Genomic DNA, 55,500 nt, shown 5'->3' with positions numbered 1-55,500 from the left:
TCCCCGCCATCGCCGACGACTCCGGCCTCTGTGTCGACGTCCTGAACGGCGCCCCCGGCATCTTCTCCGCCCGCTGGGCCGGCCGCCACGGCGACGACAAGGCCAACCTGGAACTGCTCCTGGCCCAGCTCGGCGACATCGCGGACGACCACCGCGGCGCCCACTTCAACTGCGCGGCGGCCCTCGCCCTGCCGGACGGCACGGAACGGGTGGTCGAGGGACAGCTGAGAGGCACCCTGCGCCACACCCCCGTCGGCACGAACGGCTTCGGCTACGACCCGATCCTCCAGCCGGAGGGCGAGACCCGCACCTGCGCGGAACTCACGGCGGAGGAGAAAAACGCGATCAGCCACCGAGGCAAGGCGTTCCGGGGGTTGGTGCCGGTGCTGCGGGAGCTGTTGGGCTGAGGCAACGGGAGAGGGGCCGCCCAATCGGCGGCCCCTCCGTCTGTGCGGCCGATGGGAGTCGAACCCACATGGGCAAATGCCCCGAGGCACCTAAAACCTCTGCTTATACCATTCAGCAACGGCCGCCGGCTGTCAGCCATGGTAGCGGGCTAGCTTCGCTGTCGACGTCCACCCCGGCACCACGTGCTCGTGATCGCGTGGCAATTGGGGCACAGCAACCGCAGGTTCTCGCGCCGGTCGTCGCTCCACTCCCCGTTGATGTGGTCGACCTCCAAGGTCATGGGCCTGCCGAGCCATTCGGGGCCGATACCGCACTCCGCGCACTTCTCGGGTTCACCCACTTCCGCGAGCGCCCGGCGTAATAGGTGCGTTCTCGTCCGACGTGCGCCGTCGTGCCGGATCAGGATGTCTTCGGCGCTCCTGAGCGGTGTGGTGCCCGGCCCGCCGCGCTGGTGCGCCTGGCCCAAGAAGTGGGAGGTGTCCAGACCGGCCTCGGTCACCCAGCAGCGGAGCCGGGCGCGTGACCTGGTGCTGTAGGGCTCCATCCCCAGAGCGCGGAGTACGCCTGCCAGACTGGTCGCTTCCTCGACGGCTCGGCGCAGGTCGTCGACGGCCGGCCTGCCGGGGGTCGTTCTCGCTCGCCCCTTGCGCAGCATGTGGGACACGTCGATCCCGAAGTGATCGAAGCGGCGAAAGAGATGGCGACGTAGTTGGCCATAGGCCCGTGTGCCGAAGAAGGCGATGACCTCCTCGATGTCGGAGCACTGCGCCGCCGCTTCCTCCAGCCGCTCCCGGGTGTACCGCACACCGGTGCTCACGAGGTGCGACCTTTGCCGCGGCCCCGGTAACTGTCCGTTGTCGAGTGGCAGTTGGGGCACAGGAACCGCAGGTTCTCGATGCGGTTGTCGCGCCAGTTGCCGTTGATGTGGTCGACCTCCAGGGGGAGCGGCTGCCCTCGCCACATCGCGTCCGTACCGCACATGGCGCATCGCCCCGGTACGCCGGTGGTCGTCATCGCCCACTTGAGCCGATCGCTCGGGATGCGTCGAGCCTGGCCGGTCTGCTGCTCGACGAGCAGGCCTTCTGTCGTTCGGGGACGCCATGCCTTGCCCCGCTGGGTGGGCACCTGGAAGTGCGAGATGTCGATGCCGTACGCCTTGATCCGGCGGCTGATGTGCGTATGGTGCCCGCCGACGACCTCAAGCCCGAGATGTCGAAGGACCTCGCACATGTTGGTCGAGGCCGTGACGGCCTCCTGGAGGATCTCCCGCGTCCACTTCGCACCCTCCCGCTCGAAGTGCGAGACATCCACCCCCAGGTTCTTCATCCGATCGAAGACATACCGTCGCGTCGAGCTCTTCGGATCCACCCCCAGCTTCCCCAACGCCTCCGACAGCGTCCGTGCCCCCCGAGCCGCCTCCTCCAGCCGCTCCTTTGTGTAGATGCTTGCCCCCATCGAACCCCTCCGTTCCGGTCATCTGTTCGCGACCTCGTACGGAGTAACGAGCCGATAGTCGGACAGTTGCTTCCGGAATGTGGAACGGCCCGTACCGGTGACGTGGTACGGGCCGTTCTCGGGCGACGAGGGGGAAAGGCTCAGATGCCCAGGTCCTTGATGATCTTGGCTACGTGGCCTGTGGCTCGGACGTTGTAGAGGGCGTGTTCGACCTTGCCCTCCTCGTCGATGATGATCGTGGAGCGGATGACGCCCAGGTAGGTCTTGCCGTAGTTCTTCTTCTCGCCGAACGCGGCGTAGGCGTCCAGGACCGTCTTCTCGGGGTCGCCGAGAAGGGTGACCTTCAGGGACTCCTTCTCGCGGAACTTGGCGAGTTTCTCGGGCTTGTCGGGGGAGATGCCGATGACGTCGTACCCGGCGTCCGCGAGGAGCTCCAGGTTGTCGGTGAAGTCGCAGGCCTGCTTGGTGCAGCCGGGGGTCAGGGCGGCCGGGTAGAAGTAGACGATGACCTTGCGGCCCTTGTGGTCGGACAGGGACACCTCGTTGCCGTCGGCGTCCGGGAGGGTGAAGGCGGGGGCCACGTCCCCGGGCTGGAGTCGCTCGCTCATCGGTCCAGCGTAATGGCGGGCCCTGGCGGTGCTCCGCCGGGTGGAGCTGACAGACTGTCCATATTCAAGGGATTCAGGGACAACCGACTACGGGAGGCCGCGCGGTGGCGGAGAGCTCGGACATCAGGACCCCGGCCGAGATCGAGGCGGACATCAAGCGCCGCCGCGACAGTCTCGCCGAGACGCTCGACGAGATCGGCGTCCGGGTGCACCCCAGGACCATCGTGGGCGACGCCAAGGCCAAGGTCGTCTCCAACATCGACCACACCCTCGGCGCGGCGTACGTCTCCGTCAACCGGGTGGTCAGCGACGTCAGGGGCCAGTTCGTCGACGAGGACGGCGCGCCCCGGGTCGAGCGCATCGTGCCCGTCGCCCTCGCGGTCGTCGCCGTCGTCGGGCTCCTCGCCCTCGGCACTCGGCGTCGTCGGGCCTGACGGGGACAGGTAGGTTCGGGGTGTGAGCGAGAAGACCCAGCACGACAAGTTGCCCATCCGGATGCTGCACGACCGTGTGCTCGTGCGGCAGGACACCGCCGAGGGCGAGCGGCGTTCCGGTGGCGGCATCCTGATCCCCGCGACGGCTGCCGTCGGCCGGCGTCTCGCCTGGGCCGAGGTCGTCGCGGTCGGCCAGAACGTCCGCACCGTCGAGCCCGGCGACCGGGTCCTCTACGACCCCGAGGACCGCGCCGAGGTCGAGGTCAGGGGCGTTGCGTACGTCCTGATGCGGGAGCGCGATCTGCACGCCGTGGCGGCGGACCGGTTCGAGGGGTCGGAGGATTCCACCGGCCTGTATCTGTGACCTGCTATCTCAGACGTGTATCTCTGATTCGCAGGCGATAAGAGGCGGTGGGGGCTGGTGACCATGGTCACCAGCCCCCACCGCCTTGTGCTTGCTACCTTTGAGGCACCCGACGAGACGCGCCGTACCGGGCCAAGAGAAAGACCAAGGAAAAGACGACGCACCCCCGATTCCGCGTATGGATCATGGAGGTGCCCCATGGCCTGGGTTCTGCTCGTCGTCGCCGGACTGCTCGAGGTCGGCTGGTCGATCGGGATGAAGTACACCGACGGATTCACCCGGCCGTTGCCCAGTGTGCTGACTGGTGCCGGCATCGTCGCCAGCATGCTGCTGCTGTCCTACGCCGCCCGCACCCTGCCCATCGGCACGGCGTACGGCGTGTGGGTGGGCATCGGCGCGGCCGGGGCGGCGGTGTTCGGCATGGTGTGGCTGGGGGAGCCGGCCACCGCCGCCCGGATCTTCTTCGTGTGTCTGCTGCTCGTGGCCGTGGTGGGGTTGAAGGCCACCTCCGGCCACTGAGCGGCCGCGGCTATCCGAAGGGCCCCACCGAGGTATCGCCCTCCGAGGTCCCTCCGCCCTCCGTGACTCCTCCGTCGCCTGTGGCGCCGCCGTCCGACGCTCCTCCGTCGGCCGTGGCTCCTCCGCCGTTCGCGGCCCCGCCGTCGGCGGTGGCGCCTCCGTCGGCTGTCGCGCCGCCGTCCGTCGCCGTGCCGCCCGTGGCGGACGCGCCGCCGTCGGTCGTGGGCGTGCCGCCGTCGGTGGCTCCGCCGTCGGTGCCGCCGCTGTCCGTCGGGTCGCTGGTCTCCTCGCCGCCCGTGGGTTCGTCGGTCTCCTCGTCGCCGGTGGCGCTCGGCTCGTCGGCCGGGGTGCTGGGCGGGGTGATCACGACGTCCGCGCCGACCTGGAGGTCGAGGTCGAACTCCTTGACCTTCTTGCCCTTCAGGGCGGCCTTGGTGAACTGCGCCCAGATCTCGGTGGGCGCCCCACCGCCGTTGATACGGGGCAGGCCCATCGCGCCGTAGAGCGGCTTGTGGGCGCCCGTCTTGGGGTCCTGGCCCATCACGGAGACGACGGTGGCGAGGTCGGGGGTGTAGCCCGCGAACCAGGCCGCCTTGTCCTCCTCGGCGGTGCCGGTCTTGCCTGCGACCGGGTGGCCGGAGGCCTGCGCGGCGGTGGCGGTGCCGCTCTGGACGACGCTCTGCAGGATGGAGGTGGTGGTGTCGGCGGCCTTGCGACTGACGGCCTGCGTGGACTCCGTCGTCGGGAGCTTGACGACCTCGCCGTCCTTGCTGATCTTCTCGATCATCGTGTACGTGCCGTGCTTGCCGTGGTTGGCCAGCGTGGCGTACGCCTCCGTCATGTCGAGGACGCTCGCGGTGGCGGTGCCCAGGGCGATGGACGGGTACGGGTTCATGTCCGGGGTGTTCTTGGGCAGCCCGAGGTCGATCGCGGTCTTCTCGACCTTCTCGGGGCCGACGTCCACGGCCATCTGCGCGTACACCGAGTTCACCGAGCTCTGGGTGGCCTGGCGGACGGAGATGTTGCCGTAGTTGACGTAGTCCTCGTTCTCGGGGTCGTACACCGGGCCGGGCCAGCCCTCCACGGGGCGCTTGTTGGTGCCGTCGTAGACCGTGTTCGGGGTGATCGCCTGTCCGCTCTGGGTGTTGGAGGCGTTCTCCACGGCGGAGGTGAACACGAACGGCTTGAAGGTGGAGCCGACCTGGAAGTCGCGGCGGGTCGCGTTGTTGACGTACTGCTTGGTGTAGTCGATGCCGCCGTACATCGCGATGACCTTGCCGGTCTTCGGGTCGATGGAGACACCGCCGGCGCGGACGTAGTTGTCGACCTTGCGGTTCTTCTTGTCGAGCTTGTCCATCAGCTGGTCGTCGACGGCCTTGATGAAGGCGTTCTGCATCTTGGGCTGGATGGTGGTGGTGATGCGGTAGCCACCGCCGTTCTCCAGCGCCTCCTCGTCGATGATCTTGTGGTCGTAGAGGTACGACTTGATGGCCTCGACGAGGTAGCCGCGCTGGCCGGAGAAGGCGGTCGAGGTGGTGTTCTGCTTCGGCATCGGGAACTTGGCGCCGGTCCGCTCGGACTGCTTGAGCCAGCCCTCCTTGACCATGCCGTCGAGGACGTAGTTCCAGCGGGCGACCGCCGCGCCCTTGTTCTCGGGGTGGGCGACGACGTCGTACATGCTCGGCGCGTTGACGAGGGCGGCGAGGTAGGCGCCCTGCTCGGCGGTGAGTTCGTCGGCGTCCACGCCGTAGTAGGCCTGGGCGGCGGCCTGGATGCCGTAGGCGTTGCGGCCGAAGAAGCTGGTGTTGAGGTAGCCCTCCAGGATCTCGTCCTTGGTGACCTCGCGGTCCAGCTTGATCGCGATGAAGAACTCCTTCACCTTGCGGGTGACGGTCTGGTCCTGGGCCAGGTAGTAGTTCTTCACGTACTGCTGGGTGATGGTGGAGCCGGACTGCTTGCCCTTGCCGGTCGCGGTGTTCCAGCCGGCCCGGATCATGGCCTTGATGTCGATGGCCGGCTCGGAGTAGAAGTCGCGGTCCTCGGCGGCCAGTACGGCGTGCTGGGCGGCCTTGGAGACCTTCGACAGCGGGACGTTCTCGCGGTTGACCTCGCCGTCGCGGGCGATCTGGGTGCCGTCCGCGTACAGGTAGACGTTGGACTGCTTGGTCGCGAAGGCGTTCGCCTTGGGAATGTGGACCAGGTTGTAGCCCAGCACGAAGGCGCCGACGATCAGCATGAGGCCGACCACGAAGGCGCCGAGCACCATGCGCCAGGTGGGGATCAGCCGTTTGAAGCCGGTGCGCTTGGGGCGCTTGGGCTTCTTGCCCTTGCCGCCGCCCGCGGGGGCCGGGGTGATGTCGGGCACGGCGGCGGGCGCGGCGGCGGAGGCGGCCGCGGGGGCGCCCTTGGGGGCGGCCTTGTCTGTGGAGATGACGCCGAGTGCCTGCGTGGGCGTGTCGGTGACGGGCCGGGCGGCGGAGGGGGCCGGCTTCCGGGCGGCCGGGGTGATCCCCAGGGTGGTGGTGGGGGTGTCGTCAGCGGCGGGACCGGCTGCCGCGCCGGGGGTACGGGGGGTGCGGGCGCCGGTGGACTTGGTGTCGGAGGCTGCGGCGGTGTTGCGACCGTGGGGCCCGGCGGCCTGGTTGCCACCGGAGGCCCCAGCGGCACCGGAGGCCCCAGCGGCACCGGCTGCACCGGGTGCACCCGCGGCTCCGGCTGCACCCGCGGCTCCGGTGAGACCGGCGGCCTTGGCGGCGCGGGCCGCGCGGGCGGCCCGCGCGGCGCGGGCGTCCGGCACGCCGTCCGCCTTGTCCGCCTTGTCGTCGCGCCCGGCGTCCCGTGCGCCGGGGGAGCCCCCGCCGCGCACGCTGCCGGGCTGGTCGCCACGGGCTCCGGAGGGCTGGTCGCCACGGGTTCCTGAGGGCTGGCCGTCCTGAGTGCCTGCGGGTCGTCCGTTCCGACCGCCGGCCTGCTGCCCGCCCCGGGGCCCGGTGGAGCTGCCGCCGGACGGCGACGCGGACTCAGCCCGCGACGACCGGCCGCCGGGCGCACCGGACGTGCCACCGGCCGCACCTGACGTGCCGCTGGGCGCCGAGCCGGGTGCAGTTGAACCGTTCTTACCGCCGGACTGGCCGCCGGACTGACCCACGGGCCGACCGCCGGAGGCCGCACCGGACGCACCGCCGGAGGCCGCACCGGCCGGACCGCCCGAAGCCGCACCGGACCTGCCGTCGGGCGCTGCCTGCGGCTCTCCGCCGGAGGCAGCCCCCGGCCGCCCACCCTGCCGCGCGTCGCGCGTGGAGCCGGACCGTCCGCCGGAGGCCGCGTCGGGCCTCCCGCCTTCACCGGAAGCGCCGGAACCGCCGGAAGCACCGGAAGGCGTGTGGGGCCGTCCGGTGGGTGCCGCGTCGGGCCTGCCGTTGCCGGAAGCCGGGCCGGAACGGGTGTCCGAGGCCCGGGCAGGGGTGCCGTCGGGGGACGCGGAGGGTGCTCCGGGGCGGGCGTCGGGCGTTGCCGGAGGCTTCCCCGTCGGCTGCCCGTCGGACGCGGCTCCCTGGCCGGAGGCCGGGCCGGCGTTGCCGGTGGGCGTATTGCTGGCGGCGTCGGCGCCGGACCCCGGAGGTGTGCCCGGAGTGCGTCGCTCCGGGTCTCTCGGTGCCCAGCCCGGGCCGTTCCGCTTCGGCTGCGGCTCGTCGCTCATCGTGCTGCCGTGCTCCTGTTTCCGCGTCGTACGTTCATTTCCGTACGGACTCGTACGCTTTGCGCCCACTCCGGGCCGGTTCTGCGCCCCTGAGTGAAGACTCTCGTACCGTGCGATCCGTTCCCGGATCGCGGCACGTGCCCCGCACGCCCCATGGGAGCCACCGTCCGCCCCACGATCCGCCCCGAAAACGCGTGGCGGACCGCTCCGGCCGCGGACTAGGCTTCTTCGCTTCGGCCCGAATCGGTCCAGGCCTCGGCCTTTCGCCTAACTCTTCGCAGCGGATGGGGGTTTCCTCGTGGGCACAGGGCGGTTGTACGCCGCCGTCGCCGCCGGTGGTTTCAGGCGGTACGCGACATATCGGGTGGCCACCGCCGCGGGGGTGTTCACCAACACCGTCTTCGGCTTCATCCTCGCATACACCTACATGGCCCTCTGGCACGAGAAGCCCCACCTCGGTGGCTACGACCAGGCGCAGGCCCTCACCTATGTATGGGTCGGCCAGGCCATGTTCGCGGTCATGGTGCTGGGAAGCGTCGGCTTCGAGGAGGAGTTGATCGAGCGGATCCGGACCGGCGACATCGCGGTCGACCTGTACCGGCCCGTCGACCTCCAGCTGTGGTGGCTCGCCGCCGACATGGGCCGCGCCCTGTTCCAGCTGCTGGGACGCGGTGTCGTGCCCATGGTGTGCGGCGCCTTATTCTTCGACCTGGCCCTGCCCTCCGGCCCGCTGCCCTGGCTCGCCTGTCTCGTCGCGGTCGCCCTCGGCGCGCTCGTCAGCTTCGCGATCCGTTACATCGTCGCGCTGTGGGCCTTCTGGCTCCTGGACGGCGCCGGAGCGATGCAGATCACCTGGCTCACCGGAGTCTTCTTCTCCGGGATGCTCCTCCCGCTGAACGTCTTCCCCGGCGCGCTCGGCGACCTCGCCCGCGCCCTGCCCTGGTCCGCGCTGCTGCAGGCCCCGGCGGACGTGCTGCTGGGCGAGGCCGACCCGTGGGGGACGTACGCCTTCCAGCTCGCCTGGGCCGCGGTCCTGCTCGCGGTCGGCCGGCTGATCCAGTCGGCGGCGACCCGGAAGGTGGTGGTCCAGGGTGGCTGACGTGGACGAGCGCGCCGTCACGGGCGCCGAGCGCGAGAACCCGTTCGCCGAGTACGGGACGTACAGCCGCGTACGGGACGGCCTGCGCGCCTACCGCATGATCGCCGCCATGTGGATCCGCTCCACCATGGCCTACCGTGCCTCGTTCGCCATGACGACCTTCGGGAACTTCGCGGCGACGTCCTTCGACTTCGTCGCGATCCTGCTGATGTTCTCCCAGGTCGACGAGTTGGGCGGGTTCTCCCTGCCCGAGATCGCCCTGCTCTACGGCACCTCCGCCGTCGCCTTCGGACTCGCCGACCTGATGATCGGCTCGATGGACCGGCTGGGGCGGAGGGTGCGCGACGGCACGCTCGACACCCTTCTCGTGCGCCCCGTGCCGGTGCTCGCCCAGGTGGCCGCCGACAAGTTCGCGCTGCGCCGCCTCGGCCGGATCACCCAGGGGCTGTTCGTCCTCGGCTACGCCCTCGCCACGCTCGACATCGCGTGGACCCCGGCCAAGGTGCTGATGATCCCGCTGATGGTGGGCAGCGGAGGGATGATCTTCGCGGCGGTGTTCGTCGGCGGCGCGGCCTTCCAGTTCGTCGCGCAGGACGCCTCCGAGGTGCAGAACGCCTTCACGTACGGCGGCGCGACCCTCCTGCAGTACCCGCCGGCCCTCTTCGCCAAGGACCTGCTGCGCGGGGTGACCTTCGTCCTGCCGCTCGCCTTCGTCAACTGGGTGCCCGGACTGTACGTCCTGGGCCGCCCCTACCCCCTCGACCTGCCGACCTGGCTGGCCTTCGCGCCCCCGCTGGTCGGGGTGGCCTGCTGTGCGCTGGCGGGAGTGGCCTGGCGGGCGGGGCTGCGTTCATATCGGAGTACAGGGAGCTGAGCGTGGCAGACAACGCAGTGGTGAAAGACAGCGCTTCGGTGACGGACAGTGCGTTCATCGAACTCGACCGCGTCGAGAAGGTCTTCGACGTCCGCAGGAAGACCGGGTTCCTGCGCCGGGAACGGCGTGAGGTGCGGGCGGTCGACTCGATCTCGTTCACGGTGGCGCGGGGCGAGATGGTCGGCTACATCGGGCCGAACGGTGCCGGGAAGTCGACCACCATCAAGATGTTGACGGGCATCCTGACGCCGAGCGGGGGCCGGCTGCGGGTCGCCGGCATCGACCCCTCCCGGGAACGGACGCGGCTGGCCCGGCGGATCGGCGTGGTGTTCGGACAGCGGACGACCCTGTGGTGGGACCTCCCCCTCATCGACTCGTACGCGCTGACGCACCGCATGTACCGCATCCCGGACGCCCGTTACCGCGAGAACCTCGACCGCTGTGTCGAACTCCTCGAACTGGGCGACCTGTTGGACGTGCCCGTACGGCAGCTGTCGCTCGGGCAGCGGATGCGCGGGGACATCGCGGCCGCCCTGCTGCACGACCCCGAGGTGCTGTACCTGGACGAGCCGACGATCGGGCTCGACGTCATCAGCAAGGCCAAGGTCCGCGCGTTCCTCAAGGACCTCAACACCGAGCGGGGCACGACCGTGCTGCTCACCACGCACGACCTCCAGGACATCGAGCAGCTGTGCCGCCGGGTGATGGTCATCGACCACGGGCGCCTGATGTACGACGGCCCCCTGACCGGGCTGCACGAGGTGGGCGAGAGCGAGCGGACGCTCGTCGTCGACCTGGAGCGGGAGCTGCCGCCGATCGAGGCCGCGCCCGCCCGGGTGGTACGGGTGGAGGGGCCCCGGCAGTGGCTGGCGTTCCCGGCGTCGGAGTCGGCGGCCCCGCTGGTGGCCCGGATCGCGTCCGCGTATCCGCTGGTGGACCTCTCCGTGCGGGAACCGGACATCGAGGCCGTGATCGCCCAGATGTACGCGCAGCAGGCAGAGCGGGTCGGGGAACAGGCGGGGGAACAGGTGGCGGGACGGGTGGGGGAGCCGGGGTCGGCCGTGTCGTAGCCCCCCGTACGGGGTTCCTCGTAGGCTGATTCGTATGACGGACGACCTGCCGGATCTTCCGGCCGCCGCGGATCTTCGTGCCTCCGACGCCGATCGTGAACGAGTCTCCGAGCAACTACGGGACGCCCTCGCGGAGGGGCGGCTCGACATGGAGGAGTTCGAGGAGCGGCTGGACGCGACGTACAAGGCACGGACGTACGGGGAGTTGGCGCCGATCACCCGGGACCTGCCCGGTGCGGGGGCCGTGGCGCCGCCGGCCGTCGTGCCGCCGCCGTCCGTGTCTTTGGTCAAGGGGCCCGCCGAGAACGCGAGTTGGCCGGAGCGGATCGTCGGGGGCGACGGGTCGTCCACCTGGGGTGTGGCGGTCATGTCCGGGTTCGAGCGCAAGGGGCGGTGGACCGTGCCCGCGCGGTTCGACTGCGTCGCGTTCTGGGGCGGCGGCGAACTGGACCTGCGGGACGCGTACTTCGCGGAGCGCGAGGTCGTCATCAACTGCGTGGCCATCATGGGCGGGATCAATGTGATCGTGCCGCCGGGGGTCGAGGTCGTGGTCCGGGGCATCGGGATCATGGGCGGTTTCGACCACAGTGAGGAGGGGGTGCCCGGGGAGCCGGGCGCTCCGCGCGTGGTGCTCACCGGGTTCGCGTTCTGGGGCGGGGGCGGGGTGGAGCGGAAGGTTCCCAAGGCCGAGCGGCAGCGGTTGAAGGAGGCGCGGCGGCAGGAGCGGTTGGAGCGCCGTGAAGCCCGGCGCGAGTTGCACGCGTCGCATCGCGATCACGCGCGGGAGATGCGCGACGCGCATCGGGAGGCGATGGAGCAGGTGCGGGACGCTGTGCGGGACGAGCGGGAGCGGCGGCGGGGAAGAGGGAGGGGGCATTAGGGCGGCTGCCGGGTGCGGGTGCGTCGTGGTTGCTCGCGCCGTTCCCCGCGCCCCTGAGAGATGCGCCGTTCCCCGCGCCCCTTTCGGGGCGCTCCCCTGAACCGGGACGACCATCACAGCTTCGCCGGTGCCGACCCCTTCAGCTGCTCCAGGTCGAAGACTTCCGCCATGCGCTCGTAGCCCTTGTCGCTGGGGTGCAGGTGGTCGCCCGAGTCGTAGTCGGGGCGGAGGGCGCGGGGGTCGTAGGGGTCGCGCAGGGCCTTGTCGAAGTCGACGTAGGCGTCGAAGACGTTGCCCGAGCGGATGGTGGCGTTGACGGCCTGGCGGACGGACTCGCGCTGGTCGGAGTAGCCGCGGTGGCCGTGGAACGGCATGAGCGTGGCGCCGACGACGCGCAGGCCGCGCGCGTGGGCCTGGTCGACGAGCCGGCGCAGGCCGTCGGTGATGGCCTGGGGGTCGGCGCGGCCGGGGTTCCTCAGGATGTCGTTGACGCCGAGGTCGATGACGACCGCCTTGACGCCCGTACGGGTGAGCACGTCGCGCTGGAAGCGGTTGAGGCCGCTGGGGTTGTCGGCGGGCCGTCCGTTGCCGTCGGTCAGGACGCGGTTGCCGCTGATGCCCTCGTTGACGACGCTGTAGCGGGGCGTGTCGGAGGAGCCGGCGGCCGCGCGGATGCGGCCGGAGAGGACGTCCGTCCAGCGCCGGTTCTCGTTCACGGTGGAGGTGATGCCGTCGGTGAGCGAGTCGCCGAGGACCACGACCGTGCCCTCGGAGTCGTTGCTCAGCACGTCCAGCGCGGTGACGTACCGCCAGTGCAGTGACTGCGTGGTGTACGGCTCGCCGGTGACGTCCGCGACCCGGTCGCCCTCGGCGGTGTAGGAGATCTGCCGGGCGTGCGCGTGGTAGGTCGCCGGGCCGGACGGGGTCGGCGAGTAGGTGGTGATCAGTACGTCGCTGTCCTGCGGGATCGGCACCCGTACGGCGTCGCTGACCACCTGTCGGCCGGCCGCGATGACGACGGTCGGGTTGCCGGCGAAGGTGAGGCGGCGCATGGTCTCGGCCGCCGCGGCCGGGGTGTCCGACGAGGCGGCGACGGCGAGCGAGGCGTGGGTGATGGTCAGCGGCTGCTGGCCGTAGAGGTTGGACAGGGTGACGCGGGCACTCGTACCGGCGGCGGTCGTGTGCACCACGTTGCGCACCGAGTGGCCGGCGAAGCCGTTCCGCTCGGTGCCCGCCTCCGACCCGCTCGGTGAGGCGGCCCACGCGCCGACCCAGACGCCGGTGGAGGCGGGGGCGGCGCTGTTGTGGGGCGCGCGGGCGAACGTCTCCTGGCGCTGGGAGCCGTCGTCGATGCCGACGCCGACGTATATCGCGGCCGAGATCGCCACGATCAGGGCGGCGACGGCTGCCAGCAGTGCATAACCGTGCTGCTTGGTCATGCGGTGTGTAACTCCTCGGGCTGTGGAGCCCCGAGGCTCCGATGTGATCACCCCATGATGCGTCATGGGATGGGGGTTGCTTGCGAGAACCCCCATCGGTTCCCCCGCTCGGACAGACGCGGGGAACTCCTGTTTCGTTCCGGGAGTAGATCTCAGAAGGGCTATGGAGTACGTCACCAAGAGTCGAAGCGCCGGAGAACGGACAATGTGAGTACGGGGGACAGGAACGGATGGAGTGATGGACGACCCTACGAAGGCGGAAGTGACGACGGATCCGGTGGACGCGGCGGCGGCCGCCGGGCCGCGCGTCTCGCACCGCACCATGACCACCTTCAGCGCCGCCGACGAGGAGAAGCAGCGCGGCGTCCGGCAGATGAAGCTCATCGCGGCCGGGCTCCTGCTCTTCGTGGCGCTGGTCTACGTGCTGGCCAAGTGGGCCTCGCACGAGGGCGCCGGCGCGTGGGCCGGCTATGTCGCGGCGGCGGCCGAGGCGGGCATGGTCGGCGCGCTGGCCGACTGGTTCGCCGTGACCGCGCTGTTCCGGCATCCCCTCGGGCTGCCCATCCCGCACACCGCGATCATCCCCACCAAGAAGGACCAACTGGGCGTCTCCCTCGGCGAGTTCGTCGGGGAGAACTTCCTCTCCCAGGACGTCGTACGGCAGCGGCTGCGGGCCGTCGGCATCGGCAGCCGGCTCGGCGCGTGGCTCGCCGAGCCGCAGAACGCCGACCGGGTGACGGCCGAACTGGCGACCGCGCTCCGGGGCGCGCTGACCGTGCTGCGCGACTCGGACGTCCAGGCCGTCGTCGGGGAGGCGATCACCCGGCGGGCGAACGCCCAGGAGATCGCGCCCGGCATCGGCAAGATGCTGGAGCGGGTCGTCACCGACGGCGGCCACCGGCGGGTCGTCGACCTGATCTGCACCCGCGCCCACGACTGGCTGGTCCTGCACGACACGCAGGTCATGGACGCCGTCGAGGGCGGAGCGCCCGGCTGGACCCCCCGTTTCGTGGACCGCAAGGTCGGCGAGCGCGTCTACAAGGAACTGCTCCGCTTCGCCACCGAGATGCGTGACTCGCCCACGCACCCGGCGCGCGGCGCCCTCGACCGTTTCCTCACCGACTTCGCCACCGACCTGCAGTCCGACACGGACACACGGGCGCGGGTGGAGCGGCTGAAGGGCGAGGTGCTGGGCCGGGGCGAGGTCCAGGACCTGATCGCCTCCGCCTGGACGGCCGTACGGTCGATGATCGTGTCCGCCGCCGAGGACGAGCGCAGCGAGCTGCGGCTGCGGGTCCGTGCCTCCCTGCTGTCGCTCGGGTCGCGTATGGCCACCGAGCCGAGTGCGCAGGCCAAGGTGGACAGGTGGGTGGAGGGCGCGGCCGTGCACGTCGTCACCACCTACCGCGCCGAGATCACCTCCCTCATCACCGAGACCGTCGCGAGCTGGGACGCCGAGCACACCACGAAGAAGATCGAGGCCAACATCGGCCGTGACCTGCAGTTCATCCGGATCAACGGCACGGTGGTGGGTTCGCTGGCCGGGCTGCTGATCTACACGGTGTCGCGGGCGCTGGGGGCGTAGGGCGAAGGGGCGCGTAGGGGCGTAGGCCGTTCGGGGCTGTTCGGGTGCTGCGGCGGCGGTCGGGCGTGATCGTTGCTCGGGAGGGCACTCGGGTCGGGTTCGCTCGAAGTGGAGGGAGCCCCAGCCCATGTCCGTCACAGCCCCGAAGTCACCGGGTGTGATCACCACCGCCGTACCGGCGCGCCTGGACCGTCTGCCCTGGTCGCGCTGGCACTGGACGATCGTGATCGGCCTCGGCACCGTGTGGATCCTCGACGGTCTGGAAGTGACCGTCGTCGGCAACATCGCGGGCCGGCTCTCCGAGGAGGGCAGCGGGCTGCCGATCTCCTCCGCGCAGGTCACGGGCATAGCGGCTGCCCTGTATGTCGCCGGCGCCTGTGCGGGCGCCCTTTTCTTCGGCCACATGACCGACCGGTTCGGCCGCAAGAAGCTGTTCATGGTGACGCTGGTGGTCTATCTGGCGGCGACCGCGCTGACCGCCGTCTCCTTCTCCACCTGGTGGTTCTTCCTCTTCCGCTTCCTCACCGGCTTCGGTATCGGCGGCGAGTACGCGGCCATCAACTCCGCGATCGACGAACTGATCCCCTCCAAGTACCGGGGCCGCGTCGACATCGTCATCAACGGCAGCTTCTGGCTCGGCGCGATCGGCGGGTCGCTGCTGTCGATCGTCGCCCTGAACACCGACCTCTTCCCGGCGAACGTCGGCTGGCGGCTGACCTTCGCCCTCGGCGTGGTGCTGGGCCTGGTGATCCTGCTGGTGCGGCGCAACGTCCCCGAAAGTCCCCGCTGGCTGCTGATCCACGGCCGGGAACAGGAGGCCGAACGGCTGGTCGCGGAGGTGGAGGAACAGGTCGAGGAGGAGAAGGGGCACCCGCTGCCGCCCGCCGACCGGGAGATGACCATCCATCAGCGGGGCAGCGTCGGTTTCGGCCTGATCGCCCGTACGGTCTTCTCCCGCTACCGCCGCCGCGCCGTCCTCGGCTTCTCCCTCTTCATCGGACAGGCGTTCCTCTACAACGCGATCACCTTCGGCTTCGGCGCGATCCTCACCACGTTCTACGACGTCCCGACCTCCGACACCGGCTACTACTTCGCCGTCATCGCGGCCGGGAACCTCATGGGCCCGCTGCTGCTCGGCAAGCTGTTCGACACGGTCGGTCGGCGGATCATGATCTCGGGGACGTATCTGCTCTCCGGTGTGCTGCTCTTCGGCACGGCCTGGCTGTTCGACCGGGGTTCGCTCGACGAGGTGACCCTGACGGCCTGCTGGTGCGTGGTGCTGTTCTTCGCGTCGGCCGGGGCGAGCAGCGCCTATCTCACCGTCTCCGAGGTCTTCCCCATGGAGACCAGGGCCATGGCCATCGCCTTCTTCTACGCCATCGGCACGGCGGCCGGCGGTATCAGCGGGCCGCTGATCTTCGCCGAGCTGACGGAGTCCGGCGTCGTCGCCGACACCGTCCTCGCCTTCCAGATCGGCGCGGGGCTGATGTGCGCGGCGGGGCTGGTGGCGGCGTTCCTCGCGGTGCGGGCGGAGCGGCGGTCGCTGGAGGACATCGCGGAGCCGTTGTCGGCGCGGGGCTCCGCGTAAGGCTCCGCCTGGGGGCCGGGTGGGGTTGTTCGTCGGCTGCGGCGGCGTGGGGGCTGGTCGCGCAGTTCCCCGCGCCCCTTCGGGGCCCGCGTACGGATGAGTACCGCCGTCTGAGTATCCGTACTCTGTCGGCTCGGCGGTCGTACGGGAACCCTCGTACGCATGACCGAGAAGCTGCTCCGCCCCCTGCGCACGCGGCCCTGGCCGGAACGCTGGCTGACTCGCCTGCTCGGCGCCGCGGTCGCCGCGGCCGCGTACCGCCTCTGTCTCCCCTGGGACCTGCGCGACCGGCCCGAACTGGAGGGATCCCTCACGGAGACGACCCCCGTGACCGTCACGGGGGTCGTCGCCCTCGCCCTCGTCCTGCTGGTCCTCGCGGCCTACTTCGGCCACCGGGACGCCCTGGCCTGGCCGTTGCTCCTGGTCGCCGTGCCGCCGTCCGCGCTGATGTACATCGCCTTCCACGCCCACACCGAGCCGCCGGACGCGGCAGTCTGGCCTCTGTCCTGGGCCTTCTTCACGCTGGTGCTGGGCGCGTGGGTGCTGGTCGTGTCCTCGGTGGCACGCCGGTTCCGGACGGATCCGGTGGACGAGCGGTGGCTGATCCACAGCCGGTCCCAGGACGGTGCGGTCACCGCCCGGTTCGCCGAACAGCCGCCGCCCGGCCGCCGTTCGGGCGCCCGTCAGCCGTAGAAGTAGCGCCGGGCCTTCTCCTCGAAGAACGACGAGTAGGCGAGGCCGATGGCCGGGGTGCCGCGGTACGAGCCCACGTACTGCTGGGTGCTGTCGACCACCACGGGGCGGGCCATGCACGCCCACTTGTTGCGCTGCTGGGCCTCCGCCCAGCGGACGGCCGCGGGGTCCACGCGGTCGCTGACCAGGACCGGGAACGCGCCGATGCCGTTCTGGATCCCGGCCGGCAGGCCACCCTTGGTCTTCTTCGCGTACGTCAGCACCTGGTCGGTGAAGGTCTCGATGGTCGGGATGGTTATCTCCTGGACCGCCGCCGCGACCGTGAACAGGTGCAGCTTCGTCCCCATCCACCTCCACCGAAAGTCGGCCCGGCGCCCGATGAGCACGGGCACCCCGGCCCACTCCTCCCACCAGGTACGGCATTCGTCGGCGGCGAGACGGGCGGCCACGGAGGCGAGGTAGGCCTGGGAGGGCGTCTGCTGAGGATGCATGGCCGGATCATGCCCCTTCTCCGCACCAAGTCAAGTTCAGTGGTGTGCGGTGGGGGCGGCGTCCCAGTCGAGTCCGGCGAGTTTCATTGTCGGGACGAGCAGGATCACGGCCGGCGCGGGGATGCGGTGAACGGCAGTGTTAGCGTCCTGCCCGTGTTGGAACACCAGGATGAGACCCGGGCTGCGTACGACGGGGTCGTCGAGCTCTACGCGTCGATGTTCACCAGTCGTTTGGAGACGCGTCCGTTCGCGCGGAACATGATCGGCACCTTCGCCGAGCTGGTGCGTGATTCGGGGAACTCGCGGGTGGCCGACGTCGGGTGCGGACCCGGCCATCTGACGGCCATGCTGCACGACTTGGGGCTGGACGCCTTCGGTATCGACATCTCCCCGGCCATGATTGACCACGCCCGGCGGGCCCAGCCGGCGCTGCGGTTCGAGGAAGCGCGCATGGAGGCCCTGCCGGTCGAGGACGGCACGCTCGGTGGAGTGCTGGCCCACTACTCGATGATCCACACCCCACCTGAAGAACTGCCTGCGCTGCTCGCTGAGCAGGTGCGTGTCCTGGCACCAGGGGGTCTGCTCCTGGTGTCCTTCTTCGGCACGGAGGGGCCGGAGCCGGTCCGCTTCGATCACAAGGTGGCGCCCGCCTACAGCTGGCCGGCGGAGCGGTTCGCCGAGTTGCTGGCCGAGGCCGGGCTCGTCACGGTGGCTCGGCTGTTCCACGACCCGGCGTCCGAGCGCGGCTTCCTCGACACACACATGCTGGCCCGCTGCCCGTGACCTGCGAGAACTCCCAAGAGGGCTGACAGAGGTTGGCCGGTCAGGAGGTGACGCGGCAGTCCTGAGCCTGACCATCGAGATCGCGTGCCGGGAGTGGTGGTCAGTCGCCGACAGGCCATCCGGGAGGGTGGCTGCAGGCGGGCCTGGCGGAGTCGGCTTGCTTGGTGCGGACGAAGGTCAAGGTCATGTCGATGCCTTCGATCTCGCCGAGCCACTGTTTCTCCTCGGCCCGCTCGCGGCGGAGGGCCAGGTTCTTCTCGACCTCCGCGAGCCGCGGCAGCATCTTCGGGTTGACCTGGAGCATCGGGCAGCGGATGCAGCCGTGCTCATGTTGGCAGGCAGATCCGTCAGGGCGAGCGCAGTTGCCGAGTTCGTGTGTGACCGTGGCGCCGACCGGGGAAATCGGGTGCCGTGCGAAGGACGGCCCGCCAGGATGAGGATCATGACTGGTGAGACGCCTTTGGGGAGTCGGCAGCACGTGGGAGAAACGGGGCGCCCGCTTGCCTTGGTCACGGGGGCGGGCCGTTCGGCGGGGATCGCGGCGGCCGTGGTGCTGAATCTGGTCCGGGCAGGGTGGGATGTGGCCTTCACGTACTGGACTCCGTATGACGCGCGGATGCAGTGGGGCATGGAGCCGGGTGCGCCCGAAGAGCTGCAGAAGAAGGTGGCGTCCCTCGGGGCGAGAACACTTGCGGTCGAGGCGGACCTGAGCGACCCGGCCGTGCCAGCTCAGCTCTTTGACCGTGTCGAGCGCGAACTGGGAAACGTCACGGCGCTGGTGCTCTGCCATTGCGAGTCGGTCGACTCCGGCTTGTTGGACACCACGGTGGAGAGCTTCGATCTGCACTTCGCGGTCAATGCGCGGGCAACCTGGCTGCTGATCCGGGAGTACGGGCTGCGGTTCCGCGGACAGCATGGCAGCGGGCGAATCGTCAGCCTGACCAGCGACCACACGGCCGGCAACCTGCCTTATGGGGCAAGCAAGGGAGCGATGGACCGGATCACGCTGGCGGCCGCCCGTGAGCTCGCCCACCTGGGAGTGACCTGTAACGCGATCAATCCCGGCCCGACCGACACAGGGTGGATGACCGAAGAGCAGAAGGCGGACATGATCCGCTTCACGCCCCTGGGACGCCTCGGTGTGCCGCAGGACTGCGCGAATCTCGTCTCCTTCCTCTGCTCTGCAGAAGGCGGATGGATCAACGCCCAGCTTCTCCAGAGCAACGGCGGCATGGGTTTCTGACCTTGCCGGCGTGAGGTCGCGGGGCCGACAACGTGCCGTTGTCGCGATAGGCCGGTCATATGAGGTATCCGCAAGGGGGCGGGCCGAGCGCGGAGCGACGGGCGTTTCACGAGCGCAGCCGGATGCAGGCGGCCGAGTTGTTCACATGGGGACACGGCAAGGCCGCGGTCGCCAAGCAGTCACGTGTCAGCGTGCGGTCGGTACAACGATGGCGGCAGTTCATCGACACCCACGACTGGATCACCTACTGCTCCTTCCTGGCGGCGTACGCACGGGACCTCAACCCCGCCGAGGGCAACTGGTTACTGCTGCGACGTAGCGGATGCCCCGCCGAAACCGGCCTCACCTCGGACATCACCCCAGCGTGCTGGGAAGTCAGGCGCCCGTGGTCGAACCGGGGCGCACGATCATCAGGATCGTGACCGTCGCCCACAGCAGGTTGAACATGCCCGTGAACATGGCGAGTCGGGCTGTGGTCCGGGTGTCGACGGCGGTGCCGCCGATCCCTTGCAGGATCTCCTCCTGCCGGGGCAGCACCAGCGCCAGCAGGACCATGGCCGCGAGGGCGGTCAGCAGCATCGACACGATCAGCCAGGTGTCCTTCAGCACGCCCATGCTCATCGCCGTGGCGAACCCGAGCACGGGCACGGCGATGCCGACACCGCCGTACACCCGGCAGATCCGGTGCAGCAGCCGTACGGCCGACACCGCCCGCTCGCTGTCGGGTTCGGCCAGCGCCTTGCGGGCGCTCGGCGGGAACATGCTGGCCGCGACGGTGACGGGCCCGACGGCGATGATCGCGGCGAGGACGTGGAGGGAGAGGAGGAACTTGGTCACGAGGGGACGGTAGGGCGGGGAAGGGCCACACAGGAGTGGCAGGATTGCCAGGCTCCAACGGATTCTCGCCAGCACTATCACGGTGGGGCAGGGGGCACCCGGATCCTGTTGGCTGGAACCCGGTGGGGGCCTACGCTCCCGCCATGCACACCGTGGCCGTACTGGCGCTCGACGACGTGATCCCGTTCGACATGTCGGCCCCCGTCGACACCTTCGGCTGGGCGCGGCTGCCGGACGGGCGGGAGGCGTACCGGGTGCGGGTCTGCTCGGCGGCGGGGGACGGGATGGTGAAGGCGGGGCCGTTCAGTGTGCGGGCCCCGTACGGGCTGGAGGCGCTGGCCGAGGCGGACACCATCATCCTGCCGGGGACGGCCGACCCGACCCTGCCGTTGCCGCCGGGGGTGACGGAGGCGCTGCACGCCGCGGCGGCGAGCGGGACGCGGATCGCGTCGATCTGCGTCGGCGCGTTCCTCTTCGCCGCGACGGGTCTGCTGGACGGGCTGCGCGCCACCACGCACTGGATCGCCGCCCCCGATCTGGCGGCCCGTCATCCGGGAATCACGGTCGACCCGAACGTTCTCTATGTCGACAACGGCCAGTTCCTGACGTCGGCGGGCGCCGCCGCGGCCATGGACATGTGCCTGCACATGATCCGCAAGGACCACGGCTCGGCGGTCGCCGCGTTCACCGCGCGGATGTGTGTCATGCCCCTCGAACGGGAGGGCGGCCAGGCTCAGTTCATCGTGCAGGACCAGCCCCCGGCGCCCGCCGGCGCCACGATGGAGCCCCTGCTGCGCTGGTTGGAGGAGAACGTCGAGCGGGATCTGACCCTGGACGACATCGCCCTCCACGCCGGCACCAGCACCCGTACGCTGAACCGCCGCTTCCGCGAGCAGACGGGCACGACGCCCTTGCAGTGGCTGCACCGGGCGCGGGTCCGGCGGGCCCAGTACCTGCTGGAGTCCACCGACCACACCGTCGACCGCATCGCCACCCAGGCGGGCTTCGGCTCCCCGACGGCGTTCCGCGACCGCTTCAAGAGGGTGGTGGGCACGAGCCCGTACGCGTATCGGCGGGCGTTCCGCGGGGAGGGGAGTACGCCGACGGGGCGCTGATGAACGGGGGCCGCGCTCCGCCCCGTCAGGGGCGCGGGGGACTCCGCGAGCAACCACCGACGACCTGCGGCCCCCAACAGGCCGGACCCCCCTACCCGTTCCGGGGGCGGCTACCCTTCCGGCGCGGCTACCCCTTGCGGTCGGCCACCACCCACGACGCCAGCGCCACCACCCCGGCGACTCCGAACACCGCCGACCAGGCCCCCACCTTCTTCGCCAGCGGATGCGACCCGGCGAACGCGGCCACGTACCCCGCGGTCAGCGCGCCCGCGGCCCTGCCCCCGGCCGCCTTCTGCCACTGCTGGGCCGCCGCCGCGCCCGCCACCGCGAGCACCGCCCCGCCCAGCGGCCGCTTCTTCGTCCAGCGAGCCACCCCGTACCCGCCGATGAGCCCGCTCGCGGCCACCGCCGCCGTGGGAACCCTCGCCATCACTGCCTCCCGTGTCCTGCGCCAGGTCCGTCGCGCCCGAGGCTACTGCGCCTCCGTCCGCCGGGCGCCCCGAGGCCCCCGTACGACCACGGCCAGCAGGGACGCGGCCAGGCAGACTGCGCCGAGGCTGGTCCAGACGACGTCGTACGCGCCGAAGAGATCGCGGGCGGTGGCGCCGAGGAACGCGGAGGCGCCCGCGCCGAGTTGGTGGGCCGAGAGGTTGCCCCGCCGCGTGAGCCGAAAGTCCCGCTGACACCGCCGCCCACCGGCCGCCACCATCGTGCGATGACCCCCACCGTCGCTCACCTCACCACCCCGGACGGCGTCCGCCTCGCCCACCGCGACCACGTCCCGCCCCATGCGCACAGCCGCACGCTCCTCCTCCTGCACGGCCTCGCCGGCCACCAGGGGGAGTGGGACGACCTCGTCCCCCGGCTCCTGGCGGACGGCCACCGCGTGGTGACGTACGACGCACGCGGCCACGGCGCGAGCACCCGGCGCCCGGAGGACATGAGCCGGGCGGCGTGCGTACAGGACGCGGTGACGGTGATCCGTGAACTGGGCCTCGCTCTCCCGGGCCAGGCCCCCCTGACCCTCGTGGGCCAGTCCCTCGGCGGCCACACGGCCTTCCTCACCGCGGCCGCGCACCCGGAACTCCTCGACTCCCTGATCCTGATCGAGGCGGGCCCAGGAACCCCCGACCCCACCCTGCCCGCCCACATAGCCGCCTGGCTGGACAGCTGGCCGACCCCGTTCGACTCGCCGTCCCAGGCAGCCGAGTTCTTCGGTCACCCGAGCTGGTCCCGCAACCTCGACCACCGCCCCGACGGCTGGTACCCCCGAGTGGACCGCGCCACGATGCTCGCCGCGATCGCGGAACTGGCCCACAGGTCGTACGACGCGAAGTGGGCCACCACCACCTGCCCCACCCTCGTCGTACGGGGCGCACACGGCACGATGGCGGCCGCCGACGCCGCCGCGATGCCGACCACCCGCGCTCCCGGCACCCGAACCGAGCTCACCGTCATCGAGGACGCGGGCCACGACGTACACCTGGACCAGCCGAGCGATCTGCACGCGGAGATATCGGGCTTCCTCAACTCGCTTACGGAAACCACCAGTTGAGCCGCGCCGGAGTGCGCGCCGCCACGCAGCCCGGGAACGGCGGGAACGGAGGGATTGGCGGAGCGGCGGAACGGAGGGACCGGCGGAGCGGCGAAGCGGCGGATCCGAGGGAGCGGAGACAATCTCCCCATGGGGACCACGAAGCTCACCGACCGAGCCCTCAACCGGGCCACACTCGCCCGCCAACTCCTCCTCTCGCGCGAGCAGTTGAAGGTGACTGACGCAGTACGCCGCATCGTGGCCCTCCAGGCCCAGCACCCGGCCTCCCCGTACATCGCCCTGTGGAACCGGCTGTCCCCCTTCGACCCCACCACCCTGGACGAGGCGCTCACCGACCACCGTCTCGTCCGAGCGACGCTGATGCGGATCACCGTCCACACGGTCCACGCGGACGACTACACCCCGTTCCGCGAGGCGATGGAACCCACCCTCCGAGGCTCCCGCCTCGGAGACCCCCGCTTCCGAGCCTCCGGCCTGACCGCGTCCGACGTCGACACCTTCCTCCCGCTCCTCCTCGACCACGCCGACGGCACGGTGCGCACGGCCGCCGAACTCCGCACCTGGCTGGAGGCCCACTTGGGCGCCACCACCACGCCGAACGCCGCCACCTCGGACACGACCCCCTCTGCCACGCTGGACACCGGCGCCCACCGCATGCTCCGCCACTACGCGCCCCTGTGGCACGCCCCCACCGGCGGCCCCTGGTCCTTCGACACCCGCCAGTCCTACGTAGCGGCCTCGCCCCGCCCGTCCCTCACGGACCCGGACGCGGCCGCCGAGGGCCTACGCACGCTCATCCGCCGCTACCTCCAGGGCTTCGGCCCGGCGACGATCGCGGACATGGCCCAGTTCGCGATGGTCCAACAACGCCGCATCAGAACGGCACTGGCCACGATGTCGGACGAGCTCGAAACCCTGGAGGCCACCGCCACCGCCCAACCCCTGTACGACATCCCGGGCGCCCCACGCCCCCCGGAGGACACCCCCGCCCCACCCCGCCTGATGGCCATGTGGGACAGCACGCTCCTGGCCTACGCCGACCGGAGCCGCCTCCTCCCACCCGAGTACCGCACGTACGTGACCCGCATGAACGGCGACGTCCTCCCCACCCTCCTGGTGGACGGCCAGGTCGCCGGCATCTGGCGCCCCCAGGCCGACGCCATCGAGGCCACAGCCTTCCACCCCCTCCCGGCCTCGACCTGGAAGGCCCTGAAGGAGGAGGCCACGGCCTTGCACACCTTCCTCACCACCCGCTCCGACCCCACCCCCTACCGCCGCCACGACCACTGGTGGACCAAGCCACTCCCGGACACGTCGGAGACGCGCGTGCTCGCCGCCGATTGAGGGGCCGTGCTCCACCGACCCCTGAAGGAGGGCAGCGGGGCGGCCACCCTCACCCCTCCCGACGCCACCCCTCCGCGTTCGACCCGGTCTCGTACGAGTACCGGGTCGCCCGGTCCCACTCCCGGCCGGTGATCCGCTCGTACGCCAGATCCGGCACGTAGAGCAGCGGCTCCGCCCAGACGAGTCTTGTGGCGTACGGGACGAAGCGCGCCGGATCCTGCAGCACAGCCTCGTAGACGTCACGCCCCTCGGCCACGACAGCCGCCCGAGTGTAGAGAAAGCCGTCGCCGGAGAGATCGTCCCCGAACTCCTTGCGATCCAGCCGATAGAGAGCCCAGGCCAACTGCTCCGCGAACCCCACCACGACCGAAACAGGCTCACCCACAAGCCGCCCCACCAACGCGTCCGCAAGCCCCTCGGCATCGGGGTCGGGCCCCTCTGGCCGGCACCCGTCGACGAACTGCCAGAAAGTGTTCTCATCCATGCGGCCGAGCATGAGGCACAGCACTGACACCGGGGCCTCGGCGATGGCGTCTGCTCACTACTCAGGACGCCGGACTGACATCACCGGAAGAGAAGGGTCGACTCGGCGAGAATGTCCCGGCTCAGTTCGCTCTTGTAGATCAGGTCGATGCTGCCGAAGCGGGCGTGGGTGTAGTCCAGGCCCAGAGCCGCTACGGCGTCCCGCACCGCCGCCTCGGAAGGACCCTCGATCTCCAGGAAGGTGTCCAGCTCCGGCCAGGTGTCGAAGTCGTAGGTGACACCTCCCAGTCGCCATTCTTCGCGGTAGTTCTGCTGGTAGCGGACCTGCCGCAGACCGAGCGCCGTGAGCAGCTCCGCGGTCTTGCCGAGGTCGTCGACCTCGATCTCGATCTCGGTGGTTCCGTTGATGTGCGTGGCATCGGTGACCTGCTTCAACGTGAGCGTGGTCCTGCCGCCCTCGTCCCGCAGCCGCAGCCACTGTTCCCCTCGCACCGCGTCGTTCTCGAAGATCAGGCGGGTGAACATGGTCTTGGGGAAGACCTGTTCCGCCCCGGCGGCCCGCAGCGCGCCGACAGTGGCCTGCACGTCGATCTCCAGGAACTTCGCCTCGTACTCGTGTTGCGCCACGGTTCTCCTTCACACATGACAGCTTCTACGCGTCAGGTCGTGGAACTCCTGCTCGCGCATTTTCGTGATCTCGCCGCAGACAGCGCTGTCCAGGAATTGGTCCAAGGGCAGACACAGGTCCATGCGCTGAATACAGACACCTACGTGGAAGGTCCCCTTGGGATCTCGGTAGAGACGAACCCCGTAGTAGCCCTCCTGACAGTCGGTCGGGTTGTTGAAGCGGCAACTCGTACAGGTCTCCGGTAGGCGCACCTGACGAATGTGCTTGGCCTTGATCGATCTCCCGTCGGGCAGCCGGTACGAGACGCGAAACCCTGATGCTCCGGCGATGAGGTGGATCTCCTGTGGCACAGCTCGGAGTTCGACGAGTAGCTGGTCGATGGCGTCCAGGGACGCGTCGCCGTCCGCGAGTGACGACAGGACCCGTAACGACACCTCTGGGGCGTATCGGTCGAGCAGCCGGTGTACCCGCTCCACGTGACTGTGGTCGGGGACCACCACATTGGCGCGCACATCGATTCCCTCTTCAGCCGCCACCTTGATCGACTGCTCCAGGGCTTCGATCTTGCGTCTCGCCAGGGAGACCGACCTGTACCGCTCGTTCTGCACCTGTGCCAGTTCCTTCGGTGAGGTGCCGAAGATCGAGAAGTTGACGCGGTCCAACCCGGCCTCCGCGCAGCCAGGAAGAATCCTTGCGCCGTTCTCGCCATTGGAGGTGACTCCCACGCTGTAGCCCTCCTCCCTTGCCAGGGCCACGATCGCGGAGAGCTTGGGATGCAGCGTCGGTTCGCCCCCTGTCAGGTGAACCTCTTCGAACCCCAGGGCGTCACGCAACTCCCGCAACGCAGTGCGGAACGTCTCGTCGGGGAAGACGGGCGCTGCCGTGAAGCGGGCTCCATTGGTCGCGAGGTAGATGGAGACACGTTCGGAGCGACCGACGGCACCGAATTCGCCGGCGACCCGGGCGTGGTTGTCGGCAGCCACCGGCGTGCCCTCGTTATGGCAGAACGTACAGGTCATCCCGCAGGCGTCGATGACCTTCACTCGCAGGGTGCGGTCCATGGTGACCCGCACGGGAACGTGATCTCCGATGCCGGTCAAGGCGCGATGCTCGAACACGACGTGCAACTCCTTCGTCGGAGACATGACGGGGTTGGAGCTTCCGTGCCTGCCTGGCTTGGGCAGTACGGCAGAGGCGGCTGGCACGTCTGTCTGACACGGTGTGCAGGGGATGGGCGCGCCATGCAGGGCCCGAGGCCGAGGCGGCCGGGCGACTGCAACGACCCTAAGGAAAGCCGCAGTACGGCCTCAATGAGATTGCGGGAAGTTGCGGCGGGTCATCCCAGGGCGTTGATAGCAGTGTTGATCAAGGACCGTGCCGCGTTGCCATGGACCGCCATTTTCATCAGCTCCCCGAATGCCATGCGGTAGTCGGCGAGTTCGCGTGGCTGCACCACGTTGATCTCGGCTGTGAGGGTTTCCACGACGCTGCGAGTGCCGTCATGGAGATAGAAGGCCTCCAGAGGCCACATCGTCCTTCGAACGGTGAAGGGGATGACACCCAGGGAGACCGAGGGGAGTGGCATCACGGTCAACAGATGCCTCAGCTGGCCGACCATCGTCTCGGTGTCTCCGACGCGGTAGCGCAGCACGCTCTCCTCCATGAGTACGACGAACCGGTGTCCGCCCTCGTAGAGGAACCGGCTTCGGGCGACGCGGGCGGCGACGGCCTCGGAGACGTCGTTGGGGGTGCCCTGAAAGTCGGTGATGGTCTCCATCAGGGCCGTGGCGTAGGCAGGTGTCTGGAAGAACCCGGGCACCACGTTGGAGACGTACGCGCGGGTGACGGCCGTGTGCGCGTAGAGGTCGAAGAAGCCCTCTTGGGTCTTGCGCATACCGGTCTGGTGGTGCCTGCGCCACTCCACGTACATCGAGTCCACGGCGCGGGCCGTGGCGATCAGATCGTCGGCCTGGTCGGTGGCGCCGCAGGCGGCGCACCAGGCACGGATGTCCGCGTCGCTGGGCTGCACCTCGGCTTTCTGGATGCGCGTGGTCTTCGCTGGGTGCCAGCCGCACCGGGTCGAGAGCTCCTTCCCGGTGAGGCCGGCGTCCTTGCGGAGGTGGGTCAGGCGCACGGCGAGCGCCGCACGGGCTGCTTGAGCGCTGGACGAAGGGGAGGTGGGCATGGGGCGGGCAGGGATCAGACGGTGTACTTCGCGTGGTCGACGGCCCGTCCCCATACGGCCTCGAACGCGTTGGCGCACAGCTTGACCACAGCGGGGTCCTCGCTGAACTCCTTGGGCGGATCTGCCCAGTCACCGTCTCCGGTGAAGATGTTGAACTGCACCAGACGGTCATCGATCAGCCAGAAGTCGGCCCCTGGCAGGGCGAGGTCCACGGCCTGCCGACGTGGTAGCCAGCGCACCCGTTCGCCCGCCTCGACATTCAGAGTGGTGGCGGCGTGCTCCCAGCGGATGTAGTCCGTCACGGGCTCGGAAACGATCCTGGCCCGACGCATCACCACACCACGGCCCACGGCCTCCCGTACGATGCCCAGCCAACTGGGCCACCAGCGCGCCGTCGGGTCGAGGTGGACCTGCCCCGTGCGCTTGAACTCCTCGAACTCCACGGCTTCGTCACCGACTCCGTACGCGTCGCGCATCTCCAGATGCACCGCGCTGCTACGCGCGCCGGCCAGCAGCTCAGCGAAGCTCGGCACGCCGCTCTGCGACATCGCACGCCTCCCTCAGAATCGGCACCATGCGGGCGGGGATACGGATCACCGTCTCATGGGCGGGAATCCCCACCGCGTGCCCGGCGACCCACTCCGTACCGCTGACCAGCGCCTCCAGCACGTCCTCGGCCTTCACGCCCTGGAGCACCAGGTCAGCCGTCTCCTCCTCCACCCACACCGTAGGCGACCCCTCGCCCCCGGTGTTCGGGTCGATCCCGATGAACTGTAGGTCCATGGTGCCCTCCCGGCCCAAGGCAGTTGCGCGTTCTTGCGTACGACGCTTTCGGAGGCGGAGGCGAACGTCAAGAGCTTGTGTGAGTTAGGGAGTTTATGGCTTGAATGCATCACCCCCAGCTGAGGCAGCCCTGACGTAACTGCTCATTGGTCATGGCATCGTGCATGGCTAACGACGCCCACCCCCCTCACGAGCCACAACTCCCTCTTTACTTCTGCCCGGCAGGCGCGATGCGTGCTGCCTACTACATTGCGTCGAAGTCTGCGATCAGGGCTGTGACCCGCGCCGGAGCCTTGTTGAGGAGGAAATCGTCGATGAACACCACGGGAACATTCCGGCCATCAGATGCGGCAGCGTCGCGCACGACCCTGATGCGGGCAGACTGCAGCGACCCGTCGGCGGCCTCGAACGGACTCTTCGCCGCGACCCAGACCCGCTCCTCAAAGAGGACGGCAGGACCTGTGCCCCCGAGGTCGTCCACGAACTCCGCGTCTTCGGAAGGGAAGTCCGAAGCCCAGTTCCGCAGCAGCCCCGCGGCGCGTCGGGCGCGCTGATCGCTTGCGACACCCTTGCCCTGGAGGATGGCGAGGAGATCGCCGGCCAGTCGCCAGTCGAGCAGGCTGTGGTACGCCATGTTTGTGTAGTCGCGGAGGCACTGGTAGCACGAGCCTCGGCAGTCGCGACCATGCGCTCCTGCGGCGAAGGCGGCCAGCATTCTGTTCGCTGTAGCCATCAGTTGCTCGAAGACGTCGCGCTCAGCGAGGTGCGTGCAGTAGCCAGCACCGTTGTCCAGGGTGTCAGAGAGGAAGGCGAAAGTGCGGGCCTCACGGCTGCCGGATCCTGCTCCGTGGATGCCGGACGCGATTTCGTTGGGCTGTACTTGGAGGATTGAGCCCGCGGCGATTCGGAGTAGGGCAGCAAGCGAGTACCAGGCGGCCCGCCTGCCTGAGCGGTCGTCCGGGAAGCCGGTGCTCTGGGGCACGGACGTGAGGTTGAGACGCAGGCCGAGAACGGGGATCTCGCCGGCCTGAGGTCCGAGGAGGAACAGGTCGGTGTGCTGGGTAGCGCCGATGGCTGTGGTCAGCGGTTCCTCGTCGGCTGCAATGTCTTTCGTGAGCCAGGGAAACAGCTCCGCCGCCCCAGTCTCCACGTATGCGCCGGACCAGCGTGCGGTCGGGGTGAGCTTCGCGAAGCTGAAGAGCCGACCGCCGTTGTCGTTGATTGCGAAGCGCTCGCCCTTGCCCGCGTGGACGACCATTCCTGCCGTCGCGATCTTCTCTGGCGCGCCACGCTCGAGATCGGCGGCCGTGCGCGGTGCCAGAGACCTTGCACGCCAGGCGAAGTTGCCATCGAAATCGCGGGCCCTGCCGCCGGAGTAGAAGCCGGCTGGTTCGCGGAGTTCGATCTCGCGGTAGGACCCGTCAGCAGCTCCGCAGGCGCGGCAGGGCTGTTGGGGCGCGTTGTCTTCCTGTACTGGAGATATTTGCACTTCGTCCGCAAGGTGTCCGCAGGCGCGGCAGATACCGATGGGGATGGACTGCCCGAGCGGCTGATCCACGGCTCGCGGGGCCCTGCCCGTCGGCTCGAACGCGACCACTCCGGTAGCGGTGTGGACCTGTCCGTCCTTCACGGTCTCCGCGCCGGGTGCGAACTGTGAGATGGCGATGTCCAGAGAGCGGTCGACGACTCCGCTCGGTGGCCACGGGTACGAGTCGTAGGGGCGCTTCGTGTACAAGTACCGGGCCGACGTGGGGAATCCAAACATTGGCAGCAGGCCCGACTCTGCAAGCCGCTGGCTGAGCTCGTGGTGGCCGCTGGCTCGGTCCGCGATCCGTGCAACGCGGTCGACAAGCTCCGAGGCAACCCATTCCGCTGCCTCGGCCGGAGACCATACGCTCCGGGTCCAGTCGGCGAGGGCTCCAGCGAGCCTCCGGATCTCGGCCTCATGCGACTTGATCCAAGCGCCGACGGCCTCGCTGACGACGTGCCAGTCGGCGCAGTGCCCGAACTGCCCGTGGACGTTGCGGGTCGGATCGATCCCTGCGTCGTCCTCCACTGCAACCTGCACTGCGTCAAAGGCCCGGCGCAGCACTTCCGCGGCGAGGACCCTCTGGTAGATGTCCTTCATGTCGGTGGACAGGTAGGGCCGCGGGGTCGCGTCGTTGGTGATGCGCTTCGGGTCTTGGAAGTAGTACTCGTCGTGGCTGCGACCACGGCAGACGGTCAGAGCGAGAGCGACCGGCGAGCTGCGGCGTCCGGCGCGTCCCACACGCTGCTGGTAGTTGAACCGGGTCGGGGGCATGTTGGCCATCAGAACTGCGGACAGCGGGCCGATGTCGACACCGGCTTCCATCGTGGTGGTGACGGAGAGGACGTCGAGAGTGTCTGGGAGCTCGTGCTCTTTGCCATCGAGGAAGATGCCCTGGAAGCGGGCTTGGCGGGCCTGAGCGTCGAGGCGGTCCGTCTGGCCGGTGAGTTCAGCGGTGTTGAGCCGGAAGTGCCCGAACTGCTTGCGTGCCATCCAGGCGTAGTAGTCGGCGTCGATGCTCTCGTACTGCTCGGACTCTGCAGGCAGGGGCCGTCGGCATTTCGTGCAGATGCCGACGCCCGGGTGGAGGTGGCGGCGATTGCATGTGGAGCAGGTCCAGGACACAGCACGGCCGTGGCGCAGCGCGACGTGCTCGGGTTGGATGACGTACTTGAGGACTGCAGGCCCCCAGATCCGCTCCACTGTGGCCTGGAGGTCGTCCGGGTCCTGACCGAGGTAATCGGCTGCACTGGCCCAGAAGTCCCGGAGCTTTTTTGGTGGGTTGTCTGCAGGTTTGCGCAGTCCGGCGAATCGGCGCATGTGGCCGAGGATCCGCAGGCTCGTCCGGGCCAGGGCGACATCCGACGCCCGCTCGGCTTCGAGTGGCGCCTGGTCGGACGCGAGGGTGAGCCAGCCCAGGCCGAGAGACTCGAAGTCACGCCCGGCGCTGCCGAAAAGGCCGCTGAGCAGCTCGGTACTGAGGGATTCGCGCATGTCCTGGCGCAGTTGTTCCTGACGCTCGCTCAGGACAAGGCTGGATTCATCCCGTACTCCGCTGCCTCCCCCGTCCGGCCAGCGGTACAGCGAGGTCCAGGGCTGCAGCTGAGAGCCTTTCTGGTAGGCCGTCTGCTGGAGGGATGCCTTCGGCCCACCGGGATTAGCGCCGAGTTGCACGAGGCGTTCAGCAACGGCGGCGGCGTGGCTGTCGAGACTGGGCACCCGGCTCAGAAGGCCGTAGAGCGCGGCCTCCTCAGCCGGGTCGGGGAGATCGTCGTCAAGGTCGTCGAGGCTTGCTGCAGCCTGGGGTTTCTGGAGCTTCTCCCACGCGTCGTACGTATCCCGGTCTCGAGCCCTGAGCCGGTCGCGTGCGGCCTTGGCCGTCTCCCTGTCCACAGGGTTGTCGGGCGACTTCCGGTAGAAGCCTGATACGGCGGCGAGGTCTGCCACAGGGTCGCCCTGACCCGCTACCTCCTCGGCGAGGAGCAGGCGCAGCAGGTCCTGGTAGTGACGGAGGCCAAGGCCGGCTGAGAGCTTGGCCGCATCCTGCCGACTGTCGGAGAAGACGACGGCCTGCCGGTTCGGGAGGAGCGAGAGGATCCCGGTGGTAAGGACCTGGTTGACCTTCTCGAAACCGGTGCGCATAGACCGCACCGGCGTGCGCATGCGGCGCGGGTCGCTCAGGCTGAGGTGCTCGCTTCCGGCCTGCCGCAGCTCCCAGTCGTCGCCGCACGAAGGACACTGGGTCGGCGCCGCGGGAAGGTGGTCGGCCTTGAGCCGAGCGCTCCCCCTCTTGGACCGGGGAACGCTGACATGGAACGACCAGCCGGTGTGGTTGCTCTGGTTCCGGAGCATGCCAGTGCGCGGGTCGTACTTGCTGCGCTTGAACTCAAAGCTGGCGCTCAGCACCCCCTTGTCGGAAGTGGAGTCCCAGGCGAGTTTGTCCGTGGCCGGTTCGTCCTTGCGCGGCCAATAGACGATGTAATTGGCCGCGCTCGGCCCTAGAGCAGCAGCGTCAGGAAGCGAGTCGAGGTCGGGCAGGTCGGCGAGCAGGCCGGCTTCGAAGGGACGTCCCTTGGTGTTCCGGAATGCCGATTCGGGCGCGTATCCGCCGAGGAAGGCGTCTCCGCAGTTCTGGCAGTAGAGGAGTTCGAGAACGCGGGCGTCGCAGCTGCACCGGGGAGTGGGTCGGGAGTACAGCTTGCCGACGGTCCTCTCGGCGCCCTCCGGGCGCGGGGCATCAGGGCATGCCGGGTCTGAACAGGCCCACACTCCGGGGATGTTGCGGAAGAAGAGATGCCCGCGAAGCTTGGGCGTGTCAGCGGCGGCCGAGCTGCGCAGCGCGGCGAGAATTCCGCGCATCGCGTCCGTCTGGGTTGAAGCATCAGCGCCTGGGAAGAGCCGCGCGGCGACTTCCGTGTCGAAGTCGGCGATGAGCCGGTCGCCGTCACGCAGAGCATTGACGAACGCATCGGCTGCTCCTGTGTCAGCCAGGAGCCGTTCAGCCTCAGCAGGTTCCGGGGCGGTGCCGAGAGCCGCGTACGCAGGGGCGTGCTCGGAGATATCGGTGCGTGTGTGGGGTGGCAGTACGAGTTGGCCGCCGAGAACCTCGAACCGGTCGCGGTTAGCGCCGAAGAATTCCTGCAGGAAGTCCAGGTCGCGGGGAGCTTCGAGGGATGCGGACGCCGCGAGGATCCGGAACTTCTCTGGCTTGTCGTCCAGGCCGAGCCTGTGGCGCAGGTTGCGCAGGAGGAAGGCGATCTCGGTGCCTGCGGTGCCCCGGTACATGTGGAGTTCGTCGACAACCAAGGTGAAGCGGGCGTCCGGGACTTCCTCGAGCCAGCGGCGCGTCTTGTCGAAGATGCCCGACTCGCGCGATCGCATCAGCATGACGTTGAGCATGCTGTAGTTCGTGATCATGATGTCCGGCGGGGCCTGGATCATGTCCCAGCGGGAGCGCATCTCCGCGCCGTCGAGCCTCGGGATGAAGAACCGGCCGTCTCCGGTGGCCTTCTGCGCTTGGCTCGAGCGCTCTTCCGTCGCGGCGAACTCCTTGCGGAGCGTCTTCACACCGGCGGTCGAGCCGAAGTCGCCGGGGACCGGCGTCGCTCCGGTGTACCGGCCGAAGTAGAAGCGGTGGCCGGGTCGTGATCGCGCAAGCCACGCCCGGACCTCGTCGCTGTCGAGGGCCTTGCGCAGGCGCATCATCTGATCGTCGACGAGGGCGTTCATCGGGTAGAGGACCAGAGCGCGCACAGCAGCCAGCCTGCCGTTCTCTCCCGCCCGCTGCGGCTGGTACTCGCCGTCTGGTGACGCCCACCATCTGTTGGACGGCAGTGTTCCAGCCGACCATGCCTCGGATTCCCGGACGAGGTCGGCCAAGATGGGCAACATGAACGACTCCGTCTTGCCGGAGCCGGTGCCTGCCGTGACGACGACGTCACGCCCATCGCGGACCGCAGCGGTGAGGGCTTGGTGCTGGTGTTCGTAAAGCGACGGAACACCCTGCAGCAGACCGAGCTGCACCAGTTCCGCGAGATCGGGGTGCGCACCCGCTGAGCGGACGGACTCAGTGATCCCCGCGTCCACAGTGCCGTATCGCGGGCGGACTTCCAAGAGAGGGCGTCGCCACGCCCCGCCGTCCACATCGAAGAGGCTCTGCCGTTCCTCTTCCAGGTGCTGGTCAGCGAGGCCGAACGGCGTGTTGTAGTAGCGGAAGAGTGCTTCTCTAAGGTGTTCGAACGACCCCAGGATGTCGACGTCCCGGCCGCTGCTGTGGGGCTGTTCCGCGACGGAGTCACTCATCATTCTCTCCAAGGTGCTGTCCGAGTGAGTCTGCGATCCTGATTGCCACGGCCTTGGGCACGTTGTCGTACGCCAGGTTCTCGGCATGCGCATTGATGCGCGGCGCGAGGCCGGAGCACATGACAGCCACGCGCCGGTGCAGGTCGGGCAGAGGGTAGCCCCAGTCGACGTAAAGGGTTCCGAACCTCTCCCGCCCGCAGTCCTTTTCGGGCAGCCAGCGGAGCACATCAGCTTCCGGGTTCCGGGACTCCAGGACGGAATACACCCCTTCCTCGTGGCTGGTCTCGTACCACTCGCCGTTGCGCAGAACTTGGCATACGCGCTTGCCTTCGCGCTGCTTGAGCCGGTAAAGGCCATCCCCCTGGGGACGGCCTGCAGGCTGGTATTCCCGGCGGTCCAGGTTGTACTGCTCCAGCGGTTGCCCGAACTCCGGTGCAGAAGTCCGCACTTCAAGTCCGAGAGGTGGAAGCAGGGCAGCGCCCTGAAGAGCGAAGCAGGATGTGTACTCGGCTCCAAGCTCGGTCGCCCATTGCGCCAGCCCAGCCTCGTCGTCGAACTGGACGATTAGCGAAACAGGAAGAGGGATATCCCGAGACGGACGCGCACTGGGCACCCGGAAGAGCTCCACCAAGCCATCTTTCACGGCCTGATCGAGGCGATCGTCGAAAGCAGCCGTCCGACTCCCGGCCAGCACGGCCAGCCCTCGGGCGTGCGGCAGGCGCGTCAGTACGGGTGGTGCCGCGGACCAGCGCCTGTTGCGCCAGTCGATGTCCATGTGGCCGAGGGAGACAGCATCGCGCAGCCAGCGGCCCGCCGCACCCGGCTCAATGTCCGGGCAATATGTGGATGCGAGCCACCACATGCCCTGCTTGACGTCGGACAGCGCGCCCGCTCCCCGCTCGCTCACCCAGCGCAGCAGCAGGTCTCCTGGATCGGTCATGAGGCTCCCCGCTTTCCGGCGATTGCTTCCGCCGCCGCTACGTACCCGAGCCAGACCGGGGCGTGCGAGCGCTCGGCGGCGCTCAGGATCGCATGTGCCCAGGCGTAGTCGTCGTGGGATGGCGCAGGGTCGGGAATGTCCTCTACTGCGGCCAGTGCCCGGACGGACCACCGGGCAGCCGTCCGGTAGACCAGCCACACATATCCTTCCGGCACCTCGACCTCGAGGCAGGAGCCGCGGGCCTCTTCCGGCAGCCGTGACACCATCCACGCTGGGACCGACTGCTGCTTGACTCTGCGCGCACTGCCGCGGTGATCGATCAGCACTGCTTCCAGGACATCACTCCGCACAAGCTCGGTGCGCGGCAGCCTCTTGCTGTCCGGTGCATAAGCACCTCGGATAGCCGCGCCGGAATCGCCGACCTCGCTCAGTTTGCGCTGGGCGGTGCCGTTGCAGTCGTACCCGAGCATCCCGGTCCCTGGCGGAAGCCCGTCGTGCAGCCCGTCGTGCAAGGTGAAGACCTGGCTGCTCTGTGCAGTGCCTACCTCGTGCTCCCCCTCGTCAAGAGGGACGAGGCGCAGCGGGAAGGGAATGCGGGGGTCTGCACGCAACTTCTCCGTGCAGCCGTCGAGCACGACCTCCACGAGCCCGTCCGGAGATTCACTCGCGGGCAGCAGTAGATCCGGGCCGCCGCCGCGGAGGAAGTGTCCTGCAACGCCGGAACCCACCCGGTACTCGGTCGCGATGCGGAGCCCGCCAGACAACTCGGCGCGGTGCCGGATCTGGGGCTCAAGGACGTAGGAATGCGCTCCACCGCGATCCAAAGTTCTAGCGAAGGCACCCCCGTTGACTGCACGGACGCCTTTGAACAGCTTCCAACCCACTGTCGGCGCCGCCGTCTCGCGGACCGTCCGGCCGCCAAGAGTATTGACCATGGAGCGCACTTCACCGACGGCAGAGTCGGCGGCAAGGATCCAGTGCTGTTCGCCGGGCTCGAAGTACTCGGTGCTCACCCACTCGCCGAGGTACGGGTGCATCCGCAGGAGCACGACCTCCTGCGGCACCCATTCGAGGACCAATGCCTCACCCTCGAGACGTACGCCGTGAGCCAACTGCTGAGGGGATGGCCGGAGGGACTCCAACCCTCCGTAGACGTCGCCGTACTCCTTGCGGAGCGTGAAAGTGCGCCCGCCCGGCAGACAGACCTCGGTCTCGGGGGTCGTTTCGACAGCCTCGGCCAGCCAGTCCAGTCGCCTTCCGCGGTCGGCGACCATGAGCCGGAGCCCGAGCGCCCGGCGCCGGTGCCCGTGCTCCGGCTCGTGGAGGGTACCGTCCCAGTCATCGGCAAGTCGTCTGAGAAGACTGGTGATGAGGGTCTCTCCAGTGTCGGCACCCTTTGAGAGTTCCTCCATGAGCCGGGGGGACAGGTGCCGTTCCCGGCCCGCTGTCCAGACCCGGAGCCGCCGCAAGAGCTCTCGGCCCGATACCTCGGTTCGATTGCGCGGCCGCAGTCGAGTCGTGGCGAAGAAGCGGGTGAGGACCTGCCGATCCGAACCGCGTACCAGCGCCTGCGAGATAGGGAACCCGATCTTCCAGTAGAAGTCGTCAGTGCTCACCGTGCTGGTGCCGAAGAGTCCGCCCGTTTCCTGCAGCCAGCTGTCCAGCTGTTCCCACATTTCAGCGACGTCTTCGAACGCCCTCCTCAGCTTGTTCGCGCGGTAGCCCGACAACGGTTCGTCGAATACCTGAAACCAGCGCTTGTAGAAGTTGCTTCTCAGCATCCCGTCGGATGAGGCCATGCGGGTAGCGGCCAGTACGGACAGGGCGAGTACCGGAAGGCTAGGCGGTGGCCCCTCGATTCCGCTGTTCACCCATTGCGCATCCTCGCGCTGGACATGGGTGAACAGCGGTCTTTCCGGGTCGCCCCAGTTGAGTTCGTCGGCCACGGCCTGGGCCAGACTTGTTTCGATGCCGTAGAGCTCGGCGAGCTGCCGTTCAATCTCGTCATCGACATAGAGAACGGTGCTCCGTAGCGCGTGGTCCGCGCCGAAGAACTCTGTAGAGAGCACTTCGTGCCATCGCCTGTACGCCGCTCTCATCAGCCTTACCGCTCCCCTCCGTATCTGCCTACCCAGCCTGCGGCGGAGAGCGCGCACTCAACCGCCGGGAGGGAGATGGCGTAGCTGTTTGTCCGCGATACAGGGCAAGCGGAAGGAACGCACTTGGTGCTATGCAGGACAATTAGCCTACTGCGGAAGCTACTTGCCAGCACGCATATGCACAAGATCCATCACCTGGCGTAGTTGTTTGGTAGACGGCGTGTTCGTCGGGCCGGGCAGTGCGCATAGCGGCGGCGGATGCCATACAAGGCGGGGCCGACGGCGCAGACGGAGCTAAGAGGTCGTTTTCACCTGGACTGCCCGCGTTTCTAGCGATTCTGAGGCCGTCGGGTTGTGGTGCTCGTGCTGCTGGAGATGCGGGTTGGGACTTGCTGGTCAGGCGGGGTGGCAGGTGAGACGTGAAGTGGCTTGTGCCTGTCTCATCCCAGGACGCCCGGCCTTCGCGGCCGCGTGCTTCCGTTGTCGTCGCTGTGCGCCTGGGCGCACTCGGCCCGCGGCGGTACGCCTGGAGCATGCCGACGCGACGCCCGTATCCGAGCGATCTGTCCGATGCCCGCTGGGAGTTGGTCGAGCCAGTGCTTGCGGCCTGGCGCTTCGAGCGCCGCGGCAGGGCCCTGGACTTCGGCCGGCCGCCGGAACATGACCTGCGCGACATCATGGACGCGATCTTGTATGTGGACCGGACCGGGGTTCAGTGGCGCTACCTCCCGCACGACTTTCCTCACTGGAACACGGTCTACGGCTACTTCGCCAAGTGGGCGGACGAGGGCGTGTTCGCCCAGCTCAACGGATTGCTCCGGCAGCTCCTGCGGGAGAAGGAAGGACGGGACGGCGAGCCGTCGGCCTGCGTGATCGACGCCCAGAGCGTCAAGACCTCCACCAGCGTGCCCGCCGCCGGCCAGGGCATCGACGCCGGGAAGAAGATCGTCGGGCGGAAGCGGAACATCGTCACCGACACCCTTGGACTTCTGCTTGCCGTGCTGGTCACTGCGGCTAGCGTGCAGGACTCCACCGCCGGCGCCCGGCTCCTGGACCAGGTCGCCGCCGAGCATCCCGGTATCCGCAAGGTATGGGTCGACGGCGGCTACCGTCAGCACCTCGTCGAGCATGCCGCCGTTCTCGGCATCGACATGGAAATCACTGCCCGCACACCCGGGACCCGGGGTTTCACCCCGATACCCAAGCGGTGGGCGGTCGAGCGGACCTACGGCTGGCTCATGCTGCACCGCCGCTTGGCCCGCGACTACGAAACCCTCCCCGCCCGCTCCGAAGCCGTGATCCACATCGCCATGACCGACCTCATGGCCCGCCGCCTCACCAGCGAGAACACCATCTCCTGGCGTGACCCGACAAAGCACATCAATCAGCAGTTTCCTGGATGAAACAACGGGAGAAAACGACCTCTAAGGCCAGGAGGACGGCGCCAGCGATCTCTGCGGGGGTGACCGCAGACGGGCCGAAGGGAAGCGCAGGCGCAGGCATGCCAACCTGGTGGCTGAACGCCAGGGCGGGAAGCCGATTGATGGGTTCACGCTGGCGGCGAGGAGCGCGTGTGAGGTGTCCCATCCAAGGTGTCTGTGACCACCATGCTGTCCCCGGGCGTTCGGGTCTCTCGTGCTCCATGAGTGAACGGGTATGCCTGGGCGGGTGCCGATCTCCAGCAGGGCAGTGCTTGGGGACGCGGAGCGTCTGTCGCCGTGTCCTGTACCTCGTCGTGCCTCAGGTGGCCGGGCTGAGACCGGGCTACGGCAGGTTCGCGTCCACACAGCCCGGTGCCAGCGAACAGCTGGCTGCGACAATGTGTTCACTTCATCGCAGCAGCCACGAACCGGACCCAAGCCTTCGTCGACACAGTGAGGTGGGCGAAGTCTGGCCGGTTGGAGTCCCGTATCAGTACGCCAGCCGGGACGATGGCAGCCTCTAGGCACTCGGTGGCGTTTGCGCCGCTATAGGACGACTTGAACCATGCGCGGGCTGGGGCGGGCGGGGGGACTGGCAATTCATAGCTCCTTACGGATTCGGTGGATCAGGGATGATGAGGCCTCCATGTCCAACGCTTGTGCGCGGAGGTACTCGAACGCAAGTCGATAGCGCTCCAGCTCCTCCTCCTTCTCCAGAAAGAGGGAGCCGGTGTGAAGGTCCACGTACACGACGTCGAGTGTCGGGTCCTTGCCTCCGAAGGTCACGAAACTTCCGAGGGCGGCCGCATGTGCCCCTTTGGAGAACGGCAGCACCTGCAGTGTGATGTGAGGAGACTCGTTCGCTTCGAGCAGCCGACCGAGCTGCTCCTTCATCGTCTCCGGTGAGCCGACGACCCGCCGGATCACCGACTCGTCGAGGATGGCCCACAGGCGAGGAGGCTTCGGGCGCCTGAGGATCTCCTGCCTTTTCATGCGGATGTCCACGAGCCGTTCGATCTCTTCCGGCCTCAGGGGCACCTCGTTGGCCTGCTGAAGTGCCGTGTTGTAGGCACGCGTTTGCAGGAGTCCGGGGACGTATACGCAAGAGAAATGATCTTCGTGAACTGCCTCGTCCTCAAGGGTGAGGAGGAGGTTCATGCTCTCGGGAATGGAGTCGGCAAAGGAGTTCCACCAGCCCTGCTGCTTGGCGTCCTTGGCAAGGTCGACGATGGCCCTTCGCTCTGCCTCTGTGGCCCCGTACTGACGGCACAACGCCTCGACCACGATCCACCGGACTGGCCCGGCTTGAGTCTCATACCGGCTGACCGTTGCCTTGGACACCCCCACCAGTCGTCCTGCCTCCTCAAGAGTCAACCCCTTTCTCGCCCTCAACTTCCGCATCATCGCTCCCAGTTGGCGGCGTCGAGTGGTGGTCCGGACGGACATGGTTCTCCTCTACGCGAGTTCGGGCGGTCGCCCAGGGAACGCAAGCAGGCTAGGCAGCGACGACTTGAAGGGCCAACAGGTTCACTCGATAGATGCTCATGAGAAGTTACATGGAGAGATTTCTCTGTGCCATGCTCTTTGCAGACCGCTACGCAGCGCAGTCGTTCAGGTACGGCTGGTGCAGTGCCTGTGTGGCCTGGGTGGGAGGAGTGGCCGTGCCTGGCTACAAAGTCACCGAACCTCAGCTCCGTTGTGTGCTCCCCTTTGAGGCGGAGGCGACGGAGGTATCTCTGCTCCGTAAGGCAGCTACCGCGCAGCTCAGCCAGTGGGGTATGACAGGGAACGTCGAGGAAGTAGCGCTGCTCGTTACGGAGTTGGCGACCAACGTCCTCAAGCATGTCGGCGACGGTTCGTCAGCGACCTTGATCCTTGAAGCGGGGAGTGAACGGCTCCGGGTAGAGGTCCACGACCAGAGCCGCGTGATCCCGTCTCCCAAAACGGCGGACTGTGACGAAGAGTGCGGTCGCGGCCTGCACCTGCTGGCGGCTCTGGCTCTGAACTGGGGGGCGGACCAGACGGCCGGAGGTAAGGCTGTGTGGTGCGAGGTTCTGCTTGACCCTGCTCGTGAGTGTCGTCGTATTGCGCGAGCCGTCGGAGCGTTGGCGGACTATCGGCGAGTTCGCGGTGGAGTCATCGCGCCGGGCGGCCTTGAGTCGGTTGGACTTGAGGCGTCAGCCGTCGAGCTGATCGCCGACCTGCTCCACTGGACTGCGTCTCGCGGCTGCGATCCTGACGACATCCTTGATCTCGCCCAGATGCACTACGAAGCCGAAGTTGACGCGGCCTAGTGGCTGCCGTGCTGTGCGGCCTTCCGTATCTCGTCCCGAAGGTCGTCGGGAGTGCGCCAAGATTCTCCAGGACGGCTCGTGTGGCACATGCGGTGGCAGTTGGCGCACAGGCAAGCAAGGTCGTCGAGTTTCGTCTTTCGGGTGCCCGAGATGAACAGGGGGGTGACATGGTGCACTTCGATGAAGCCCTCGCCGATGCCGCCGTAGACACGGGCGAAGTCGAACCGGCAGACCTCGCATCTCAGCGGCTTGCCGCTGTTGAGTACCTGCTGGATCTTCAGCTTGCGCAGCTTCCGATCTCGCTCGCGGATGAGTGCCCGGCGCACCAGCAGCCGTCCCTCGATGGCGGTGAACCCGTCGTCGTCAACTTCATCTGGCTGCTGGGGGAGAAGCTGAAGCTCGCCAGAGCCCAGACTCTCCTCGATGGCCTCGGCCGCCTGGAGCATCTCAGCTTCACGCTCAGTGAACGCTTTGATCATCCGGCGGGTAGCTTCGCCGCCCCGGGTGCCCTTTCCGGAGTAGGGCTCGTAGTTCGTTGCGAAGTCACTGGTCTTGCGGCTGACGCTGTCCGGCGAGCGGAATTCGGGCAGCGCGCGGGCTTCCGGGCTGTGCAGCGGCAGCGATCGAAGCAGCTCGGACAGCTCCTGCACCCTCCGGTCGCCAGTCCGCAGTTCGCGCCAGCCGTTCTTTACGACGAGCGCGCCGGCCAGTACAAGTTCATCTTCGATCCACGCAGGACTCCGCATGAGCAATATCGTATGAGTGTTCGGTGTGGCGGAGGGTGTGTTCAGCGAACCCAGGGGCGTACTGCACACTTGGTCTGGTCTCGTTGTCAGTGGGGTCTGTCACCCTCAGTGATGGTGGATTGCAAAATGTGTCTGCCGCTGTACGGCTGCAAGGAGGGGGCATGACCCGCATGAACGAAACCGCGCCTGTGTCAGGGAAGCTCAAGGAGCCCGCGTACACGTCGATCGAGATCTGCGCCGGGGCCGGTGGCCAGGCCATCGGCCTGCACCAGGCTGGCTTCGGGCATCTGGCCCTTGTGGAGATCGACTCTCATGCGGTCGAGACGCTGGATGCCAACCTCAAGAAGCAGGGGTCGTGGGCTTGGGAGAGAGACCACTGCGACCTGCTCTCGGTTGACGTCAACCGCTTCGATCCCGCCGAAGATTTGAAGAAGAGCGGCGAGCTGCTAGCGGAGCGTGGACTGGATCTTCTGGCGGGCGGGGTGCCCTGTCCTCCATTCTCACACGCGGGTAAGCAACTGGGCAGGGATGATGAGAGGGACCTCTTCCCTCGGATGCTGAAACTCGTGGAACTCTTGAACCCTCGCGCTGTGATGATCGAGAACGTTCGCGGGATCATGGATCCGAAGTTCTCGGACTACCGTGACTTCATTAAGGCGCGGCTCCAGGGTGGTTCGTACCGGGATGAGGGCGGGCAGCTGGTGACCGATCGGGGTCTCGGCTACACAGTGTCCAAGTGGGATATTCTGGAAGCCAGTGACTTCGGAGTCCCGCAACTCCGTCCACGAGCCATCCTCGTGGCATTCCGTGACGACGTCATTGAAGACACCAAGTACGAGTGGCCGACTGCCACTCTTGCGGACCCTGTTAGTGTCGCCGAAAGCCTTCAACCGTCCATGCTCGAACGATACAAGCCGTACTTTGAGGGCGTGCATGCGAAGGCCGCGCACGAAGCGTACGACCGCTGGCTTGCGAAAGCGCGGAAGCGTGATGCCGAGCTCAAGGGTAAAGGCGGTGGCATCGCACCGACTCTCGTGGGCGGTTCGAAAAAGCATGGTGGCGCGGACCTTGGGCCTAGCCGTGCCAAGGCCGCCTGGAAGTTGCTAGGTGTTTCTGGCGTGGGTGTCGCCAACGACATCGCAACATGCAAGAAGAAGCAGACTGAGGACCGGGATCTTTTCCGACCGGATGGTCCCATGCTCACGGTGCAGCAAGCCGCCATCATTCAGGGTTTTCCGCCAGAGTGGAAGTTCTCCGGCGGAAAGACCGCGCAGTACCGGCAGGTTGGCAATGCCTTTCCGCCACCTGTGGCTAGGGCAGTCGGCGAGTCAATCATCGACGTACTGCAGGCTGCTCGCGAGCGTGACGAGAAGAAGCGCTGATCATAGATCTACTCGGCCTTGCGGGTAGAGTGACGGCGACTTTCAACTTCGGCTGCGATCTGAGCTGCACACTCCGATGGCGGCTCGTGTTCCCAGAACCGGAGCACCGTCCAGCCAGCCTCCGCTAGACGCTGGTCGGTGTCCCGGTCTCGGGCCATGTTCCGGGCAACCTTGTCTGACCAATAGCCAGCATTGGTTTTCGGCGGTACGTAGTGCGCTGGGCAGCCATGCCAGTAGCAGCCGTCGATGAACACCGCCACCCTTGTTGGGCGGAAAACCATGTCAGCAGTCCGGCGAAGGCCGGGTAGTGGCTTCGCCGCTACCCGGTACCGAAGACCCTTTGCGTGAACCAGCTGGCGGATCAGGCGCTCCGGTGTGGTGTCCCGGCTCCGAATCGCCTGCATATTCCGGCGTCGAGCGGCTGAGGATGCCCATGATCCGGTAGGTGGTATCCAGGCCCGAGAACCTGTCTCCTCGTTTTCCATGGTGACTTTCGATCAGTAGTTTGGCGGAGCGGCGCTCGGCGTGTCTCCCTCGCTCCAGACCGCATAATTGCGGTCGGCGATTTGAGCCGACTTCCGGTTGGGGCGCAGATCGCCTACCTCTGTCACGCGGACAGCCACCCACGTTCCTTTGCTCGGCACAGGCAGATCCAAGCTGCGGGCGATATGTGGATGCTGTCCCTGGTGCCCAAGGATTATGATCCCGGCGCTCCGCAGCTGATTTCGTGCGTCACGTACCCGCTTCAGGCTATCATCCTGGCGAGCTACGGTAAGCACTGTGTTCCGGTTGACAATCCTTCCTTGTGCGCGAGGGCAGCGAAACAATTCATTGGTGCGCGATTGTCCACTCTTTGTATTTTTGAATATCGCCTCCCTATCGGATTCTGAAAGCCTCAGGAGAATATTCTCGGGGAGCCTCCCGTCTGGTACTATCCACCTTATAGCCGCCCTCCCGGCGGCGGATGGCGAGCGTTTCCTGTCTCTGTTCTCCCCGGCATTCATAAGATCATCTCGAATGCGGAGGAGTCCGACCCGGAAGGTTCCTCTGTGGTCGTCGGCCTTAATTAGGAGGCAGATGTGCTGATCTGCCTCTCGGGGGATTGTCCAGTTGCTCCCGATGGTGAACTTCGAATCCACGTCGTGGCCGCATACGGAAAAGTCCATGGATTTTCCGCGGTTAAGCCCGAATTCGGCACGGGTGATAATTTCCACCTTGGTGCCGAGGTAGGTCTTCTCGGTCTTTTCGAGGTCCCGGATGTTGAACCTGCCGGTTCTTTGTCCGTCGAGTACCTCATCAATCGACTGGCGAATTACCTGACCGAAGCGATCCTCTAGGTTGGGCTGTGATTTGAACCACTCGTGCACTTCCAGGAATTTCGGATCAACTTCCGTTGCGGGTGCTGACTGGGCGATGTTTTGGGCGGCTGCGATATCGCGTGAGAACAGGGAATATTCCAAGACGCGCTTCCTTGGCGAGAGGCTTGTTCGAACCTTGTTAATCGGAGCCGTGACACTCCCCATAAACTCGCTCCGACCCGCACCAACATCCCGCTTCCCGCTGAGGCGGCCAAGCCGCCGCCAACCCCCGCGCCGCCAGCGTCGTCGCGTACTGGGGGAGCAGGGTTACGTCGTCGGGGGACGAGCCCTCCGAGGCCGCGAAGGCCTCGTAGGAGGGGACCGTGCCCGTGACGATGCCCAGGTTCGGGGTGCCGGAGGCCGACAGTTCCCGTAGGGAGGACTCTATGGTCGCGAGGTGGGCCTCGTGGGACGGGTATTCGGCGGTCAGGCCGGGGTAGGCCGACACCAGTTCCGACAGTTCCGGCGCCGGCCAGTGCAGGACCGCTACCGGGAACGGGCGGGAGAGGGCCTCTCGGTAGGCGCCCAGTTCCGCTCGTAGGCGGGAGATCTCGGCCTGGAGTTCCGCCGGGTTGTCCGAGCCCAGGGACCAGACGCGCTTGGGGTCGTGGAGTTCGTCCAAGGAGATCGACGACGAGTGGAGGGTGTCCGCCACGGCGTCCCAGTTGTCGTGCGTCGCGCCCAGCATGCGGCGCACCCGGTGGCGGCCGAAGAGCAGCGGGCGCGTGGCGTACGGGGGCTCCTGGACGTCCGTCAGGAGGAGGGTCACGGCCGATGTGAAGGTGTCCTGGGCCGCTTCGAGTTCGTCGTGGGCCTCCAGGGCCTCCGCCACGATCACCCAGGGGGCCGGGTCGCGCGGGGCGGCCGCGCGGACTCCGTCGATGATCGCGCGGGCCTCGGCCTCGTGGCCGTACTCCCAGAGGTTGGCGGCCTTGAGGGCTCGTACCAGGTGGGGGTTGTCGAGAGGGGCGGACGACGACAGCAGGCGGTCGTAGAGGGCTGTCGCGGTGGGGCGGTCGCCGGCCAGTTCCCGGTGGGCCGCGGCCTGCAGGAGCAGGTGCTCGGCGTCCTCCGGGTAGAGGTCGGCGGTCCGCTCCAGGCGTGCCGCTTCGGCGGTGTGGTCGACGTTCTCGGCAGGCGTGTCGGGGCGCATGGACGACACCGTACTGCCGATGGGGGGAGGGATGGGGGTGGAGGTGAGGCGCGGGGAGAGGTGGGAGGGGGCAGGGCCGGGGCGCGCCCGCTCCCACCTCCGCGTCCGGTGGCCCACCCGGCGCCTTCGCGTCCGGTGGCCCACCTCCGCGTTCAGTGGCCTCCCGCTTCGGCCGGCCCAGATCGTCCGGCTTCGGGCGGCCTAGATCGTCACCCCGTCGATCTGCAGCGTCTGCACCGCCCCCGCCGCGAACGGGACCGCCACCGACTTGCCGTTCAGGCGGGTGTCCGAGTACGCGCGGTAGCGGTCGGTGCCGCCCGACGTGTGGGTGTTCCAGCGGGGGACCAGGCCGCCCGAGCCGCCGGTCACCGTCGTGAAGCCCGAGAGGTTGAAGGTGAAGGTCTGGGCCGTGGTCGCGGTGTTGATCGCCACGATCACCAGGCGCCTCGCCGCCGCGTCGTACGCCGCCGCCGTGTAGCTGGAGCCCGCGTCCAGGATCGTCATCCCCGGGCGGATGTGGCGGCTGAACTGCGCCATCACGTAGTACTTCGTCTCGATCGCGCCCGGCTGGAGCGTGTTCGCGTCGTACTTGATCATGCCCCAGCCCGCCGTCGGGTCCATGACCTGCCAGTAGACCCAGGCCGTGGGGTGCAGCCAGCGGAAGTCGTAACAGAGGTTGCGGGCGAGGGTCCAGCCCGAGCCGTCGCTGTCGCCCGTCTCCGAGTTCCAGAGCTTCTTGCCTGCGGTGGTGACGACGTCCGTGTAGAGGAGGTCGCGGCGGCCGCCCGCGCCCTGGTAGCCGTGCACGTTCACCTGGCTGACCAGGGCTTTCGTGGAGGCGTTGAAGGAGTTCCAGGTCGAGCGGGCCGTGTCGTAGTTCGTCTCGTCGGAGGCCGCGATGCGGACCGACGTCAGGCCGCGCGCGTCCAACTCGCTGCGCATGTACGGCAGTACGGCCGCCTGGACCGCCGGGTCCATGTGGCAGCCCTCCTGCGTGCCGGTCGCCGTCCACCAGGAGGCGGCCGGTTCGTTGAAGGGGTCGACCGTCGCGAAGTTCACGCCCCAGTTGTTCTTCGCGTACAGGGCCGTCGCCGCCAGGTGCGAGGCGTGCTGGCGGTAGTTCCAGGTCTGGAGGTTGTTGCCGCCGCCGGAGGCGCCCGAGGGGTTGTGGTTGGAACACATCCACCACATCGGGGAGTTCGCGAAGAGCTCGGTGGTCGCGCCTCGGGCCACCGCCTTCGTCAGGGCCGCGCGCTGGTTCGTGTCCGCGGTCCACTTCCAGGCCGAGGAGGTCGGGTTCTCGTTGGTGTAGTCCTGCCAGAAGCCCTCGATCTGCTTGAAGGCGGGGATGTTGGGGGACTTCACCATCGACTCGCCGTTGATGGAGTTCGAGCTGCACGCGCCGAGGTTGTAGCGGGCGATGTTCATGCCCAGGCCGGGCAGGGCCGTGCCGTTGTACGTGGTCGTCTTCGTGGTGAACCACAGGTCGGCGAAGTCGTCCCGGGCGCCGAAGACATTGGCCCACCAGGCGAGCGAGGTGCCCCAGCCCTCCCAGGTGCCGTACTTGGTGGCCGGGTTGATGGCGATCGTCGCGTCCGCGCTCGCCGTGCCCGTGCCTAGGGCGGTGCCGACGACCGCGCCGCCGGCCGCCGCCAGGAGCGCTCTGCGGCCGAAGGAGGGCGAGTGCCCCGCGGTCCTGTCGGGGGTCGGGGACTCCGCTGTCGGTCTCTGTCGCTCGTTCGTGGGATCGGGGGATGCGGTCATGTCAGCTCCGGGGGATGCGGGTGCCGAGGAGAGGGAAGGAAGCGGACGGGGATCCGCCGCCTTCCGGACTGCTGAGTGGGGACATCGGAAGAGTCAGGGGTGAAAGGTGATGTTGTCGAGAGGTGTGACAGCGCTTTCTCCGATTTCTTCCAATGGTTGTGAGAAGGGGAGATGAAAGTCCCCCGGTCCGCGTCGGGCCGTGTCCGTCCGCTCTGGGTCGCCGCCGAGTGCGCCGTCACCCTCGGGCTCGTCCTCCTCCTCTTCGTCGCTCATCAGCTGTGGTGGACCAATCGGCAGGCCCAGGAAGGGGCGGCCCGGGAGGTGGCCGCGCTGGAGCGGGCGTGGGCGCGCGGGGGCGTCGAGAGCCCGGCGCGCACCCAGGCGTACGCCGTGCTCGTCATCCCCCGAATCCACCTCCGGGCGCCCGTCACCGAGGGGGTCGGGCGGGCCGAGGTCCTCGACAAGGGGTTCGTCGGGCAGTACCCGGGGGCCGCGCGGCCGGGGCGGCCCGGGAACCTCGCGCTCGCCGGGCACCGCACCACCCACGGCGAGCCCTTCCGCCACCTCGACCGGCTCGCGCCCGGCGACGAGGTCCGCGTCGAGACGCGGGACGCCGTCCACACGTACGTCGTCGACCGCACGCTCCCGCAGACCGCGCCCGGCGACGGTGGGGTCCTGCGGCCCGTCCCGCGCAGCGACGTGCGGCCGTCGTACGGGTATCGCGAGCCCGGCCACTACCTCACGCTCACCACCTGCACGCCCGCGTACACCTCCACGTACCGGCTCGTGGTCTGGGGGAAGCTGCGCTCCGTGCGCCTCAGATGAGAGCATGTGCGCGAGAGGCGTTCGACAGTCGCCCGGGATTCGTTCGACAGTCGCCCGGGATTCGTTCGAGAGTCGTTCGAGAGGAGGAGCCGTGATCGCCGTGATCCGTCGCTGGGCCAGTCTTCGCCCCGCCGCGATGCTGCTGGTGCTCCTCTTCGAGGTCGCCGTCCTCGACTCCGGCACGCTCTCCGCCGCTGTCGCCTTCGCCGCGACCGCCGCGGCCGGCTCCGCGTTCGCCGCCTGCGCGCTGATCGCCTCGCGCTGCGCGCCCGTCGTACCCCGTACGCGCGTCCGAACGGCCATCCGGGACCGTGAGCGCCGTACGGCGTTCCTGCCCCAACGCGATCCCGACGCACGCGGGCGTACGCGCCCCCGCGCGCCCGGACGTGCCCTCCTGACGGCCACCGCGTAGGGCACGCCGAGCTTCACTTCCTCCGGCTGAGACCTCCGGACCAGGGACCCGTTGTCCCTGGCCGAGACCTGTGCCCCGCACGCGGGCCGTCGCGCCGAGTCCGGTCATCCGACCATCGCTCCCCGGCACGACGAGACCCCTGGAGGGCTCACACCCATGTCCGTTTTCGCCGACCTTGTCGCGCACCTCGCCGATCTGCTCCAGCCGCTGTTCCACGCCTCCGCGACCGCCTTCGCGATCGTCCTGTTCACGGCGCTCGTACGCCTGCTCGTGCACCCCCTGTCGCGGGCGGCGGCGCGTGGGCAGCGGGCGCGGGTCGCGTTGCAGCCGCAGATCGCGGAGCTGCGGAAGAAGCACGCGAAGAACCCCGAGAAGCTGCAGAAGGCGCTGCTGGAGCTGCACACGAAGGAGAAGGTGTCACCGCTGTCCGGCTGCCTGCCGAGCCTCTGCCAGCTGCCGGCCTTCTTCCTCCTCTACCACCTGTTCTCCAACACCACGATCGGCGGCGAGGACAACGCGCTCCTCACCCACCGGCTCTTCGCGGCCCCGCTCGGCGACCGCTGGGCCGACGCGCTGGGCGAGGGCGGGATGTTCGGGCCGCAGGGCCTCGTCTACGTGGGGCTGTTCGTGATCGTCGCCGCCGTCGCGACCTTCAACTTCTGGCGTACGAAGCGGATGATGGCGGCCGGTGCGGCGGGCATGCCGGCCGTGTCGGACGAGCAGGTGCCCGGGATGGCGGCCGGGATGGGGGCCGTGGCCAAGTTCATGCCGTTCATGTCCTTCTTCACGCTGGTCAGCGTGGCGGTGGTGCCGCTGGCGGCCGCGTTGTACGTGGTGACCAGTACGACATGGAGTGCGGTGGAGCGGGCGTTGCTCTATCCGCTGCCTTCCGCCGGGACCGCCACCGGTACGTCGTCGTCTACGGCGGCGGCGGCCTGAGCCGGAGGTGGGCGGCCGACCGCCCACCTCCGGCCGACCGGTCCAGTCCGTGAACCGGGTCTTGCGGAGCGGACCGCCGCCTTGGACGATCGACCAGTCCTCCGATGGCTGCACCCATCGGTCGGGCGCGGCGCACGATCGAGGGAGATGGCGACCATGAAGCTGCTGCGAGTCGGTACGGCGGGTGCGGAGCGGCCCGCGCTGCTCGACGCCGACGGGGTCCTGCGGGACCTGTCGGGGATCGTGCCCGACATCGACGGCGCGCTGCTCGCGGACGAGGCGGCGCTCGGGCGGGTGCGGGAGGCCGCCGACGGTGGCGCGCTGCCCGTCCTGGACGCGGCGGGGCTGCGGATCGGGCCGCCGCTCGCCCGGATCGGCAAGATCGTCTGCATCGGGCTCAACTACCACGACCACGCCCGCGAGACGGGGGCCGAGCCGCCCGCCGAGCCGGTGATCTTCTTCAAGGCGGCGGACACGGTCGTCGGGCCCCATGACACGGTGCTCGTGCCGCGCGGGTCGACGAAGACCGACTGGGAGGTCGAGCTCGCGATCGTCATCGGGCGGACCGCGCGGTACGTCGAGTCGCGCGAGGCGGCCCTGGCGCATGTCGCCGGGTACGCCGTCTCGCACGACGTGTCCGAGCGGGAGTTCCAGCTCGAACGCGGGGGCACGTGGGACAAGGGCAAGAACTGCGAGACGTTCAACCCGTTGGGGCCGTGGCTGGTGACCGCCGACGAGGTGCCGGATCCGCAGAAGCTGGGGCTTCGGCTGTGGGTCAACGGGGAGCTGAAGCAGGACGGCACGACCGGGGAGCAGATCTTCGCGGTGAGTGAAGTCGTGCGGTACGTCAGTCAGTTCATGACGCTGTATCCCGGGGACGTCATCAACACGGGGACGCCGGCGGGGGTGGCTCTGGGGGAGCCCGAGCCGAAGCCGTTCCTGAAGGCCGGGGATGTGGTGGAGCTGGAGATCGACGGGCTCGGGCGGCAGCGGCAGGAGTTTGTGGGCGCGTAGGCGCTCCGCTTGAGGGCGGGTGCCCAAGGGGCGGGGGGCTGCTGTTTGTCGGCGACGCGGGTCCGTCGTGGCTTGTCGCGCGGTTCCCCGCGCCCCTTGGGCGGCCGGTGGTCACATGGCGCTCTTGAAGCGTCGCAGGGCCTCCACCACCATCGCGTGGTCCTCCAGTTGGGGGAGGCCCGAGACCGTCACCGTGCCGATCACGCCTGCTCCCGCGACCGTCAGGGGGAAGGAGCCGCCGTGGGCGGCGTACCGGTCGGGGTCCAGGCGGGAGGAGTCCTCGAAGGCCGTGCCCTTGGCGCGGAAGCGGGCGCCGACGAGGTACGACGAGGCGGCGTAGCGCTCCACGACCCGGCGTTTGCGGTCGATCCAGGCGTCGTTGTCCTGGGTCGAGCCGGGGAGGGCGGCGTGGAAGAGCTGTTGGGGGCCGCGGCGGATGTCGATGGCGACAGGGGCGTTCCGCTCGCGGGCCAGCTCCACCAGCAGCGCGCCCAGGGTCCAGGCGTCCTCGTGGGTGAAGCGGGGGAGCGCCAAGTCGCGCTCCTGGGCTTCGAGTTCCTCGATGGTGGGGGCGGCCGGGGTGGCGTTCGTCGTGGGGGCGGCGCTTTTCGTGTGGGTGGCGTCGTCGGTCGTCACAGCTTCACCGCCACGCCCTCGGCGGCCGACTTCCGGGCCGCTTCCAGTACGTCGAGTGCGGCTGCGGCCTCGTACGCCGTGACCGGGTTGTCGCCGGTGCCGCGCAGGGCGGCGGCCACGGCCGTGTAGTACGCGGGGTAGTCGCCGGGGAGGGTCGGTACGGGGCGGCCGCCGCCGGTGAGGGGGGAGTCGCCGGCGCCCACGCGGCCCCACTGGTCCTCGGGTTCCAGGCCCCAGGCGGCGCCGGGGGTGGGGCGCTCGCCCTCGCGGAGGGCCGCTTCCTGCGGGTCGAGGCCGTACTTGACGTAGCCCGCCTCGGAGCCCAGCACGCGGAAGCGCGGGCCGAGTTGGGGGGTGACGGCGGAGGCGTAGAAGTGGGAGCGGACGCCGTTCGCGTGCGTCACGGCGATGAAGGTGTCGTCGTCCGTCTCGGCGCCGGGCCGGCGGAGGTCGGACTCGGCGTACACCAGGGTGGCGGGGCCGAAGAGGGTGAGGGCCTGGTCCACGACGTGGCTGCCCAGGTCGTAGAGGAGACCTCCGATCTCTGCGGGGTCGCCGGACTCGCGCCAGCCGCCCTTGAGTTGGGGGCGCCAGCGTTCGAAGCGGGACTCGAAGCGGCGCACCTCGCCCAGTTCGCCGTCGGCGAGGAGGGCGCGGAGGGTCAGGAAGTCGTTGTCCCAGCGGCGGTTCTGGAAGACGGAGAGGAGCAGGCCGCGCGACTCCGCGAGGGCGGCCAGCTCGCGCGCCTCGGCCGCCGTACCGGCCACGGGCTTGTCGACGACGACCGGGAGTCCCGCCTCCAGGGCGGCGGTGGCGATCGGGACGTGCGTCTTGTTCGGGGAGGCGACGACGACCAGGTCCAGCTCGTCCGCCCGGGCCCACAGCTCGTCCGCCGTGGCCGCGAACCGTACGTCCGGGAACTCGGCGCGGGCCTGCGCCTGGCGCTCCGCGTTCGACGTGACGACCGTGTCGAGGGCCAGGCCCTCCGTCGCGGCGATCAGCGGGGCGTGGAAGACGGAGCCGGCGAGGCCGTAGCCGACGAGGGCGACGCGGAGGGGCCTGTCTGTGCTGGTGCCTGTCATGCCTCCCACTTAAGCAACGCTGTTGCCAAAGTGCAAGCGCGAGGGACAATGGAGGTGTGGACGGCAACGGGATCGGTGACGGGTTCGGCGGCGGGAACGGGAACGGCGGCGCGAACGGGGGTGGCCTCGGGCGGGGCGGCGGTGTGGCCGGGGTGAACCTGCTCGCGTTGCGCAGTCACAACGGGGCGCTGGTCCTGGATCTGCTGCGCAGGGCCGGGACCGCCGGGATAAGCCGGCTGGAGCTGGCCGAGCGGACCGGACTCACCCCGCAGGCCGTCAGCAAGATCACCGCTCGGTTGCGCGCGGACGGGCTGGTGACGGAGGCGGGGTACCGGGCGTCCACCGGCGGCAAGCCGCGCACCGTCCTGCGGCTCGTGCCCGATGCCGGGCACGCGGTCGGCCTCCACCTCGACCGCGACGAGCTGAGGGCCGTGCTCTGCGATCTGACCGGCGCGGTCGTCGCGCGCCGACGGGCCCCGCTGAACCTGGGGGCCGGGGCGGACAACGTGGTCGAGGGTGCGGCACGCGAGGTGGAGGCGCTGTTGGCCGGGGCGAGCGAGGGGCGCGGGGCCGTCGCCTCCGCCTCCGCGTCCGCCGGCGAGGCGGCCCCTGCGCTGCCCGTGCTCGGCGTCGGAGTCGCGCTGCCCGGGCCTCTCGATCATCTGCACGGTGTGCTGCACCGGGTCACCGGGTTCCCGGAGTGGGACGGCTTTCCGCTGCGGGCGGCGCTCGCGCGGCGGCTGGGGGTGCCGGTGGTGGTGGACAAGGACACCAACGCGGCGGCCCTGGGGCTCGCGGCGGCCGCCGGCTCGCACGGGTCCTTCGCCTACCTCCACCTCGGTACGGGGCTGGGTGCCGGGCTCGTGATCGACGGGACCGTCCACCGGGGGGCCCGGACCCGGGCCGGGGAGTTCGGGCACCAGGTCGTCCAGTTGGACGGGCCGATGTGCGAGTGCGGGAACCGGGGCTGCGTCGAGGCGCTGTGCCTCGCGGCGGTGGCGCGGGGGGACGTGGAGGAGGCGGCGCGAGTGCTCGGGACGGGGGCCGCGAACCTCGTGGGGCTCCTCGACATCGAGGTCGTGCTGCTGGGCGGGCGCACGATCGAGGCCCAACCCGAGGTGTTCGTGCGGGGGGTCGGGTTCGTGCTCGACGAGTGGGCCCGGCTGCAGGGGGAGGATCCGGCCGTGCCCGTGCGGGTCGTCGAGGGCGGGGCGTCGGCGGTGGCGGAGGGGGCGGCTCAGCTGCTGCTGGCGCCGTTGTTCGGGCGGGAGGATGGGTGAGGGGTGAGGGTGGGGGCGGTGCGTGGGGGTGCGCCGGGGTGGGGGTGCGGGGGTGCGTGCACGCCGGTGCACGGGGCGCGCGGGCGCCGTGGGGGATCGGTTGGTGGGCGGCTGCGGGTTGTGTGGGGTTGCTCGCGCAGTTCCCCGCGCCCCTGAAAACCTGTCGCTCGCTCGGCTAGCAGGTGTACGCCTGCTGCGCTGACGGCTGGTCCTCGCACCTGGACAACGCCGACGTCGCCGCCGCGCTGTTCGATCGCCCCGACGTCACCGGCACGATCGCTGTGGGACAGCACCCCGGGATCACGGGGCCCGACCTCGCCCAGGCCTTCACCGACCACCTCGGTCGGCGCGTGTCCTACGAACCCCTGTCGCCCCAGGCGTTCGGCCACCTGCTCGTCCCCCTGATCGGAGACGCGGGAGCGGCCGCGGTCACCGCACTGTGCGAGGGCCTCGCCACCGTGCCGGACCACACCGTCAGCGCGCACAACAGTGCCCAGCGGCTCCTGGGGCTGACGCCGCGCACCACCGGCCAATGGCTCACACAGATCGGCCTGTAGCCGACGCGCCCGCCCGCGACGAAGAGAGAACGTGACGCCGGAAGCCGTGCACGAATGCTTCGCTCCGGTGCACCTCGGTCGGGCGACGGGGCCCCCGTCACGGCAGCGGCGGCGGGGGCGGTGGCGCGGTCACGAAGGGGTGTGGTCCGGGCTCAGTTGGGTGGTGAGGGTGAGGAGGTCTTCGACGTGGCGTTGGGCGGTGAAGACTCCGTCGCCGGCGGTGAACAGGTCGGTGCCGACGAAGTCCACGCGGGCACCGGCTGCCGGGGCGCCGAGGAACGCGGTGCCGGTGTGGGTGCCGGTGAAGCGCCAGTACAGCAGGGCCTCGTCGGTGCCGACCGGCGTGAGTCGTTCGACGGTGTGCCGGCCGTCGGGAAACGCCGCCGCCAGTGCGGTCAGCAGCATGACGAGGACGTCTCGGTCGCCGACGTCGTCGCCGAAGCCGGTGGGGCGGTTGTGGTCGTGGAAGTTCTCGGCCAGGTGGGCCCGCACGCGTTCGGGGGCGAACGGACGGGCGTCGACGGCGGCGTAGAAGGAGCGGGCCAGTGCGCCGGCGGCGCTGGGTGAGGTGTCGGCGGTGTGCGGGTCGGGCAGGGCGACGGGCCGGCCCGGGACGGGCCAGAGCAGGGGGACACCGGCGGTGTCGAAGGCCTGCCGGGCGTGGTCGCGGTCTTCGGTGTAGTGCGCCCAGCCCTCGGCGTGCACAGCCACCACGAGGGGGTCACCGAGCAGGCGGCGGGCCTCGACGGCCCGGTCCCCGGTCAGCGACAGCCGTACGTCACCGAGTTCCTCGAAGCCGGCGGCGCCCAGGTGCAGCAGCGCCACGTCGACGCGGTGCCGGTCGGCCAGGGCGCTCATCGCGTCCAGGTCGACGGTGTCCCCGGAGACGTACACCGTCGGTGCGGAGCCGTCGTCGGTGTGCAGGAGAAAGCCGGTGACCGGGCCGGTGAGGCCCTCGCTGCCGGCGGGCCCGTGGCGGGCGGGGACCGCGGTGATGTTCAGCGTCGTGCGGCCCGGCATCGACAGGGTACGCGTCTGCCACGGCTCGAGGCCGACGGCTGCGCCTCCGAGGTCGGTGGCGCCGGCGACGGTGGTGAACACCTGCGAGGCACCGGAGGCCAGAGCACGTCCGGTGGTGTCGAGGTTGTCGCGGTGCTGGGTGTGGCTGACCAGGACGGCGTCGAGAGCGGGCAGTTGGGCGGGCTCGAGTGCCGGGTCGGCGGTCTTGCGCAGTCGGACCGGGCCGTCCTGGTACTCGGTGCCGGCGGCGTCGAAGGTCGGGTCGGTCAGCAGCGTCCATCCGGCCAGGCGGATCAGCGCGGTGGGGCCGCCGAGCACGGTCACGGTGTTCGCGGCGGGGGCCACGGGGTTCGCGGGGCGGGCCAGGGGGTTCGCGGCGCGGGTCACGGCATCGTCGGTAACCACAGGTACTCCTTGACGATCAGGGGTTGGCCCACTCACTCTCCCCGAGGTACTTTCTGCTGGGAAGTACATACCTTTGGGTGAGGTGAGCACGTGCAGGAAAGCGCGCGGGGCAACGTCCGTGATCCGGCCTGCCCGAGCAGGCAGCTGTTCGACCTGGTCACCGCCCGGTGGGCCACCCTG

55 protein-coding genes, 1 tRNA gene, 1 pseudogene and 1 riboswitch (2 of these 58 cut by a window edge) are annotated in these 55,500 nt (G+C 68.9%); of the genes and pseudogenes, 27 read left to right on the top strand and 30 right to left on the bottom strand.

Annotated features, from left to right (window positions below; genetic code table 11):
• Window positions 1–407, top strand: the 3' portion of a protein-coding gene (gene rdgB / locus L3078_RS17570) for an RdgB/HAM1 family non-canonical purine NTP pyrophosphatase (RefSeq protein WP_239754752.1). Its footprint begins 196 nt before the window's first position; 407 of the gene's 603 nt are visible here — the last part of the coding sequence; the start codon falls outside the window, past its left edge; the stop codon is at window positions 405–407.
• A 43-nt stretch (window positions 408–450) separates the two neighbouring features.
• On the opposite strand, the gene L3078_RS17565 is transcribed toward rdgB, so the two are convergent.
• The 4 genes from L3078_RS17565 to bcp all read right to left on the bottom strand — a co-directional run bounded on the left by L3078_RS17565 (window position 451) and on the right by bcp (window position 2,471).
• Window positions 451–533, bottom strand: a tRNA-Leu gene (locus tag L3078_RS17565).
• Window positions 534–556: 23 nt separating this feature from the next.
• Window positions 557–1,225, bottom strand: coding sequence for an HNH endonuclease signature motif containing protein (locus L3078_RS17560; protein ID WP_239754750.1), 669 nt, complete (start codon window positions 1,223–1,225; stop codon window positions 557–559).
• Window positions 1,222–1,863 carry an HNH endonuclease signature motif containing protein gene (locus tag L3078_RS17555; protein ID WP_239754748.1) on the bottom strand — a complete coding sequence of 214 codons (642 nt, stop codon included), beginning with the start codon at window positions 1,861–1,863 and terminating at the stop codon, window positions 1,222–1,224. The genes L3078_RS17560 and L3078_RS17555 overlap by 4 nt, the downstream gene beginning before the upstream one ends.
• Window positions 1,864–2,003: 140 nt before the next feature.
• A complete protein-coding gene (bcp, locus tag L3078_RS17550) occupies window positions 2,004–2,471 on the bottom strand; it encodes a thioredoxin-dependent thiol peroxidase (RefSeq protein ID WP_239754747.1) in 468 nt (155 codons plus the stop codon).
• 104 nt (window positions 2,472–2,575) lie between these two features.
• Between bcp and L3078_RS17545 the strand changes: the two genes are divergently transcribed.
• From L3078_RS17545 to L3078_RS17535, 3 genes are all read left to right on the top strand, one after another.
• Window positions 2,576–2,905 (top strand): DUF3618 domain-containing protein, encoded by a 330-nt coding sequence (locus tag L3078_RS17545; RefSeq protein WP_239754746.1) that lies wholly within the window; start codon window positions 2,576–2,578, stop codon window positions 2,903–2,905.
• 22 nt (window positions 2,906–2,927) lie between these two features.
• Complete coding sequence (locus L3078_RS17540; RefSeq protein WP_033525031.1) at window positions 2,928–3,269, top strand: GroES family chaperonin; 342 nt, start codon at window positions 2,928–2,930, stop codon at window positions 3,267–3,269.
• A gap of 88 nt (window positions 3,270–3,357) precedes the next feature.
• Window positions 3,358–3,434, top strand: a riboswitch (guanidine-III (ykkC-III) riboswitch).
• Window positions 3,435–3,467: 33 nt separating this feature from the next.
• Window positions 3,468–3,788, top strand: a complete 321-nt coding sequence (locus L3078_RS17535) for a DMT family transporter (protein ID WP_045560647.1) — start codon at window positions 3,468–3,470, stop codon at window positions 3,786–3,788.
• A 10-nt stretch (window positions 3,789–3,798) separates the two neighbouring features.
• Here the strand turns inward: L3078_RS17535 and L3078_RS17530 are convergent, their stop codons facing one another.
• On the bottom strand, window positions 3,799–6,054 hold the full coding sequence (locus tag L3078_RS17530) for a transglycosylase domain-containing protein (RefSeq protein WP_420864172.1): 2,256 nt from the start codon (window positions 6,052–6,054) through the stop codon (window positions 3,799–3,801).
• Between the two features lie 1,732 nt (window positions 6,055–7,786).
• On the opposite strand from L3078_RS17530, the gene L3078_RS17525 reads away from it, so the two are divergent.
• Genes L3078_RS17525 through L3078_RS17510 form a run of 4 tightly spaced genes read left to right on the top strand, consistent with a single transcriptional unit; the run spans window position 7,787 to window position 11,411 of the window.
• On the top strand, window positions 7,787–8,587 hold the full coding sequence (locus tag L3078_RS17525) for an ABC transporter permease (RefSeq protein ID WP_239754745.1): 801 nt from the start codon (window positions 7,787–7,789) through the stop codon (window positions 8,585–8,587).
• Window positions 8,580–9,461, top strand: coding sequence for an ABC transporter permease (locus L3078_RS17520; RefSeq protein ID WP_239754744.1), 882 nt, complete (start codon window positions 8,580–8,582; stop codon window positions 9,459–9,461). The genes L3078_RS17525 and L3078_RS17520 overlap by 8 nt, the downstream gene beginning before the upstream one ends.
• Window positions 9,462–9,499: 38 nt before the next feature.
• Window positions 9,500–10,531 carry an ABC transporter ATP-binding protein gene (locus tag L3078_RS17515; protein ID WP_239760358.1) on the top strand — a complete coding sequence of 344 codons (1,032 nt, stop codon included), beginning with the start codon at window positions 9,500–9,502 and terminating at the stop codon, window positions 10,529–10,531.
• A 34-nt stretch (window positions 10,532–10,565) separates the two neighbouring features.
• On the top strand, window positions 10,566–11,411 hold the full coding sequence (locus tag L3078_RS17510; RefSeq protein ID WP_239754743.1) for a DUF1707 SHOCT-like domain-containing protein: 846 nt from the start codon (window positions 10,566–10,568) through the stop codon (window positions 11,409–11,411).
• Between the two features lie 113 nt (window positions 11,412–11,524).
• On the opposite strand, the gene L3078_RS17505 is transcribed toward L3078_RS17510, so the two are convergent.
• The gene (locus L3078_RS17505) at window positions 11,525–12,850 is read right to left on the bottom strand and encodes an SGNH/GDSL hydrolase family protein (RefSeq protein ID WP_239754742.1); all 1,326 of its coding nucleotides are present in this window, start codon (window positions 12,848–12,850) and stop codon (window positions 11,525–11,527) included.
• A gap of 238 nt (window positions 12,851–13,088) precedes the next feature.
• On the opposite strand from L3078_RS17505, the gene L3078_RS17500 reads away from it, so the two are divergent.
• The 3 genes from L3078_RS17500 to L3078_RS17490 all read left to right on the top strand — a co-directional run bounded on the left by L3078_RS17500 (window position 13,089) and on the right by L3078_RS17490 (window position 16,716).
• Window positions 13,089–14,435: a DUF445 domain-containing protein gene (locus L3078_RS17500; RefSeq protein ID WP_391807847.1), complete on the top strand. Its 1,347-nt coding sequence runs from the start codon at window positions 13,089–13,091 to the stop codon at window positions 14,433–14,435.
• A 127-nt stretch (window positions 14,436–14,562) separates the two neighbouring features.
• The gene (locus L3078_RS17495) at window positions 14,563–16,023 is read left to right on the top strand and encodes an MFS transporter (RefSeq protein ID WP_239754741.1); all 1,461 of its coding nucleotides are present in this window, start codon (window positions 14,563–14,565) and stop codon (window positions 16,021–16,023) included.
• A 162-nt stretch (window positions 16,024–16,185) separates the two neighbouring features.
• On the top strand, window positions 16,186–16,716 hold the full coding sequence (locus L3078_RS17490; protein WP_239754740.1) for a hypothetical protein: 531 nt from the start codon (window positions 16,186–16,188) through the stop codon (window positions 16,714–16,716).
• Here L3078_RS17490 and L3078_RS17485 read toward each other — a convergent pair.
• Window positions 16,707–17,207 carry a levansucrase gene (locus L3078_RS17485; protein ID WP_239754739.1) on the bottom strand — a complete coding sequence of 167 codons (501 nt, stop codon included), beginning with the start codon at window positions 17,205–17,207 and terminating at the stop codon, window positions 16,707–16,709. The genes L3078_RS17490 and L3078_RS17485 overlap by 10 nt on opposite strands.
• A gap of 153 nt (window positions 17,208–17,360) precedes the next feature.
• Here L3078_RS17485 and L3078_RS17480 point away from each other — a divergent pair, with 153 nt between their 5' ends.
• A complete protein-coding gene (locus L3078_RS17480) occupies window positions 17,361–17,990 on the top strand; it encodes a class I SAM-dependent methyltransferase (protein ID WP_239754738.1) in 630 nt (209 codons plus the stop codon).
• 100 nt (window positions 17,991–18,090) lie between these two features.
• Here L3078_RS17480 and L3078_RS17475 read toward each other — a convergent pair whose 3' ends face one another.
• Window positions 18,091–18,294 (bottom strand): recombinase, encoded by a 204-nt coding sequence (locus L3078_RS17475; RefSeq protein WP_239754737.1) that lies wholly within the window; start codon window positions 18,292–18,294, stop codon window positions 18,091–18,093.
• A 129-nt stretch (window positions 18,295–18,423) separates the two neighbouring features.
• Between L3078_RS17475 and L3078_RS17470 the strand changes: the two genes are divergently transcribed.
• Together L3078_RS17470 and L3078_RS44950 are read left to right on the top strand one after the other, a co-directional pair.
• Window positions 18,424–19,233, top strand: a complete 810-nt coding sequence (locus tag L3078_RS17470) for an SDR family oxidoreductase (RefSeq protein ID WP_420864074.1) — start codon at window positions 18,424–18,426, stop codon at window positions 19,231–19,233.
• A gap of 59 nt (window positions 19,234–19,292) precedes the next feature.
• Window positions 19,293–19,451 (top strand): annotated as a pseudogene (locus L3078_RS44950) (IS630 family transposase); the annotation flags it as partial.
• A 157-nt stretch (window positions 19,452–19,608) separates the two neighbouring features.
• On the opposite strand, the gene L3078_RS17465 reads toward L3078_RS44950, so the two are convergent.
• Entirely contained in the window at window positions 19,609–20,070 is a 462-nt protein-coding gene (locus L3078_RS17465) for a protease (RefSeq protein WP_239754734.1), read from the bottom strand.
• Between the two features lie 143 nt (window positions 20,071–20,213).
• Between L3078_RS17465 and L3078_RS17460 the strand changes: the two genes are divergently transcribed.
• Window positions 20,214–21,185 carry a GlxA family transcriptional regulator gene (locus tag L3078_RS17460; RefSeq protein ID WP_239754732.1) on the top strand — a complete coding sequence of 324 codons (972 nt, stop codon included), beginning with the start codon at window positions 20,214–20,216 and terminating at the stop codon, window positions 21,183–21,185.
• Window positions 21,186–21,312: 127 nt separating this feature from the next.
• Here L3078_RS17460 and L3078_RS17455 read toward each other — a convergent pair whose 3' ends face one another.
• Entirely contained in the window at window positions 21,313–21,615 is a 303-nt protein-coding gene (locus L3078_RS17455; protein ID WP_239754729.1) for a hypothetical protein, read from the bottom strand.
• Between the two features lie 42 nt (window positions 21,616–21,657).
• Window positions 21,658–21,921, bottom strand: a complete 264-nt coding sequence (locus L3078_RS17450) for a hypothetical protein (RefSeq protein ID WP_420864073.1) — start codon at window positions 21,919–21,921, stop codon at window positions 21,658–21,660.
• On the opposite strand from L3078_RS17450, the gene L3078_RS17445 reads away from it, so the two are divergent.
• Both L3078_RS17445 and L3078_RS17440 read left to right on the top strand, forming a co-directional pair.
• Window positions 21,901–22,740: an alpha/beta fold hydrolase gene (locus L3078_RS17445; RefSeq protein WP_239754727.1), complete on the top strand. Its 840-nt coding sequence runs from the start codon at window positions 21,901–21,903 to the stop codon at window positions 22,738–22,740. The genes L3078_RS17450 and L3078_RS17445 overlap by 21 nt on opposite strands.
• Before the next feature lie 129 nt (window positions 22,741–22,869).
• Window positions 22,870–24,084, top strand: coding sequence for a winged helix DNA-binding domain-containing protein (locus L3078_RS17440; protein WP_239754725.1), 1,215 nt, complete (start codon window positions 22,870–22,872; stop codon window positions 24,082–24,084).
• A 49-nt stretch (window positions 24,085–24,133) separates the two neighbouring features.
• Here L3078_RS17440 and L3078_RS17435 read toward each other — a convergent pair whose 3' ends face one another.
• From L3078_RS17435 to L3078_RS17395, 9 genes are all read right to left on the bottom strand, one after another.
• Window positions 24,134–24,568: a DUF4240 domain-containing protein gene (locus L3078_RS17435; RefSeq protein WP_239754723.1), complete on the bottom strand. Its 435-nt coding sequence runs from the start codon at window positions 24,566–24,568 to the stop codon at window positions 24,134–24,136.
• An 80-nt stretch (window positions 24,569–24,648) separates the two neighbouring features.
• Window positions 24,649–25,194: a class IV adenylate cyclase gene (locus L3078_RS17430; RefSeq protein ID WP_239754722.1), complete on the bottom strand. Its 546-nt coding sequence runs from the start codon at window positions 25,192–25,194 to the stop codon at window positions 24,649–24,651.
• A 9-nt stretch (window positions 25,195–25,203) separates the two neighbouring features.
• Entirely contained in the window at window positions 25,204–26,313 is a 1,110-nt protein-coding gene (locus L3078_RS17425; RefSeq protein WP_239754721.1) for a radical SAM protein, read from the bottom strand.
• 218 nt (window positions 26,314–26,531) lie between these two features.
• Window positions 26,532–27,380, bottom strand: coding sequence for a helix-turn-helix domain-containing protein (locus L3078_RS17420; protein WP_239754720.1), 849 nt, complete (start codon window positions 27,378–27,380; stop codon window positions 26,532–26,534).
• 14 nt (window positions 27,381–27,394) lie between these two features.
• A complete protein-coding gene (locus L3078_RS17415; RefSeq protein ID WP_239754719.1) occupies window positions 27,395–27,928 on the bottom strand; it encodes a DUF6879 family protein in 534 nt (177 codons plus the stop codon).
• Window positions 27,897–28,163, bottom strand: coding sequence for a hypothetical protein (locus tag L3078_RS17410; RefSeq protein WP_239754718.1), 267 nt, complete (start codon window positions 28,161–28,163; stop codon window positions 27,897–27,899). Before L3078_RS17410 ends, L3078_RS17415 begins: the two co-directional genes overlap by 32 nt.
• A gap of 244 nt (window positions 28,164–28,407) precedes the next feature.
• Entirely contained in the window at window positions 28,408–33,996 is a 5,589-nt protein-coding gene (locus L3078_RS17405; RefSeq protein WP_239754717.1) for a DEAD/DEAH box helicase, read from the bottom strand.
• On the bottom strand, window positions 33,986–34,933 hold the full coding sequence (locus L3078_RS17400; protein ID WP_239754716.1) for a hypothetical protein: 948 nt from the start codon (window positions 34,931–34,933) through the stop codon (window positions 33,986–33,988). The genes L3078_RS17405 and L3078_RS17400 overlap by 11 nt, the downstream gene beginning before the upstream one ends.
• The gene (locus L3078_RS17395) at window positions 34,930–37,032 is read right to left on the bottom strand and encodes a hypothetical protein (protein WP_239754715.1); all 2,103 of its coding nucleotides are present in this window, start codon (window positions 37,030–37,032) and stop codon (window positions 34,930–34,932) included. Before L3078_RS17395 ends, L3078_RS17400 begins: the two co-directional genes overlap by 4 nt.
• 533 nt (window positions 37,033–37,565) lie before the next feature.
• Between L3078_RS17395 and L3078_RS17390 the strand changes: the two genes are divergently transcribed.
• Window positions 37,566–38,435 carry an IS5 family transposase gene (locus L3078_RS17390; RefSeq protein WP_239754714.1) on the top strand — a complete coding sequence of 290 codons (870 nt, stop codon included), beginning with the start codon at window positions 37,566–37,568 and terminating at the stop codon, window positions 38,433–38,435.
• A 422-nt stretch (window positions 38,436–38,857) separates the two neighbouring features.
• On the opposite strand, the gene L3078_RS17385 is transcribed toward L3078_RS17390, so the two are convergent.
• Window positions 38,858–39,052: a DUF397 domain-containing protein gene (locus tag L3078_RS17385; RefSeq protein WP_239754712.1), complete on the bottom strand. Its 195-nt coding sequence runs from the start codon at window positions 39,050–39,052 to the stop codon at window positions 38,858–38,860.
• A gap of 1 nt (window position 39,053) precedes the next feature.
• Window positions 39,054–39,899, bottom strand: a complete 846-nt coding sequence (locus L3078_RS17380) for a helix-turn-helix domain-containing protein (RefSeq protein WP_239754709.1) — start codon at window positions 39,897–39,899, stop codon at window positions 39,054–39,056.
• Between the two features lie 110 nt (window positions 39,900–40,009).
• Here L3078_RS17380 and L3078_RS17375 point away from each other — a divergent pair, with 110 nt between their 5' ends.
• Window positions 40,010–40,747, top strand: a complete 738-nt coding sequence (locus L3078_RS17375; RefSeq protein ID WP_239754707.1) for an ATP-binding protein — start codon at window positions 40,010–40,012, stop codon at window positions 40,745–40,747.
• On the opposite strand, the gene L3078_RS17370 is transcribed toward L3078_RS17375, so the two are convergent.
• Window positions 40,744–41,493 (bottom strand): HNH endonuclease, encoded by a 750-nt coding sequence (locus tag L3078_RS17370; protein ID WP_239754705.1) that lies wholly within the window; start codon window positions 41,491–41,493, stop codon window positions 40,744–40,746. The two genes, L3078_RS17375 and L3078_RS17370, sit on opposite strands and share 4 nt — an antisense overlap.
• Window positions 41,494–41,654: 161 nt before the next feature.
• On the opposite strand from L3078_RS17370, the gene L3078_RS17365 reads away from it, so the two are divergent.
• Complete coding sequence (locus tag L3078_RS17365; protein WP_239754703.1) at window positions 41,655–42,875, top strand: DNA cytosine methyltransferase; 1,221 nt, start codon at window positions 41,655–41,657, stop codon at window positions 42,873–42,875.
• Between the two features lie 8 nt (window positions 42,876–42,883).
• Here the strand turns inward: L3078_RS17365 and L3078_RS17360 are convergent, their stop codons facing one another.
• From L3078_RS17360 to L3078_RS17345, 4 genes are all read right to left on the bottom strand, one after another.
• A complete protein-coding gene (locus L3078_RS17360) occupies window positions 42,884–43,360 on the bottom strand; it encodes a very short patch repair endonuclease (RefSeq protein WP_275593149.1) in 477 nt (158 codons plus the stop codon).
• A 12-nt stretch (window positions 43,361–43,372) separates the two neighbouring features.
• On the bottom strand, window positions 43,373–44,335 hold the full coding sequence (locus tag L3078_RS17355) for a NaeI family type II restriction endonuclease (RefSeq protein ID WP_239754699.1): 963 nt from the start codon (window positions 44,333–44,335) through the stop codon (window positions 43,373–43,375).
• A gap of 37 nt (window positions 44,336–44,372) precedes the next feature.
• A complete protein-coding gene (locus tag L3078_RS17350) occupies window positions 44,373–45,386 on the bottom strand; it encodes an SEC-C domain-containing protein (protein WP_239754697.1) in 1,014 nt (337 codons plus the stop codon).
• A 201-nt stretch (window positions 45,387–45,587) separates the two neighbouring features.
• On the bottom strand, window positions 45,588–47,150 hold the full coding sequence (locus L3078_RS17345) for a glycoside hydrolase (RefSeq protein ID WP_239754695.1): 1,563 nt from the start codon (window positions 47,148–47,150) through the stop codon (window positions 45,588–45,590).
• A gap of 171 nt (window positions 47,151–47,321) precedes the next feature.
• On the opposite strand from L3078_RS17345, the gene L3078_RS17340 reads away from it, so the two are divergent.
• The 4 genes from L3078_RS17340 to L3078_RS17325 all read left to right on the top strand — a co-directional run bounded on the left by L3078_RS17340 (window position 47,322) and on the right by L3078_RS17325 (window position 50,340).
• Window positions 47,322–47,975, top strand: a complete 654-nt coding sequence (locus tag L3078_RS17340) for a class E sortase (protein WP_239754694.1) — start codon at window positions 47,322–47,324, stop codon at window positions 47,973–47,975.
• A gap of 100 nt (window positions 47,976–48,075) precedes the next feature.
• A complete protein-coding gene (locus L3078_RS17335; RefSeq protein ID WP_239760356.1) occupies window positions 48,076–48,387 on the top strand; it encodes a DUF6412 domain-containing protein in 312 nt (103 codons plus the stop codon).
• A gap of 156 nt (window positions 48,388–48,543) precedes the next feature.
• On the top strand, window positions 48,544–49,326 hold the full coding sequence (locus L3078_RS17330) for a YidC/Oxa1 family membrane protein insertase (protein ID WP_239754693.1): 783 nt from the start codon (window positions 48,544–48,546) through the stop codon (window positions 49,324–49,326).
• A gap of 156 nt (window positions 49,327–49,482) precedes the next feature.
• The gene (locus L3078_RS17325) at window positions 49,483–50,340 is read left to right on the top strand and encodes a fumarylacetoacetate hydrolase family protein (RefSeq protein WP_239754692.1); all 858 of its coding nucleotides are present in this window, start codon (window positions 49,483–49,485) and stop codon (window positions 50,338–50,340) included.
• A gap of 111 nt (window positions 50,341–50,451) precedes the next feature.
• Here the strand turns inward: L3078_RS17325 and L3078_RS17320 are convergent, their stop codons facing one another.
• Both L3078_RS17320 and L3078_RS17315 read right to left on the bottom strand, forming a co-directional pair.
• Window positions 50,452–50,904, bottom strand: a complete 453-nt coding sequence (locus L3078_RS17320; RefSeq protein ID WP_239760355.1) for a heme-degrading domain-containing protein — start codon at window positions 50,902–50,904, stop codon at window positions 50,452–50,454.
• 68 nt (window positions 50,905–50,972) lie between these two features.
• Window positions 50,973–52,058, bottom strand: coding sequence for a Gfo/Idh/MocA family protein (locus tag L3078_RS17315; protein ID WP_239754691.1), 1,086 nt, complete (start codon window positions 52,056–52,058; stop codon window positions 50,973–50,975).
• Between the two features lie 56 nt (window positions 52,059–52,114).
• Between L3078_RS17315 and L3078_RS17310 the strand changes: the two genes are divergently transcribed.
• On the top strand, window positions 52,115–53,338 hold the full coding sequence (locus L3078_RS17310) for an ROK family transcriptional regulator (protein WP_420864072.1): 1,224 nt from the start codon (window positions 52,115–52,117) through the stop codon (window positions 53,336–53,338).
• Window positions 53,339–53,520: 182 nt separating this feature from the next.
• Window positions 53,521–53,895, top strand: coding sequence for a Rossmann-fold NAD(P)-binding domain-containing protein (locus L3078_RS17305; protein WP_239754690.1), 375 nt, complete (start codon window positions 53,521–53,523; stop codon window positions 53,893–53,895).
• A 129-nt stretch (window positions 53,896–54,024) separates the two neighbouring features.
• On the opposite strand, the gene L3078_RS17300 is transcribed toward L3078_RS17305, so the two are convergent.
• Window positions 54,025–55,320 carry an ester cyclase gene (locus L3078_RS17300; RefSeq protein WP_239754689.1) on the bottom strand — a complete coding sequence of 432 codons (1,296 nt, stop codon included), beginning with the start codon at window positions 55,318–55,320 and terminating at the stop codon, window positions 54,025–54,027.
• 90 nt (window positions 55,321–55,410) lie between these two features.
• Here L3078_RS17300 and L3078_RS17295 point away from each other — a divergent pair, with 90 nt between their 5' ends.
• A protein-coding gene (locus tag L3078_RS17295; protein WP_239754688.1) for a winged helix-turn-helix transcriptional regulator crosses the window boundary here: on the top strand, window positions 55,411–55,500 show its 5' end (the start). 279 nt of this gene lie beyond the right edge of the window; 90 of the gene's 369 nt are visible here — the first part of the coding sequence; its start codon is at window positions 55,411–55,413; its stop codon lies off the right edge, out of view.

This window comes from Streptomyces deccanensis, assembly GCF_022385335.1.
Taxonomy (GTDB): domain Bacteria; phylum Actinomycetota; class Actinomycetes; order Streptomycetales; family Streptomycetaceae; genus Streptomyces; species Streptomyces deccanensis.
Note: the sequence above shows the minus strand (reverse complement) of the source record. Positions and strands in the feature narration are given on the sequence as shown.

Bases quoted from the DNA above. Each gene is read 5' to 3' on its own strand.
- L3078_RS17365 (WP_239754703.1), top strand. From the start codon at position 41,655: ATGACCCGCATGAACGAAACCGCGCCTGTGTCAGGGAAGCTCAAGGAG.
- L3078_RS17470 (WP_420864074.1), top strand. From the start codon at position 18,424: ATGAGGATCATGACTGGTGAGACGCCTTTGGGGAGTCGGCAGCACGTG.
- L3078_RS17485 (WP_239754739.1), bottom strand. From the start codon at position 17,207: ATGCATCCTCAGCAGACGCCCTCCCAGGCCTACCTCGCCTCCGTGGCC.
- bcp (WP_239754747.1), bottom strand. From the start codon at position 2,471: ATGAGCGAGCGACTCCAGCCCGGGGACGTGGCCCCCGCCTTCACCCTC.
- L3078_RS17410 (WP_239754718.1), bottom strand. From the start codon at position 28,163: ATGGACCTACAGTTCATCGGGATCGACCCGAACACCGGGGGCGAGGGG.
- L3078_RS17375 (WP_239754707.1), top strand. From the start codon at position 40,010: ATGGAGAGATTTCTCTGTGCCATGCTCTTTGCAGACCGCTACGCAGCG.
- L3078_RS17390 (WP_239754714.1), top strand. From the start codon at position 37,566: ATGCCGACGCGACGCCCGTATCCGAGCGATCTGTCCGATGCCCGCTGG.
- L3078_RS17380 (WP_239754709.1), bottom strand. From the start codon at position 39,899: ATGTCCGTCCGGACCACCACTCGACGCCGCCAACTGGGAGCGATGATG.
- L3078_RS17435 (WP_239754723.1), bottom strand. From the start codon at position 24,568: ATGGATGAGAACACTTTCTGGCAGTTCGTCGACGGGTGCCGGCCAGAG.
- L3078_RS17315 (WP_239754691.1), bottom strand. From the start codon at position 52,058: ATGACAGGCACCAGCACAGACAGGCCCCTCCGCGTCGCCCTCGTCGGC.
- L3078_RS17460 (WP_239754732.1), top strand. From the start codon at position 20,214: ATGCACACCGTGGCCGTACTGGCGCTCGACGACGTGATCCCGTTCGAC.
- L3078_RS17445 (WP_239754727.1), top strand. From the start codon at position 21,901: ATGACCCCCACCGTCGCTCACCTCACCACCCCGGACGGCGTCCGCCTC.
- L3078_RS17555 (WP_239754748.1), bottom strand. From the start codon at position 1,863: ATGGGGGCAAGCATCTACACAAAGGAGCGGCTGGAGGAGGCGGCTCGG.
- L3078_RS17475 (WP_239754737.1), bottom strand. From the start codon at position 18,294: ATGCTCCAGGTCAACCCGAAGATGCTGCCGCGGCTCGCGGAGGTCGAG.
- L3078_RS17400 (WP_239754716.1), bottom strand. From the start codon at position 34,933: ATGACCGATCCAGGAGACCTGCTGCTGCGCTGGGTGAGCGAGCGGGGA.
- L3078_RS17455 (WP_239754729.1), bottom strand. From the start codon at position 21,615: ATGGCGAGGGTTCCCACGGCGGCGGTGGCCGCGAGCGGGCTCATCGGC.
- L3078_RS17340 (WP_239754694.1), top strand. From the start codon at position 47,322: ATGAAAGTCCCCCGGTCCGCGTCGGGCCGTGTCCGTCCGCTCTGGGTC.
- L3078_RS17395 (WP_239754715.1), bottom strand. From the start codon at position 37,032: ATGAGAGCGGCGTACAGGCGATGGCACGAAGTGCTCTCTACAGAGTTC.
- L3078_RS17350 (WP_239754697.1), bottom strand. From the start codon at position 45,386: ATGCGCCCCGACACGCCTGCCGAGAACGTCGACCACACCGCCGAAGCG.
- L3078_RS17495 (WP_239754741.1), top strand. From the start codon at position 14,563: ATGTCCGTCACAGCCCCGAAGTCACCGGGTGTGATCACCACCGCCGTA.
- L3078_RS17420 (WP_239754720.1), bottom strand. From the start codon at position 27,380: ATGCCCACCTCCCCTTCGTCCAGCGCTCAAGCAGCCCGTGCGGCGCTC.
- L3078_RS17330 (WP_239754693.1), top strand. From the start codon at position 48,544: ATGTCCGTTTTCGCCGACCTTGTCGCGCACCTCGCCGATCTGCTCCAG.
- L3078_RS17500 (WP_391807847.1), top strand. From the start codon at position 13,089: ATGGACGACCCTACGAAGGCGGAAGTGACGACGGATCCGGTGGACGCG.
- L3078_RS17325 (WP_239754692.1), top strand. From the start codon at position 49,483: ATGAAGCTGCTGCGAGTCGGTACGGCGGGTGCGGAGCGGCCCGCGCTG.
- L3078_RS17505 (WP_239754742.1), bottom strand. From the start codon at position 12,850: ATGACCAAGCAGCACGGTTATGCACTGCTGGCAGCCGTCGCCGCCCTG.
- L3078_RS17415 (WP_239754719.1), bottom strand. From the start codon at position 27,928: ATGTCGCAGAGCGGCGTGCCGAGCTTCGCTGAGCTGCTGGCCGGCGCG.
- L3078_RS17510 (WP_239754743.1), top strand. From the start codon at position 10,566: ATGACGGACGACCTGCCGGATCTTCCGGCCGCCGCGGATCTTCGTGCC.
- L3078_RS17345 (WP_239754695.1), bottom strand. From the start codon at position 47,150: ATGACCGCATCCCCCGATCCCACGAACGAGCGACAGAGACCGACAGCG.
- L3078_RS17530 (WP_420864172.1), bottom strand. From the start codon at position 6,054: ATGGTGCTCGGCGCCTTCGTGGTCGGCCTCATGCTGATCGTCGGCGCC.
- L3078_RS17490 (WP_239754740.1), top strand. From the start codon at position 16,186: ATGACCGAGAAGCTGCTCCGCCCCCTGCGCACGCGGCCCTGGCCGGAA.
- L3078_RS17370 (WP_239754705.1), bottom strand. From the start codon at position 41,493: ATGCGGAGTCCTGCGTGGATCGAAGATGAACTTGTACTGGCCGGCGCG.
- L3078_RS17440 (WP_239754725.1), top strand. From the start codon at position 22,870: ATGGGGACCACGAAGCTCACCGACCGAGCCCTCAACCGGGCCACACTC.
- L3078_RS17535 (WP_045560647.1), top strand. From the start codon at position 3,468: ATGGCCTGGGTTCTGCTCGTCGTCGCCGGACTGCTCGAGGTCGGCTGG.
- L3078_RS17360 (WP_275593149.1), bottom strand. From the start codon at position 43,360: ATGGAAAACGAGGAGACAGGTTCTCGGGCCTGGATACCACCTACCGGA.
- L3078_RS17405 (WP_239754717.1), bottom strand. From the start codon at position 33,996: ATGATGAGTGACTCCGTCGCGGAACAGCCCCACAGCAGCGGCCGGGAC.